Consider the following 57,671-nt stretch of genomic DNA (forward strand, 5'->3'; position numbering starts at 1 on the left):
GCACTCACTTTACACATCGTTATAAAAAATAGAAAAAGCACGTGTCTTTGCATATAAATCCCTTACAAGCCGTTCCACATCATTGAATCTCAGTGTAATAAAACTAAAAGTTGAGCTGCAATCTGTATTTTTATTCAATCAGCATAAAGTACTTGTTTTTATAAACAGAGCTATCGTTCTAAAAGATTTTTTTGAGATCAGTTTGAAGAAAATTCAAAAACGACGACGATAAATATAGTCCATCGTCTGTTCACTCAAAGCACTGGCGCTTGCACTCATAAATCGAGACACTGTGGGCGTTGTATAAAGACTTGAAAAATAGTAGGTCATAGTACCAACAACTGCACTGGTTGTCGCTTTACCAATGGTAAAAGCCCAAGATTCGTCATTTGTACCTGTATATTCTGGCATATAATGTGTTGCTATTTTGGCAGAAGAATCAGCAATCACACGAGAAGATACATTGATGGTTAAGTCGCTGCCACTGGTAAGCATATTAATACTCACACGAGCAAGAAACCCTGTGCTAGAACCAACAACTGAACGATTCAATGCTTGCTGGGCGAAAACAAGCCGTGATTGCATCCGCTGTAGTGTGTCTTCTTGACTTATATCGTGTGTTTGGTTCGTACGTGCTCTAATACGATTCATTAAGAGATTAATGCAGTTAGCACCTAAAGCTCCCACAAGAGAAAACCAAAGTGCAGTTTTCCCTTTATCGACACATTCATCAACCACAATCTCTACACAAGACTGTAACCCTGCCATTGGATTTACTGTCACAACCACAGAACGTTCAGCGAGCAATTGTCCTAAATGCTTAAGTAGCTTTTCCTTCATACAATCCAATATTTATCATCAAAAAAATGAGACTAAAAAAGCAATTACTCTTTTCGTATAACACAGCAATATCCAAAATCTACCTAATAGATACTAGATAATAAGAAACGCTATTTCGTTTTACTCACAAGTACTTCTGAATTTTCGGCATAACAAAAAAATCAATTATTTTTCAACATACGTTGACATGATTTCTTAACATCCGTTACTTTTTCGATAATGGTTGAATTATCAGAAGAAGTCAAAGACAAAGATTCTGCCATTTTTTGCAAACTTTCCAGCTCAGTTTGAAAACCAGAGACATCACCTGACAGACCTCTCACATGACGTGCTTTTTGAGAAAATACACTCAATAAGGCACGCTCTCTTGCTGGTACAACGGAATCTGTTGGAGAAGAAGAACTTTCTTCGGTGAGTGCAAATTTCTCAAGCAATATTGATAGGACTTGCTCATTTTCAAGTTGGCTACCCTTTAATGCATTTGTATTAGTGCTATTTTCCTGATTTGTTTTTTTTCGTCTCTTCGGCTTAATAATGCGCTTACTAATAATATCTTCATCAGATGAAGTGGTAATATCTTTCATTTCAGTGGGAATGTCTTCAGGCGTTTTTTCAAGAACAACCGAAGAGGAGACCATCTTATCCAATCTTTTTTTATGCCCTGTACTGACACTACGTTTCTTTCTCACTTTACTTGATTTCAAGGCTTCCAGCTTATCAACCTCCTCTTGCAGACTCGGATCGTCCTCACTTAATTTAGATCTACCTTGCATCACAGAATCTATTGTTTTCAAGGTTGTACTACGTGATAATTTTGGCTTTTCTTTTTTATCTTTGTGCTTCTTTCCCAGGCTAACTGGTTCTCTCGTGAGTCTTGGTAAAGTAGCAAGCGTATGCTGCCTTTTCATTGCCTTATAATGTTCAAACGCCACATTTACGTCTAGAGGTTGTTCTAGGTATAATTTATAGAGCCTAGCACGCATATCTTTCAACCCCTCCAAGCTAGGTCTCATTTCAGCTTGCTCTTGCAATAAAATGGTAACCAAACTGGTTAATTCTTTCCAAACAACAGTGTTGTCTGTACTGCTGCCAAAAACATCTGGCATCATTTTGTGCAGTTCTACTAATTTCAAGTCAACCAATGTATCTTTAGATTTAGCTGCCAACATCATTTTCCTCAGTTCAGCCTGATAGTTAGCAGAGGTCAAAATTTCAGCAATCACAACACCTAAAGCCCAATAATCACACGCAAAATTGTAATAAGGTCGTGTTGAAATAGGCTCCAATATTTCTGGTGCAACATAACCAAAGGTGCCTACATTGGTTTTATCGCTCTCTTTCATGTTTGGACCATATTGAATCGCCGATCCAAGATCAATTAGATTTAAAATTAGATTAGATAGATCCGAAATCACAAAATTATCTGTTTTAATATCCCTATGTGCCAGCTCATATTTATCATGTAATTCAATTACTTGCTTTAATACCAAGATAACAATATGCAGCTTTTTTCTTATATCAATCGTTTTCTTGGCTGCAAAATATTCTGGGGATTCTTTATCTTTTGATTTGTCTATTTCATAAAGATAATGATTTAAATTTCCACCTGCACAATATTGCATTAAGGTGTACTCATCTTGCCATTCAGAACCATCTGCCTCAACTCTGAAATTTGATGCAATACCCACTAGTTTCTTTGTAATCTGCAGATTTCTTCTTTCACGCATCAAATCTTCTTCAAAGGTCATACCATTTGCAGATTGAATTTTAACAGCAACCAAATTGCCAGTGACCATATTTTGCGCAACAATCACCTTACCCTGAGCACCCTCGCCTAATTGATTGGAGGGGTCGACTGGATTATACATATGGAATTCAATTTCTTTGGTTTGAGGAGAGATTGTAACGAGAACATTGTAGATTAAAGCAGGCTGATTGGGATTAGGTGCAACTTCAAACAAAGATCCTGATTCTTCCAAGGATTGATTATCAAGTTGGGACAAAATTGAAAGCATAATGGCATTACGTGTATCATCATCCGCTAAAAAAATATTGGCCTTGGTTTTAATTTTAGATTTATCTTTTTTTAAATGAGGTATCTTATGGTGGGGACCTTTGTTCATTGCGTGTATTTTCACCTTAAATATATGGGCAAATTTCGAAAATACTAAACGAAGCAACAAAGTTCGTCAACACTTATCCATTCAAAAAATCCAATTCAATCCTATTTTTCATAAAAAAACACACTAACAAAAACAACAAAAATTATAAAACCAAATTAATATTTATTGATGAGTAGACTATAAAGATCTCGCAAGGAGTATAGAATTCTTTATAAAAAAGATTATTATAATTTCTGAGTATAAATTCAGACAGCATTTATTTTTATTGATATACACGCATATTGAACTTTTTAAATTGCTGTCTAATCGAATATATTGCAAGAATCATCATTTATATATTTATTTCTATTATGCGTTTAAGGAGTGCTAATTATGATATCTTTTGGTAACAAATCATTACTATATTACGCTGTTATATTAGCTATATCTTCAGTCATATTGGGCTTTCTAGGCTTAGGTGGACTTGCGGGTGCATTCAGCCAAATTGCTAGCATTCTATTCTATGTCTTTATTTTATTGTTTATTCTATCACTGATTGCATATCTTGTACGTGGTATAAAAATTAAATAGATAAAAAAAGGAATATCACATACCTTCTTTTTTATCTCTATTTATGCTTCAAAGCCTGAGCAGGAGAAGACTTAGACTCAATTTTTGGTTCCTGACCATCCAGGAAACTATGTTTTTCTTTCTTAATAGCCTCTGCAAAGCATTCTTTTATCATATCCGCTTTCTCTTTAGAGGCACTTTCTGGAATCGTAAAGACAGCATTGGGGCTTGCATTTCTCACCGCTAATAAACAAGCAGTCAATATAGCTTGCTTTACAGAGTCAGGAGGTAAATTTTTATTGACGGAGAAAGTTGTTTGGCCTTTGTCCTCACAAGCATACACTCTTAAGGGCCTTTCAGGTTTGGCAGGATTCTCAAAGCCAATCATGACCCCATTCACAGTATCGCTATCATTTCTTAATTGTGTCACTTGGACAATTTTAGGATCTTTATCACGATTGGCCTGAATCTCAGAAAATTTTATTACTTTACTTACCAACTGTTGATCATTCACAATCGTGACTTGCGTTCTATCTTCTGGTGATGCAATAGAACGCTGTACTGCATGTGCTACTGTCATACTCTTCCTGGTGGCACCTAAAGTAATAGGCTGTTGACTTTGAGATGAGACATCTTTAGGCGCTGTGGGCTTAACGGACACCCATTGTTGAGGAGGCACTTTTACTGCGGGTTGAATAAAGTCTGCCACTAAATCTTTCTTTTCCTTTTCTGTCGCTTTTTCTGCAATTTCAACATAACGTTTTGGATTTGCCAACATAGCATGCTGAATGTCATTTCCATTTTTCGCTTTTTGCACTAAATCCTTGGGATAGCCCTTTTCCTCTAAATAATTTTGCATGATCTTTTGGCCTTCTTTGCCGGATTTATCGCTAAATACCTTTAGCTCAGCAAGATTCTGATCAGAAGGATCTGTCAATAATCTATCGATGGCTAATTCATGGATCCCTTTTCCTTGATATCGAATGGTGTTTAAATCAAATTCTGAATCAAGTAATTTAATAAAATGTGAGATGGGTGCCGTTTCTAATTCAAACATGCCAGCAGCTTTGACCGCAGATGATCCATGACTTGATACGGGTCCTTTTGGAATAGCATCTATTTTCTTAGAAAGTTCGCTTTTAGGGTTATTAATAATCGAAAATTGTTCATAAGCGTGTGTTCTGTCCGCAACTAATTCAATCCATCTATTTATTTGATGAGAGTCGTTTTGAGATAAATCTGTCTCACGACTCAAGAGCTTCAATGCTGTCAATAGCTTATCTGGTTCTGCTACAATTTTATCTGTTAGTAACGCTTTTATTCTAGGATCGATACCCATTTCTGACTGGAGATTTTTCTCAAAATCTTGTTGCTTTTGCGCAGCAATTAAAGCATATCCAAAAGCAACAGCAATCGCCGTATCTTCAATACCCTTGAGGAAAAACGGTCCTCGATCTTGTTTCAGACCGTCTATCATATTGATTAATATTCTTTGTTGTTCAACAGATGACAGTGCTGTAAAATCATCTTTTCTAAACGCATTGAGCATCATAAGTGCAACCATTGTCATACCTGTTCTATCAATACCATCGGTACAATTAACCGCAACTGGTATAGGCGGATTTTTCCCCATGGTTGCATGATAAAAATCTAGTAAATGTGCTAGATCAGAATTCGCAAAATTAAGTTTACCTGGCACAGCTTGCCCTTGTGCACTCTGCACTGAGCCATTTGATTGCAGCACTAATTGCCTTTCAATATGTGGATCATGACCTTGATAGAGTGAAATCGTTGGGACTTCAATATCGCCATGCCCAAAAGTAGAGACTTGTGCTTTCTTTTGATTATCTAAGACAGTCCTTTCCTGTAAACCAAAGCCTTTAGCCTCTGATCCATCTGCACCAATAATGGTCAATACTGCGTATTGTTTAGGATCTCCAACACCAACTGAATTAGCAATTGCAGCAACATGCTTTTTACCAATACACGCTTGCAATGTTGGCGCAATTTTCTGAGCTTCTGCTCTACCGCTAATGCTACCACCATGATCACTTGCAATCTTTGAAAGCTTGTCCCAAAGCTTACTATCCGTTGGATCCTTGAATTGCAGATCTGCTTGTCTTAATTCAGCTACAATTTTCTCTTCTAGTTTGTCCTTATCTTCAACCGACTCTTTTTGTTTACTAATAATTAGGCCAGCCAATGCGCTTGCCAATGCTTTTATAGCCTCTGGATCTGAATTCAATACTATATCATCTGCTAATAAATATTGATCAGGTGCCATGGTTCCAAATAAAGTAGGTGGATTCCCAGAAGCTGTTGCCGGTGTAAGACCTTGAATATCTTTAGAGGCATACCAGAACATTTGTCCTTTCACAAGTGGCATATCTATGGTTTCTGTAATTAAAGTGCCAGCCATCACTTTTGCCACCTTGACAATCTCTGCTCCCTTTCCTCTATCCGGTAAATTATCTGTAGCAACAGTCCAAACAGGAATATTACGTGCCACATACTCTGCTATGGCGAGTCTTTGGGCTGAGTGCTCTACTGGCTTCACCAATGCATCTTTCTCTTGAGATATGCGCTTATAATCAACTATTATTTTATTGGCCTTTTCTAGAGTAAAATCTGCTTGCACATCCTCAATACGCTTTTCTAAAATCTCTAATTTTGCAAGTCTAGACTCTGCTGCTTTAATCAAACTTAATTCAGCTTCTGCTTCCTTGAGATCAACTTTAATTTCTTCTTGTGTCTTCGCATCAGGCGTACTTTCTAATTGTGTATTTAAAGCGTCAATTTTTTCTAATATTTTCCCCTTGGCTTTTATTTGTGCTATTTCCTGTTCAACATTATCTCTTATCTCATATAAAGCAACCCGCATTTCATCACTGAGTTTTGGATGAGCCACAGCTTGTGCAGCTAAGGCTTGTTTCCTCTCATCAATAAAGGATTGCTTGATAGCCTGAGCAGCACTCAAATCTATGCTGCGAACATCAGACATGGATGCACTTCGTTGTATGCGTGTTCTAGGGGTTACTTCTGCTATATCTTCAACTGTACGACTTTGTGACGGTGTCTCAAATTGCGTGATAACAGGTTCTCTTGCGGCTTTAGCTTTTGAAGCATGCATCATGCTTTGCATATCAACCGCACTTTGTGAGTGTTGGCCAGCCTGAACTATAAATTCTGCTTTACTTTGTAGATCCTTGAGTTTTAATGCAGACAAAGCAGGATGTGTACTGATAGATTTTAAAATTGGGTTAATCGCTTGTGCAGTCTCTTCTGATAAGGCGCCTGTCTTACTTGCTTTTTTTAACTGCTGTATGGCTTGTTCAAGCTCTACTTTTAACGGCCCTTTCAATTGCTGTTCATAGTAAGCGATTTGATTACTGATATCATGTTGTTTTGCTAATTGATAACTTTTTAAGGCATTATCAAAATCCATCACTGCCTTAAATGCCATAGCCGTTGTAGGCGCTTTAAGTTGTGTATGTTTTTGCTTTTTAAAATTAGAGGCAGACATTGTTGCAACAGAAAAGAGGCCTTTTTCTTTGCCACTTTCTAATTGTCTCGTTAAGGCATCATTTGCTTCTTTACTATAAGCATGAACATAGAGTGCTACTTTCTCTCCTTTAATGACTTGTGCAACGGCCTCCATAGCCTCTTTCATGACACTGGGATTATTATTAAAAGCACCTTGTCCAACCATTGTGAGATGCAAAGGCACTGTTTCACCCGTTTCACGCGCACGAATGACGGCTAATTGCGCAGTTGCGACATATTGAGCAACCACCAACTTCTTGCATATTTGATCTTCTACACTGCCTTCTGCTGGTTTGCCCATGCCTTGAAAGGAAGGTGCAGCACAAAATACCTGCATTTGGGTAGCGCCTGAAGATTCACAATGCACCCACTGAGGTAAGACTCTTAGCTGTTCAATATTTCTGCTAATATGATCAAGCAGTATTTTTTTATCATTCTCATCTTTTACTGTGCCCAAATTAAGATAGCCATCTTTATACAAGTTTGGATATTTAGTAAGCAATGAAGGTGGCAGTAATGTTGTAAGCGCATGATCCAATGTACCTGCATGCTTAGCCGCTTTTCTATGTAAAGCCGCAGCAGCCGCCTCTATTGCTGCTTGTGGCCCTTGTGTTCTATCGCCTAAATATTCACCAACAGATACATCCATGGGACCCGGTGCTTCTTGAAAATCAAATTGACTGGCTACTTGCAATAAAGCATTCTGTCCCAAAGCAGTCCTATGCAAATCATTTACACCCACTCCTTGTACAATGGTAATGCTAGGCGCTGCAATCGTTGGGTCACTTTTATCTTTAGCTGCCACTGCTGACAAAGAAGATTGGATTTCTTGCATCGAAAAAGTACGAGGCGGTGGGATTTGGGATAGTTGTTGTCTGAGCACACTTTCTGATGCACCGAAAGTTTGTCCAATCCAATCCCCTTGTCTGCCAGCACCAGATTGCGGTAACGGCCAAGGACTGTCTTCTGCATTAGGATCAGTGCGCATCACCCAGGCCTTTGCTTCTATATTGCCAAGCTTATAATTTTCATGTCCCTTTGCTGACAATGCTTGTACAAAGGCTGGGATCTGAGGAGCACGCATATGCTCAGTCATTGTTGCTGCATGACTTTGTGATGCAGTCACTCTTTCCTGAGCTAATATTCTAAATTTAATTTTCTCCATCTCAAGACGGGTTGATAAAAAGAGATCTTCTAAACTATCATCCAGTTTCTTTCCTTGATTATTCGTCACCGCACGCTGCTGCATCTTTTCTATTAACGTTAGCATTCTATCCACACTGGCAACATCCATTTGCATAGCAGCAAAAGGCAGTTGATTTAATATAATCTTGTAGGCATCTGTCTGATCTATTTTCTGATCTTCCTGGCCAGGTGTTTTTAAAATAATTCTAAAATATTCAGGAAAATCTTTATCTTTCAGCTTAGCCTCAATAATCTCAAAGATATTTTTAGCTATTTTTTCACCATCGTCATTTGCTACATTTATACCTAAGTCAAGCTCTATCTTTACCATCGCAGCATCAAGAACAGGCCACATTAACTCTTCAGAAGGTGCCGTTTTTGCTCTTTGTGCAATCTCCACCAATTGCGTTGGTCTATAGTTAGGATCTTTTAGTACCTGCTCCTGTGCACGTAACATCGCACTCATTGCAGCATGTATTTTTTGCAATTTTGCTTCATTGATAATACGCTCCGAAGTGTTCGGGTCTGTTAAGTAATCAGGCTCTTCATCTTTAGCGGTTAAAACAGAAAGATAAGGGCCTGTAAAAGGTATAACGGTCTGTCCTCGATCTAACAAGCTATCCGTCGTATTTCTTAGCATTTCACTTTGTTGCCGCTGTGAAAATATCTTTTCCGCTTCTGCTAAATTCAATTTAAATACATCTTGGTTTTTAAAGTTAGGTCTACGCAATAAATCTAAACGTTCTATCTGAACATTATTTAAAGCAGCGATAATAGCCATGCCCGAATTAAAATCATTATTATTAATACATTCGCGCATTATTTCTGAATAAAAAACAGCACGTTGCTCTTTGGCTTCTACACTAGATCCTTGAAGAATATCTGCCACTATCATGGTGCTCATATTATTGAAATTGGCAATTGCACTCTTGACAAGCGCAGAATTCTGCTTTGTTTCTTCTTTAGACCAGTTCTGATTTAAAAATTCGTAGGCTTTAATGCTCATCAAATCGGAAATAGACTGTGCAGTGAAGCTATTTGCTACTCTTACTTTTGCTTCAATATATTCTGGCGTACCTCTTGGTGGTAAATTTTGCAAAATTTCATCTAAAGATTTTTTCTCTGCACCTGCAGCTTGAACTTGCATCCTCAAGGCTTGAACTTGCACTGCGCGATCTTGCTTATCTTTGAGCGCTTCTTGCATACTATCTGCAAATTTTGATACATCTAATCCAGCTGCATGCAAACTGGCTAGCATACTGTTCATGGCATCAACTTGTGGCATAATAGCTTGCAGATTTTTTTCATATACGGCTTTTTGTGATTCTAATTGCGCTTTTTCTTTTAGTAATGCTTGCACGTCTTTTAATGCCCATTTATCCGCTTGAAAACCAAACTCTCCTTTAATTGCTTCGGACAAAGATTTATATTTATTCAATTTATCCGGATCTTCCATTAATTTCCCAATGTTTTCTATATCTTTAGCTGTCAGCGCATATGCGCTCTTAAGTGCCTCTGTTCTTTCTTGGATTTGGCTTTCCTTCTCTTTAATTTTATCATCAATTTCATTAATAAGTTTCTGTACCTTTTTTTGATAGGGAACATGATCAAATAAAATATGGTTGTAATTTGCTATTAATTCTGAATATAAGGCTTCGGATTGCTTTCTCACTGCCAACTGCGCCAAAAGATCAACTTTATCCGCCTCCAGCCCAACAATTTCTTGCACCATTTGAAGTGCTTTAATTTCTTTATTGAGTCCTTCTAATAATTGTTTTTTAGACGTATCTGGTTGTTTTTTTAGTTCTGCCTCAAATTGTGCAGCTTGAATTCTCCTACTTTGCAAAGCGCTTGCAATTTGTTCAGAATTTTGTAATAACTTAGTAATCTTTTCTGAATTAAACACACCGAGAACAACTAATGCTTTTTGCTTTGTGTCTATGGCCTTTTCTTTGGATTCTATATCCTTTTCAATTTTAGCAATTGCTCTAAAATTTTCTTTATTAGCACCCTTGATAATATGTTGAGGCATGATATCTGCCACCACCATATCTTTCATGAGATTTTGAAAGCGATTATAATAAGCAGCTTTTTGGTCATCTGGAAGCTGTGCTATTTCTTTTGCAACTTCTGCAAATATCTCTTTAGGAGAAGTCACATGCATCAGTGTGGCCGCATAACTCGCAATACTTTCTTCTGAAATAGTGATGGCTTGCCCAGGAAACCAAGTATAAGGACTTTTATAACCTGACAATATTTGATGTATAAAGCCTTTACCTAGCTGTGCTTGAGAACCTTCAATCATGCTTTCTATAGCACGATGATTTCTGACAAAACCTACAATATTACTTAATTTGATCTCGGCTTGCTTGATTTGATTCATTTGATAATTAGATAGTTCTTTCTCGTGCTCATTTAGAAATTTTTCTAATTTTTTCTGTGCCTCTGCAAAACGCATTTCAGTGCAATCTTTTTTAATTGAATCAAAGACTGATTTGAGTGCTGGATTGGCAGCCATACTACTATCAATATTTATCACCATACTTCTGAGATCAATAACTTCAATAGAAAAAACTTTAAATTCCGGCGTAACGCCTTTAGCCATAGTCATTTTCTTTACTGATTCTTCATGCAAATCACTTAATAATTTCTGGAATCTCCCTCCTAATAGGGGTGCCATCGCTTCTTTTAAGTCTTTATGTCGCGCTTGGTATTTCTGCTTAGCAAAATGCTTCATCCGAGCCGTAAAAGAAAGTTCGCTCTTTGTTTCTATTTTTGAAACCTCAGACTTATCACGTGCAGCATCAGCTTGAAATGTTTTCTGTCTTATTTCATTTAATTTTTCTATAAATACAGCATAATCTTCTGGCAAAGATAAAGTTTTGATAAATGCTTTTAATTCTTTGGCCGATTCTTTACGTTGTGCGGAATGAATATGGCCATTATTATAGTGTTTGACCATTGCTAATAGTGCTTGCTTTTGTTCTTGTGAGAATTGCTGTTTTGCAGATGTTTTAGCTACTTCTAGTTCTCTTACAAATTCATCTCGCCAACCCTTAATATTAATCAGATCAGAAATTTGATCTGTAGATAATTCTGCTATCCTATCTTCGAGATTTTTAATATCTTGATCTATATTATCTACTAATTGATCTAAATTTTCTGTATAGAAAGATGCTTGTTTTGTTTTATCACGCTTAATCAACGCTGGTAGTTCTTTTGTCAATGCTTCTAAAACCAACCTACGTCTTTCTAAAGATTCAGAATCTATATTATTTTGCGATTTATTATAAATTTCTTGATATGACTGTATAACAGTTCGAATTCCAATTAAATCTAATACTCCCTGGTTATCAACTTGTATCTTTTTTGGCTTTGGCATAAACATACCTTTTTGTGCATATACAATTATGAGTACAGTGATTATATTAAGGTCGAGTAGAAATTATTGGTATAAGTTCAAAAGATTTATACCAATACAAAAATCCATAAAGAAAGCAAGTAGTTACAAATACTTTGTAACTACTTAGCAAAGTTCAAGCGCTTAGGGATAACTAGATAGCTTCAGGTATAGTGTCTGAGGCTTGTTTAGATTTTTCAATCGCCAGGTAAAGACCTAATGCACACACCACAGCCACAGCAATGATCAAAGCAACAGGTCGCATAGAACCATCGAAAAAATAACCTGTTGCGGCAACGGCTATAGAAGAAATGAGCAGTCGAGAGGACATGATAAAGGAAGAGGCAGTGCCTCTCTGATCAGGTAATATTTCTAAAGACTGTGCAAAAGTCACACTCATCGGAAAAGCGCAACCAACGGCAAATAAACACATTGCACTTGTGATAAACACTGGCTGGTATGGGAACATAAAAGCGAAAATAACTAATAATGCCGTCGCACATACACAACAGAACATACCAAAAGAAACGGCTTTGGTACTGCCTATCACCGAAACAACTTTATCCGCATAAAAGCTCATCGCAGAAAAACAAAGTACCAACAAACCCTGATGTATTGCAAATTCTAAGACAGGCAATTCACAAGTATTAATATAATAAAAAGCTGCGCTACCCACAAAAGTAAGATAAGCCGTTACCAGCATATTGGGCATACAAGCGTAAAGCAGGAATTCTCTATCTGTACATACTTTTACATAATCGTTAAGAATGCTTTTAACTTTTAATGTTTCACATTGCTCTTTGGTTTCCGGCAAACCCACCACTAATAAACACCATGCCACGAAAGCGATGAATGCCACTGCGGTAAAATTAGCGCGCCAACTAAAATAATGAATGATCACGCTGCCTAAAATAGGTGCTGCTGCCATAAAAATAGTCACATAAGCATTGATCTTGCCAATATATTTAGCAGCAATATCACCACGATAGCGATCAGATATCATGGTAAAGCCTAATACTAAAGTACTACTTGCGCCTAAGCCTTGCACAAATCGCCAAAACATCAGCTGATAAATAGAGTTTGAAAGCACGCATCCCAATGCGCCAATAAGAAAGCAAGTTGCACCAAATAGCATTAAACCACGTCTACCCCATGCTTCAGATAAAGGACCATAAAGTAATCCTGACAAGCAAAATGCCAAAAAATTTAAACTCAAGGTACTTTGTACCTGCGCCTCTGTTGCTTCAAAAAACGCCATAATGCTCGGGAAGCTAGGAATAGAAAGATCAATTTCCATACAACAACCCAGTAGTGAAACAATAATAAGGAAGACAAGGGGTAATTTAGGCATGAATCGAGACATATTATTTGTCTTATTGTCAATAAAATCTTCGGTATTCTAACATTTTCTATATGAATCACAACAAAATTAAGACTTTTGGCTTTAAAAATATGACCGATGCAAGACTTCTCAGGATGAATAAAAAGTGCCACTGTAGACTTGTAACTACTCACACCACATAAGGGAATTCTCTTACGAATGACATTTAGGGGCGCAAGTAGTTACTGAATTATCGTAGCGGGTTCACGAATGTAGGCGTTTTTTTACAGAAAGCTCCATTTGTGGATACGGTATTTGTATATCATTTTTATCAAAAATTAACTTAATTTTCTCCAGAACCTCACCTTGAACTTCAAGATAATGTTCCTTTTTAAGCCACATTTTAACAGATAAATCGACACTGCTCTCAGCTAATCTACTCACCGCCACAGAGGGAGCAGGATCTTTTAAAACCTTCTCCACTTGCAAAACAATATCATGCAACAGCTTTTTTGCTTTCATCAAATCAGCGTCATATGCAATCGAAGCAATAATTTCTAGGCGCCGCTTACCCCGATATGCTTTATTAATGATCTTACCTTGAATGAGCATACCATTTGGAATAACCACTATCTCATTACTGGATGTTTTAATTTTGACATTAAACAAATCAATATACTCTACCACCCCCAAGGTACCCGATATTTCCACCAGATCCCCATACTCAAAGGGCTTTTGAAAAACTAAAATAACACCTGCAGCAATATTGGATAGAAAGTCTTTTAAAGCCAAACCAATTGCTAATGAAGAAGCACCCAACAAAGTAACCAATGATGCGGTAGGCACCCCTAGTTTTCCTAAGATTGTGATGCCCGCTATCACTAAGACAAGGGTATACACTGAGTTGGTTAAAAATAGCTTGAGCGCTTGATTTCGTTTGCTGTGCGAAAATAAATTCAGTAACTTATTTCGTATAAATCTTGCTAACCACAAAGCGCAGACAGCCACCAGCACAGAACCAATAATAGTAGTCAGATTTGCAAATAAATATTTTTCCCAAGCGACAATATCCATTAAATTCCTATGTCAGTTTAAATACAAAGATTTTGATTCTAATCTCATCTAGTAAGAAGATCAATCTCAGTTTTTTCGCTTAAAAACCAAAAAACACTAACCAACTAACTATTTTTACTCTTACTTTGAATAAGTATGGCTGTCCTGGAAAATATGAAAACAAACTTGGGTGTTCTAGTAATTTACTAGTAATTTATAGTCAAATGCCGAGTAAGTTAGTTCACATTTCTATTTGATAGATGGATAATGTTACCCACATGGAATTGTCTTTAATCATCATGGAGTATTATGCGTACAAATCATAAATTAATGTTCAATCTACTAATGTTGGTATGTGGCCTATTTATAGCAAGTTTTGCGCACGCCGCTCTCTATAGTTGTACCGACCCAATTTATGGCGTGAATGGTACAGGCGGATATGGTACTACCTATACCTCAAATAGTTGCTTAAATGGTCATACAGCAAATGCAAGCAGTAGCATTGTGACTTCAAACGCAGTATTACATGCAACAGCAGCTCAAGTTTCTGACTTGATTACAAGCCGTTTAGAAAATTTACGCAACCCTCAAAATCAAAGAGTTGCTTCTGCACAAAACATTTTAGGCTCAGGCGTGTCTAGCGGAGACAGCTTAGGGGCTATATCTGTTTGGGCAAATGGCTCATGGCAAAAAATCAAAAATGATTTCACATCAACCGCCTTTGACGGTCATGTTGCAACAGCAATGGTTGGTGCTGATACAGTATGGAAAGATTATGACATGATTGTTGGTCTAGCCTTTGGTTGGGAAGATCAAGGCATCAATACAACCTTCAATAGTGGTAAACAAGATGCAACAGGTTGGTCTTTAACACCTTATGCTTCTTGGATGATTGATAATAATTGGTCTGTAACCATGTATGGTGGTTATTCATGGCTTGATTATGATTTATCTCGTAGAGATCCTGCGACCATGGGAGAAATATCAGGTAGTGCAGATGCAAGTCGCTGGTATATCGGTGGTGATTTGAATCTTAACATCGTAAGAGATCCGACAAGATTTGATTTATACATGGGTGTCATGCATTTATCTGAAAAGAGAGATGACTATGCTGAATCAGGTGCACAAACACTTACACAACCATCTTTCACAAATCATATCAGTCGCTTTAGATTAGGAAGCACCTTAGGGTATTTAGTACATCCAATGGTAGAGCCTTATGTTAAAGCTGCATTATTATGGGATTTCAACCAAAGTAATATCCCTGTAGCAAGTGTTCAATTAATACCTGCTCATGCAAGTACAGCGCTTGTTTTTGGCGGTGGTTTTAATGTGTTCTTGTTACCAAATGTTTCTCTAAATTTTGAAGGTTTCACGGAAGCATACAGAGATAACTATGATAGGTACGGTGTAAACGGAAGTATCTTAGTTAATTTCGGATAATCTTTGTTCTCTCCCCCAAAGCCTGAGATCCTTCTCAGGCTTTTTTTTGTCTATCATTTTTTTAAAGCAGTTGTAATTATTTATTAAAATGTAAAACGTCTATCACTTTCTTTGCGAGCTTCTGAATCAGGCGTTAATTGCAAATGTATTCCCGTTTTATTTATAGAGAGTGTTATCTGCCTTGCGGGTGTATACATTGATACGGTAGATAAATCATTCTCACCATCCGAGCTGTAATAGGTATCTTCATTGGCTAATTGCATTGATTCAAGCTGCTCTTGTAGTTCACTGATTCTTCTAGAGGCATTTTTAGATTTTATTTTGATTCTATTATAAATTTCTTTCCTTTCACCATTTTGTTTTTCATAACTATCACCCCGGCGATAGATGAGATAAGTTGTATCACTCGGAAAGCTAATTTTCTGTTCAGTCAACGACCAAAAGAAATTTTGCAATGCAAGATTAGAAGGATGAACCACAATTAATTTTTTGTTTTTTTTCTGTAAGGGATCTAAAGCTAGGGTTATTTCCTTCTCAAGCCATCTTTTTTGAGAACCTGATAATCCTCGCTCAGTATCATCTCTACACTGAGCAACAATATAATGTATCGTATCTTGCATTTGTTTAAGTGCATAAGTCATAAGAATCTCTCCTTAGAATAAGCATGACTTGAGGAAAAAATCATATAAGAAAAATAGCGGGTATTTTTTAGAAAAGGATAAAAAGAAGTTAGTTTAAGCATATTCCCTCGTTAACAATCAAAGGGTGTCCGTGCTTACAATAATCAAAGTGCTTGAAAAGAGAAGGAATTGCTTGCTTTTTTTATAATAAAAACAGCATTATTTCAAAGCTAACAATCACTCAAGTTACAATAAGCTTAATTCTTACCATATTGGAGTCTATTCGATATGTCAAACAAATGGGTTCTTTGAAAGATAACAAACCGAAAAAAGCCTTCCCTCTAACTCTGAAAACGCTGACTATTTTACTTATGCATTAATCTTGTCAATTAAAGCTTGATCGATGGGTATGATATTCTGAATTCCATACTTCAAAGCAGAACGCATTTTGGCTATCCCTAAGTGCGCTTTTGTATCATCCTGTAATTCATTCAACCCCAAAAACCACAAAGCAACAGGATCATTCATATTACGAATATAGAGCTTTTTTGCAAAAGCAATGGCTATGTCATTTTCTTGATTTGATAATCGCCACATTAAATAAGGCGCAGCAAGATCGGTACGCGTAGGTGCATTTTGCAAAAATGCGTCTAATCTTAACTCCCAATCAGCTAATAATTTAACAACTTGTGGATAATCTTTTTGTTTACGACTTGAAAACGCCCACTCACTTCTCACTAATAAATCCATAATTTTAAAACGTGCACTTACACCATTCTCTAAATAGCGATCAACAGAACAACGCAGCCAATCTAATTTATCGTACCAATCCTCTGGATAAGTTTCTTGCTCTGTGTGCACCAAAAAATAATTAACCTCATGATTGACCACCCCCAAACGAAGCCCACCATAGGCCATATCTCCTAATTCATCACCACACTGTAAATGTGTCGCCATCTTAGACAAATCAGGTGTTGCAAATTTTGTTGAATGCGAGGCAAGCCTGTAACCCTCTATTACGCCATAAATAAAGATACCGATACTCATAAATAAAACGCTCATTAAAATAATGTGCGCATTCTGATTTCTTTTCAGTTTCTCAAGAAAATGAATCTTTGCTTTCAATATAGGGCTTGATACAGCTGCAAAAGCTAATCCCATAAAGGGTAGCGTAATTGCAAATTGAAACCACATCGCACTCACAACAATAAAGCTAAAGGCAAGTCCCATTGCAAGTGGCATACGTTTTGCAGATGTACTTGCAACAGCAATCATTGGATACAGCAAAATCAATAACATGCCTAAAAGACCAATCGACACAAAGGCTTCTATTAAATAAGAATGTGAATGGAAATCAGCTCTAGAAAGCGAATCCCAATACAATTTATCCGTACCAGTAGAATTAAACATAAATAATTTTGTATCTTGAATGGGAAGATAGGTAGCAGCAACATCAGTAAAAGATCCCCAACCATGCCCTAGCAACATCTGAACCACGCCATCGCTTTTAAAATTTTGATAAGCCGTTTGGATCAATTCATATCGCGACCAAATGCTCTGCATATGGTTGAGAAAAGAGGCATCACGAGCACCATAATAACCCAACAAAACAACCAGTCCCGTCACGCCGATGGGTGCCATCATGATGGCAGCAACACTTAACAGCCTTATTTTTGCAAGATGTCGCAAATAATAAACCAATCCCATAACAAGAGGAGACACAATGATAAGGATCTCAGCAGATTGGTTTCCAGAGACAATAATAGGCACAGATGCAATCAGATAAGAGAGTGCTATCCAATGTTTTTGACGCACATTTAAAAAACCAATGATAATTGGAAATAAGAATATTCCATAAAATGCTAAATAATCTGTGAAAACATAGGGTTTCCATAAACCTAAAGCATCACCTTTATAGGTCAACAAGCTAACCACAAGTGCAGAAATAACCGCATAGATCCCAATAATGTTTCGATATATTTTTTTATTTCTAAGAATAAGACCAGAAAGGATGAGAAAAGCTAGGGAAAAATACCACATTACCCCCTCTCCCAATTCAGGTGCACCGAACCAAGAGCGCCGTGGAAATGCAGTAGAAAAGCTAAAGAGCAGGCTCACCACACCTATGGCAAAAATGCATAGCACCAATGGATGATAAAGTAAGGGTGTTATTCTTTTAGGCTGGACAACATAGAGTCCCAATACCCCAATAGCAGTTGAACAACTTATAGCGTTCAGAGCAATAAAAAGTAGTTCACTCTCAGGCCATAAACCAATGGTGTAATGAGGATTTGTAAATAATAAGAGACTTAAGCTTAATAACATACAAATCATTAACCAAAGAGAGCAGCAGCGATGCAACTGTGCTTTATCCATTGTCATGAATGCCTATCCTTAAACAATTCATCAGTCAGACATCAAATACTGGGCTATTGTACTGTATTTTGACGGCGGAGGGGTTAAAGTAAAGATTTTAAAAAATCCATCTGCTCACTAAAGCGAGCTTCTTCCCTTGAAATCAAGGGAAGACAATCATTCACTTCGTTCATTTTTTAACTGACAGTAAGTTCAAGTATTGCTAAGTTATTTCTCAGTGGCGCAACGCGCCCTATACCTCCTTTGTTATCAAAGGGGGTTGCCGTTCACGGCGGGGGGATTTTCAAAATTTTTTACGAGGGCATTTTATTTTGGCGGAGAGAGAGGGATTCGAACCCTCGATGGGGTTTAAGCCCCATACTCCCTTAGCAGGGGAGCGCCTTCGGCCACTCGGCCATCTCTCCAGGTCTGCGCATAATACCACTGTCACGCCTCCAGGTTAAGACTTGATTTTAATTAAGTTTTCAGAAAAATATTTATTTTGATTTCCAAATATTTTAAATGCTAACAAAATAATAAGTTTTGTCATTATGGATGTTTGTTAGCAAACATTTTTTCATTGTTAGCATTATTACTTCTTTATGCTAGAATCCTTTACTTACTCATGCCCACTTTCAATGATCTTAATAGGTATAAAATGATTAGTAGCCCCACTGTTTGGAAAAATGCAAATACACTCACGCACGATTGGGAACCCTTGAGCTCACAGCAAACCTTAGAACTATCTGAAGATGGGCGAATTCTCGTTACCTCTAACCCTCAAGTAGAACAGCTGCCCCTTTTCGAAAAATCTGCACCTTACCAAGAACTCATGATCTTGATAGCACATTCCAAAGCAGTAAGAGATGAAGCAGAAAAAATAAGTAAGCAATTAAAAACCCTACCAAATACAAACTTGGCTGAATATCAAGATAAAATGTCACAATACCAAGGTGCGATTAATTTATTAAATAAGCACACTCGTTTTTTACAGACTTGCCATAACAGCCTGATTCTCAAAGATCGCAAAAACGTACAAACAAAAAATAATTTATTGCACAAACTAAGTTTTGAAGTATTAGAAGAACAATCTGAGAAACAAATTGAAGATTTGCGCCAAATGATCACCACACTACGAACAAGCCAAAAGGCTCATGCCATAAAATCCACCTTGTCTCGAATAACACTGCTTGTACCTCTATCAGAAACAGAGGCAATAGCTATACCAACAACCATTGCAAAAATTGCACCCATCTCTTTTAAAATTGGTAGCTATGCTTATCAAGCTCAAAACTACACCGTAACAATAAACATGGCTCTAAAAGAAAAAGACGAGTGGAATCAATCTGAAACCATTCATCCTGCTAACAATGAGCTTATTTTAAAATCAGTATCTACCGATTCAAGCAAAGATATCGCAATAATTAAATTTTCTGTCTGCTGGGGAGACGGTCACTTTCCATTACTTGACCACACCATAAAAAAGCTTGATGAACTGTTTCGCCCCAATTACGCCACCCTATTTAAAAACAAAAAGAAAATACAAAATACCACCAGCTTAGTCATTCAATCCGAACATGAGTCATCTGATGACGTAATTCATCGAGACAAATTAAGGCAAACACTTGTAGAATGGATGGTGTACTATAATCTTGATCAACTCATCATATATGATATGCCAGAAGCAGCTGTCGTTTATTATGGTGAAGGATTTAGCTGCGACTTTAGCAATCATTTGCCGAAATCACAGGCAGATATCCAAAGCAATCTTAATCATTGCTTAGAAACGCGCAGTCATCCTACTGCACTTCCTATCGAGGAAGAAGAGAGAGACAAAGTTGCCGTGCCTTATATCATGAGAAATCGTATAGACCTTCTCACAAAATATCAATTTGAGAAAGGCAAGAAAAAATCCTATGCTGAACTCATAGCAAAAGAACCCATACTTGATCTAAACGCCTGCAGAGCAATGCCAGAACTCATGGGCATCCCTCGTCTTCCTTTTTATAGTCTTTCAACACTACGAAAACGCGAATACACTGGGCGCTTTAATCCCGATCCTATTGCTATTCAAGCTACAAAACTTGATTATAGAGATATCGAACGTTCTTCTGCACGACGTGAATGCTCACAAGTTTCTGAGCACGTCCTGCAAACAGAAAAGATTCAGATAGAACGTAGAAGTATTGTAAAATTAAGGCGCTGCAAGTAGCAATAGTATTTTGTTTTCTAACACATAACTATTAAAAAGCTTGACCTAAAAAGCGTTTCTGTTCATAATCACCCATCTTGTGCGCCCGTAGCTCAGTTGGATAGAGTACCAGGCTACGAACTTGGTGGTCGGAGGTTCGAATCCTTCCGGGCGCGCCATATTCAAGTTTATTCTTGAAACATGGCTAACACTTTATAAGCCCTGTTCTGAATTCTCTTCTTTGAAGAGCGCCTTACGATCTCGATACATCCCCGCACGTACAACTAAAATGAGTGTTGCGGGTGTTGTTATCGTCATAAATACCGCAATCAGCACACAAAATAAATTAAGCTTTGACTCTAACATTGAGAAAAAGATAATAGAAGCAACCAATATGAAACCAGCACCTAAAGTCGCCCCCAAGGTTGGCGCATGCACACGTTCATAAAAACTTTTTAGTCGAATTAGGCCAAGATTGCCAACTAAGGTTAATAAGGCACCCATGATACACAAAATGCTTATAAGACAAGCTGCCCACAAAGGAAGATCAGACACGGTTGTCATTCAATGACCTCCCCTCGCATCAAAAATTTTGCAACTGCTGCTGTTGCAGTAAAACCCAATAACGCAATCACAAAGGCAGCCTCAAGATACAACATACTACTCGTGCGCATAGCAAGCACGACAATAAACAAGAGAGCATTGACATAAAAAGTATCAAGACCTAGGATGCGATCTTGTGTTTTGGGTCCAATCACAGTGCGCCAAGCAGCAAGCACCATAGAGAGAGCCAACATAATATGCGCAATGCTAAAGGCCCAAGCTAAAACAGCCAAGCTCATTCAAATATCTCCATCAATAAACGCTCATAACGATTTTTAATCAATTGGATCCACGCTTCTTCATCAACCAAATCAAGCACATGCAACAATAAATTTTTATTTTCTGCATCATACTGTACCCATAATGTGCCAGGAGTCGCAGTAACAATCATGGCCAAAGCTGACAAAGCATAAACATTTTGTATCTGCAAAGGCACTTCAATAAAATCTGAAGTTCTGTGGCCACGCTTATAACCAACAATGATGGAAAAAACCGCAATATTGGATCGCACAATATCTCTCAAAACTACGCCACACAAACGAAAAATAGCGCCTATATTACGAATACGTGGTTTCTCAGGATTAAATATCTTCATAGAGAAGGGCACAATGGTCCCTACCAATATGGCAAAAACAAGGGTAGAAACCGCGAAAGATTGTGTCAATAAGAACCACATAATCAACAAGGACAACGACAGCAATGGGTAAGGAAACAAAGACCTCATAAAATATCCTTTTCTGTTGCTATCACCGCATCGACATAATGTTGCGATGTTTGCAACCACACGGAGGTTCTCGCAATATGCTGCATAACAGGATTACTTAAAACCGTTAAAAGAATACAAACACACAGCAAAGCTGAAATAGAAATAAATTCAACAAAAGCAACCTTAGATGACAGTGTCTTTGCTGGCGTCCATAAAACCTTGATACCCGCACGCATTAAAGAAACTAACATTGTTATACTGGATATTATGATCAATCCAATAAACAACCAAGATAAGGGCGTAACACCGCTCCTCCCTTCTAAGATACTAGACATAATCACAAACTTTCCAATGAATCCTGACAAAGGTGGCAAGCCAATCAATAAAAGCGCGCAAACCAAGAAACCAATACTTAACAATGCCAATGCAACGGGTGTGACAACGCTCATTTGCGCTTCATCTATCGTGCCATCTTCAAAAGGATCGTGATATTCGTCAGTAAATACGGGCTTAGCTAAGATAGAAGCATACTTACCGCGCGCACGATTCAACAATTCAATTAATAGAAACAGCGCAGCGATAGCGAGCGTGGAATTAACAAGATAATACAAACCTCCTGACAACACAGCAGCATTACGCATACCAATGGCCGCCAAAATTGTACCTGATGAAACAAAGATACAAGCAACAGCAATGCGTGACATACTGCGCGCAGAAAGAGAGGCAATACAGCCATAGGCAATCGTGCATAGGCCACCGATAAATATACATTGACTATAAACGCCCCCCACAACAGAGCCAGAAAGCAAAGCCGTCATACGCAATACAGAATAGATCCCAACCTTGCTCAAAATTGAAAATACAGCCACAACAGGTGCACTCGCAGCCAAATAAGTTGCCGGCAGCCAAAAGCCTAATGGCCACATACCCACTTTAATTAAGAAGGCTAAACTCAACAGTGCAACCCCAGCACTGAACAAGCCCATATTATCGGGAGTAATCCCAGGAAGACGCAAAGCAAGATCGGCCATATTCAAAGTACCAATCACGCCGTAAATAAGGCTGGTTCCAATCAAAAATAAGCTGGATGCCACCAAATTAATGGCAATATAATGCAAACTGGCTTTGATCCGTCTAGGCCCAGAACCATGCAAGGCTAAACCATAAGAAGCTGCTAACAAAATCTCAAAAAATACAAAAAGATTAAACAAGTCGCCGGTTAAAAAGGCGCCATTAACCCCCATGAGTAATAACATCAGCAAAGCATGAAAACGTGGCCCAGCTTTATCCCAGCGTGCAAAAGAAAAAATCAAAGTGGATAAACCGAGAAAGTTCGCTAGCACCAACATGATATTGGACAATCTGTCTGCAACCAACACAATACTAAATGGCGCAGGCCAATCACTCATCAGATAAACAAATTCTTGATTGCTTCTAAGCAAAACAACAGAAACGCCAAGGAGCGTTACGCTTGTTATAAAGGTGATAAACCGTTTGCTCTTATTGCGCCGCTCATCCAATAACAGCATAACGGCACCTGCAATCAGTGGCAGGAGTATCGGAACAATCACAAGATGTTGCATCCACGCACTCATGCTTCAGGCTCCTGGTTATCCACATGATCGGTACCACTCACACCACGAGCAGCAAGCAAAACAACTAAAAAGAGTGCTGTCATAGCAAAACCAATTACAATGGCCGTCAAAACCAAGGCTTGTGGCAGAGGATCAGCATATTGTGCAAGGCTCCCCACCTTCTCCACTAATACAGGTGGTGCGCCTATGCGCAATCGGCCCATTGAAAAAATGAATAAGTTAACGCTGTAAGAAACTAAAGTAAGCCCCATAATGACTTGGAAAGTACGTGGTTTGAGTAATAACCAAACACCAGCAGCTGTCATAATACCAATACCAGCCGCTAAAATGGCCTCCATCACTCCCCCTTATCATGCGTCAAAGTAGAAACTGCTGCATCATCGACACCTATAGCACTTTCAATGGCTTCGCGTGGTTTACGAATAGACTGGTGCGCCAATGCAATTAGTATCAATGTCGTTGAACCAAGTACCAGCACAAAAACACCCAAATCAAATATAATAGCGCTGGCTAGCGGGATTGCCCCAAGAATAGGTAGTTCTGCATAACGGAAATAAGAAGTCAAAAATGGATATCCAAAAAACACCGCCCCTATCCCAGTCAGCACTGCCAACAAAAGCCCTATACCAACACAATAGAGTGGAAAAATATTCAAACGCATTTCCAACCAACGAACACCAAAAGCGATATACTGCAAAAGAAAGGCAATTGCTAAAGCCATCCCCGCAGCAAAGCCACCACCTGGCCAATCATGTCCTCGTAAGAAAAGGTGTAGTGTGAAAACAATGATGACAGGAAACAACCACTGAATAACGAGGCGTGGCACCATCATATAGTCTTTAGCCACATTTCCTGTTGGGCGATCTTTGCTGGAAACCATATCATGCTGTGCATTTTTTTGCTGCTTCGTTTTTCCAAGGCTATCGGCAGCGGGACGAAAACGACGTAATAAAGCAAAAACCGTCAAACCCACAATCCCTAAAACAGTTATCTCACCTAATGTATCAAAGCCCCGAAAATCAACCAGCAAAACATTGACAACATTATGTCCACCTGCTGCTTCATAAGCGTGCTCGAGAAAAAAAGATGAAATACTATTTTCAAGTGGCCGCGTCATTACAGAATAGGAAAGCGCAGCAATTCCTGTCCCTATAGCAACAGCCATGATTAAATCAAAGGCACGACGTAAGAAGACACGAAAAGAATGCTGAAGCGGTACAGCGACTTGCTGAGGTGTGGGTAACCAACGAAGCCCTAATAACAATAAGACGGTTGTAACAATTTCGACCAACAATTGTGTTACAGCCAGATCAGGCGCGGAGAACAACACAAAAGTAAGACAACATGCCAATCCAGCTCCACCCGCCAGTATTAAAGCACTTAGGCGATGATATCTGGCTAAATAAGCTGCTCCCATTGCACAACTACCACCTGCCAACCACAACAGAGCAAAGGCAGGCTCTAGTGCTGACACATTATCCGATATTTGCCAGCCATAACTAAGGCTTGTAATGCCTCCCACCACCAAAGTGGCCATAGCAATAATACGCATTTGTGGCTGTAGTCGACGCGTAGTTAATTTTCTTTTCAACCATCGTGCACTGAGTGTCGCTGCCGTTATAGTCATCTCATATATGCGTCCACCACGTACACGGTGAATCAAAGGAGGACCAATGACATTATGATTAATCTTTTCTCTAAATATGATGTAAAGGGTACTACCCCCTAGCAAAGCAACAAAACTCATCATCATCGCAGGATTAAATCCATGCCAAATAGCAAGACTATAATTGGGCGTATGTATACCTAAAACAGACTGCACAGCCATATAGAGGAATGGACCAATAGTGCTTTGCGGAAAGATGCCCACTATCAAACAAATGAGCACCAACATTTCAATGGGAAAACGCATCCATCTCGGTGGTTCATGTGGCTGCTGAGGTAAGTTAAACGCGGGAGGCCCAAAAAATGTTGTATGAATAAAGCGCAAGGAATAAAGAACAGCAAAAATACTCGCCAATGTTGCAAGTACTGGTAAAGCATAATTAGCCCAACCCACAAATGTAATATCAATGACCTCTGATAAAAACATTTCCTTGGATAGGAATCCGTTTAGCAACGGTACGCCTCCCATCGCTGCAGCAGCAACCATCGCTAAGGTCGCTGTAAAAGGCATGAAGCGAAATAGGCCACTCAACTGACGCATGTCACGCGTACCTGCTTCATGATCAATAATCCCAGCTGCCATAAAAAGTGAAGCTTTGAAAGTTGCATGATTCAAGGTGTGAAAAATGGCTGCAACCATTGCAAGTGGGCTACCTAAGCCGAGCAGCAGCGTAATCAAACCTAGATGGCTAATCGTTGAATAGGCCAAAAACCCTTTCAAATCATGCTGGAAAATCGCGGTGTATGCGCCTAAGAGCAAAGAGATTAAACCAGCCCCCCCCACTAAATAAAGCCATGCATCAGTACCAGACAGTACTGGCCACAAGCGGATCAACAAAAAAATACCTGCTTTAACCATGGTCGCCGAATGCAAATAAGCACTCACAGGCGTGGGGGCTGCCATGGCATAGGGCAACCAGAAAGAAAATGGAAACTGTGCGCTCTTAGTTAGCACGCCGATTACAATAAAACATAGCATCGGCAAATAAAGGCTGTGCTGGCGTATTATCTCGCCAGAAGCCAAGACTGTGTCGAGATCAAAACTCCCAGCAATCTGCCCTAACAAAATGACACCAACGAAAAGGCACAACCCGCCTGTCCCTGTCACCGTCAAAGCCATAGATGCGCCATCCCGCGCATTGGCATTATAATGCCAATAACCAACCAGTAAGAAAGAGAAAATGCTCGTCAGCTCCCAGAAAATCACCAACTGAATCAAAGCTCCAGAGCTAACAATCCCCAGCATAGATCCCATAAAAGCCAGAAAAAAAGCGAAGAATCGCCGCATAGAATCTTGAGGCAACATATAGTAACGCGCATATAAAATAACCAGCGCACCAATCATTAAAACCAGCAAAGAAAAAACCCATGCTAGTCCATCTATGCGGAAAACAAAGTTCAATCCATAAGCAGATAGCCATTCAATGTTGCACCGAACAACGCCTGATGTAACAGAAGGATAAAGTTTAAAAGCACAAAAAATGCCCATAAAGGCAACAAACCACGAAACCGCTACCGTAGCATTTCGCGCATGCTTGGGGAGAAAGACCATACTCAATGCCCCAAAAAAAGGCAAAAATGTCATGGTTAATAGAAAAAAGTTATCTGACATATGCTGCGTTACTTATTTAGAATATGACGCATTTTTGGAATATATAATTTGTTAGGGACTTTCCAAACTATACATAAACAACCCTTCCTCACTATATGATACTTATTAAGTAAAGACTACTTGCTATTTCATGTGCTTATAGCAAAGATAATTGCAGGAGCGGGTCCTGAGTGATCCCCACGAATTAAGAATTTGTCGTTGCGAGCCTTACTTGTGTTTCAGTTCTAAAACAGAATTCTGATCTTTCATTTCTACGCGTTTTAAAAATGACATACCTAGGAGCACTTCTGCTGGCGCATCACCATCCACAACAACCGCAGGAACATCATATACAACGATATCTCCAATTTTCACAGAGCGAAGATTAATTTGGTAGGCTTGTGCTTTGCCGGAAGCGGTCTCTACTTGGATCGTGTTATCTCTAGGAAGATCAATTCTCAATGTATGGGCTTGAGATAAACTCATTGCCATTTGTGTCGCACCCGTATCCACTAAAAACTTCACATTGTGCTCATTAATTTTTCCAGCAACACGATACATTCCTTGGTCGTCCTTTCGGATTTTCACTATAGAATCATTAGGTGCTTTCATCTGCACATTGACATCGGAACTCAGGCTCAAAGTTTGTACTTGATCATTGTTTTTAATCACACAATGCTTACTGTCCGCACTGATAATCTCGATGTCTTTGTATTTTTCACCAACCATCAAGACCTTACTCTGTCCATCAATTTGTAATAAAACCTTGCCCGAAAATAAGCCTAATACCTTGACTTCACTTGCCTGCACCGCAGATAAAATGCCCATCAAGCAACAAAATCCAAGAATCCCTATTTTTACCTTCATAACAACGCCTTTTCCTTAAGATTGAAAACCAGATATGTGTCAGTGTATACACTAAAATAAAACCAACTCTGTTTGTTGCAGTCACACGGATATTATTTTAAGCCAGATAACGATAAATGGCTATAAACTTAGTCTCAATAACCTCTATAATACCCGGCTCGTTTGATACCATAAAACACAATATTTGTAGTCGTGAAATGGGTGGGGATAAAATGAAAGACAATGCAAAAGAAGAAACGATTAAAGTAAAGCAATACGCTATCCAAGGTGAAAACAAGCCCCCCTTTCAAGCAATAGAGCGCTTCCTACAAGCACTTACCAACAATCACTGCATTAAAGCACGCGCTATTTTGAACTCATTTCCTGAATTAGCGACCTTAAGAGGAAATTTCTTTCCCTTACCTTTACTAATCGCTGCTTCACACGGCAATACACAATTGATGAATGAATTACTTGAAAAAGGCGCTTGCCCACATTTAGCGAGCAATCAGCCATTCTTTATAAAACTACCAGAAAAGAGCAAAAAATATATTCATATGATTTGCTCTTTCAGAAAGGGAATTTTAGATAAAATCCAAGGGCTGCATTAACCAGCAGCCACTTGATTTGTTTTGTGAGGCGTAACAGATAATGATCTCTGTTCTTGCAAGCGCATGTTTCTGGTCAATTTATCTAATACACCATTGATGTATTTATGACTTTCAACAGCGCCAAATTGCTTGGCTAATAAAATAGCTTCATTTAATACTACACGATAAGGAATTTCAGTACGGTACTTTAATTCAAAGGCACCGATACGCAAAATAGCATGTTCTACAGGATTGAGTTGAGAAATATCGCGATCTAAACAGTTCTGTAATAAGGCATCTAATTGCTGAGCATGATAAGTTACCAACTGTGTGATTTCATTAAAATATTCAGTATCAAACACTTTGGGCTTATCAAAAATAGACGGCTCACTATCAAACAAATCTTCTTTAATGCTTTCCATAGAATTACCTGACAACTGCCAGGCATATAAGGTTTGTACAGCCAATTTACGGGCTTCATGGCGCATATTGACGCGAAACTTCGGCTTATCTTCCACGCACTTTCTCCAATACATCTAACATTTCAATTAAGGCTAGCGCGCAATCAATTCCTTTGTTACCTGCTTTTGTACCTGCACGTTCAACGGCTTGTTCAATGCTATCAGTGGTTAACACACCAAAAGCCATTGGCACCTTTGTTTTGAGTTGTGCATTCATTAATCCATTGGCACAACCTGCTGCAACATAATCAAAATGGGGGGTTGCACCTCGGATGATTACGCCTAAAGCAATAACGCCTTCGAAACGACCAGATTCTGCAGCCGCTTGACAAGCAAGTGGGATCTCAAATCCACCTGGCACACGTATCAGTTCTATGTTATCGGCTTGTACGCCTTGACGTTTCAAAGTGTCAATACAACCTGTGATTAAACGCTCAACAATAAACTCATTGAAGCGTGAAGCGACGATTGCAATACGCCCTTTGGGCTGAGTAAACTGCCCTTCAAGCATTCGAATATTTCTGTCCATATACACCTAAATTTTTAAATAACGAATTGATTAACAATCAGCGGCTGAGTTAAAACCCATTACCGTCAGCCCAAATCCAGACAGGCCATAATACCGCTTTTCACTTCCTAAAACACGTATTTTTCCAAAACCTAAGGCAGACAATATTTGCGATCCTACCCCAATTAAGCGCCAATCCCTTGGTTTAGCTGTAGAATTTTTAGAATCTATCTCTGTTTGCGATGGATGGTTAATAGATTGAATATGCTCTAATAAACCCAGTTGTTCAATGTTTTTGATATGGTCAACTGAATCACTTATAAGCACACAAGCGCCATGCCCCGATGCTTCTATGGCGGTTAATGCTGCATCAATGGACCAACTTTCGGGTCTTAAGTGCGTAAAAATTGGTAGATCGAGCAAGGGTTGATGCACATGCACACGTACCAATGCTTCCTTATCTTTTGTCGGATTACCCTTAATAAAACAATAATGATGCTGTTTAGAAATATCATCTTCAAAAACTTTGAGCTGAAACTCGCCCAATTTTGTTTTGAGAAAAGTATCCTGTACCAAATGTACCGTCGCTTCTTTTTTTAATCGATAAGCAATTAAATCCGCAATGGTGCCAATTTTTAATTGATGTGTTTCACAAAAAGCAAAGAGTGCATCACCTCGAGCCATTGTACCATCTTCATTCATGATTTCGCACAAGACAGCCGTTGCCTCAAGTCCTGCTAATCGTGCTAAATCTGTGCTTGCTTCCGTGTGACCGGCACGCGATAACACACCACCGGGTTGCGCCATAATAGGAAATATATGTCCCGGCTGCACAATATCATCTGCTGTCGCATTTGGATTTGCTGCGGCTAAAATGGTTGTGGCTCTATCTTGCGCAGAAATGCCTGTTGTCACATCTTTAGCGGCTTCTATTGAGAGCGTAAAATTAGTCCCAAATTTTGCACCATTACGCGTAGGCACCATGAGCGGTAAATTTAATTGCTTACATTTTTCTTGTGTAAGCGGCATGCAAATAAGACCTCTGGCATGGCGTGCCATAAAATTAATTAACTCAGGTGTTGTTTTTTGTGCAGCAAATATTACATCCCCTTCATTTTCTCTGTCTGCATCATCAATCATCACAACAGGGCGCCCCATTCTGATATCAGCAATAATTTCCTCTATGGAATGAAACTGCATACAAACTCCTGAGTGTTTTTTATAATAGCGTTATTTGTTCTTGCCCAATCACTGATGAGCATTCTTGCTTCAATGTCTTTACCAACGGTTTTTACTTCAGAGAAATCACCCCGCAATACATCACTTAAGCTAGAGAATTCTAAAGACTGCATTGCAAGCGTATTTGCCCCCATCAGACTCGGCGCAATATAAATTAATAATTCATCAATTTGTTTAGACTGTAACAAGCCCGTCAAAAGCGTGGGACCAGCCTCTATCATGACATCATTTATTTCTAATTCTGCTAAACACTGCAACACTGCTCCAAAGGCAATGTGATTGTTCTCCAGCGGAAATTCAACAATCTTTACCTGATGATAAGCGGGTAGTTGAGAAAGAAAATGTTGCTTCTTTTGCTCTGAAAGTCCATGCCCCACAGCAAGCAACACTTTCGTGTGTTGCAGTATTCTAGCTGAAGCAGGAATCTTTAGTGTTCTATCTAAAATGACTTTCAAGGGAGGATGAAAATCAATTTGCTTAGGCAAAAGAGAAGGTAAGGTAGGATGGCGTACAGTCAATTGACAATTATCTTTGCTAACCGTTTCACAACTTGTCAAAAGCGCACCACTTCTTGCACGCCATAAGTGCCCTGATTCTCGCGCTGGCACATCGGTTATCCATTGGCTTTCGCCAGAATGCATTGCTACTTTGCCATCTAATGACATTGCCACTTTTGCTCTTACGAATGGACGATTTTCCAACATTCTTAGAAAGAAACCAGCATTTTGAGAAATAGCTTCTGCCCTTTGTACCCCCACAGTGACATCAATTCCAGCCTCTTTCAAGCGCTGTATGCCTTTGCCATTTACTTTTGGATTTGGATCTTCTGTCGCAATCACAACGCGCTTTATGCGTCGCGCAATGATTTCATCCACACACGGCGGTGTTCTACCAAAATGCGAACACGGCTCTAAAGTGACGTAAAGTGTGGCATCTTCCATTGTCCCTGCATACTGAGAAAAGAGTTCTTTCTCAGCATGGCCTTTACCGGCTTGTGCGTGAAATGCTTTGGCAATGACGTGTCCATTTCGTACTAAAACAGCACCTACCAAGGGATTAGGACGCGCAGAATATTGCCCCATGCATGCCATTTGCAAGGCTTGATGCATGAATATCTCATCTTGTTTCATCATGATTGTATCATTTCACCTATTACTGTCTCTTCTTCTCTTTTTTCCTCATGAAGACGTTTGATTTCTTCCTCAAAAGCCTTCACATCTTGAAAACTTCGATACACAGACGCAAAACGCACATAGGCAACATCATCGATTTCACGCAATTCATCCATCATCCAATCGCCCAACACTTCAGAACTCACCTCCCCTTCACCCAGCGCGCGTAAACGACGTTTAATGCGTGAAAGAGCACTTTCAATTTTTTCTGTACTCACAGGACGTTTTTCAAGCGCTTTTACCATGCCGCGTTTTAACTTATCTTCATTGAAGGTTTCTCTTGTATTATCGCGCTTGATAACCCGTGGAAACGACAATTCGGCAAACTCATAGGTTGTAAATCGTTCTTTACAAACCAAACACTCTCTACGACGGCGAATTTGATCGCCGTCATTTGCTTCACGTGAATCAATGACCTTCGTTTCTGATCCAAGACAAAAGGGACAACGCATACTTTCTCCTTTTTCCCTCTAAAATATCCTAATATCTATGCCTTTGGTGGTCCATAAACAGGGAATTGACGACAAAGTGCTACCACTTCTTTTTGAACACGTTGCTGCACTTGTTGATTATTGACATCATCTAAAACATCTGCAATCCAAGTAGCCAATTGATGCATTTGTGCTTCTTTGAAACCACGCGTTGTCACAGCGGGTGTACCAATACGCAAACCACTGGTCACAAAAGGAGAACGTGGGTCATTGGGTACTGCATTTTTATTAACTGTAATATTTGCCTTACCAAGCGCTTCATCTGCCTCTTTACCTGTCATGCCGGTTGCAATTAAATCAACGAGAAACAAATGATTATCTGTACCACCAGAAACAATTTTAAACCCACGATTTTGTAAGCCTTGTGCCAAAGTTTTTGCATTTTTGACAACTTGTTTTTGGTAATCAACAAATTCAGGCTGCATGGCTTCTTTAAGTGCCACTGCTTTTGCAGCAATCACATGCATTAAAGGACCACCTTGTGTGCCAGGAAAAACTAAAGAACTCAATCGTTTCTCAATTTCAGGATTGGCTTTGGCTAAAATTAAGCCACCGCGTGGGCCACGTAAAGTTTTGTGGGTCGTGGTGGTTGTCACATCTGCTATCTGAACGGGTGAGGGATAAACACCCGCAGCCACCAGCCCCGCAACATGCGCCATATCCACCAATAAATAAGCACCGACACTGTCAGCAATTTCACGAAAACGCTGCCAATCCACGATACCAGAATAAGCAGAGAAACCTGCAACAACCAACTTAGGTTTGTGCTCTGTTGCCAGTGCTTGGATCACATCATAGTCCAGCACACCTTGGTCATTAATGCCATACAAGACAGAATGATATAATTTGCCGGAAAAATTCACTTTAGCACCATGGGTTAAGTGACCACCATGCGCCAAATCCATACCCAAAATTGTGTCGCCTGCCTCGATCAAGGCCATGTAAGCAGCTAGATTTGCTTGTGAACCTGAATGAGGTTGTACATTCACATAATCTGCTTTAAATAATGCTTTTGCTCTATCAATGGCTAACTGCTCTGCCACATCGACATGCTCACAACCACCGTAGTAACGCTTCTTTGGATAGCCTTCTGCGTACTTATTCGTTAGATCAGAGCCTTGTGCTTCTAAAACTCTTGGACTCGCATAGTTTTCAGAGGCAATCAGCTCAATATGTTCAAGCTGACGCTTAGTCTCATTTACAAGAGCCTCAGCTAACTCATCGTCAAATCCTTTGATATGCATATCTTGGCTAAACATTTTTATCTTTCTCCCATGGCCGGATGAATGGAGCTGAATGCCAAGCTTTGCTGGCATAACAACCTAAAAAATTGACCTATTTTAACTCAGTAGACTGGTTTCGCCCATCCCAAAATTGAATTATGGGCATAAATATACGCTATTAAATCGTTGGCGCTCGTTTTTCATCCCAAGATGAGGCGAAAAACTGAATATATCTATGCAATCTGTGGTGCTTGTCCCGTTATGCGACATTAAGTGGTAAAATCCTACTGATTGTTTACTACTAGGAATCACGATGAGTCAAAAAACCATTTTCTCAATGATTGGCGTTGCTAAAGTTGTACCGCCTAAAAAAGAAATTATCAAAGATATTTCTCTTTCTTTCTTCTACGGCGCCAAAATCGGTGTTTTAGGTCTAAACGGCGCGGGTAAATCTACCCTACTGCGCATTATTGCCGGTGAAGATAAAGAATATGTTGGTGAAATAACATACCAAAAGAATCTAAAATTTGGCTATCTACCTCAGGAACCACGTCTGGATCCCAACAAAAATGTTCGAGGCAATATTGAAGATGGTGTCAGAGAAACCAAATCCATGCTGGATCGTTTTGATGAAATCAGCAATCTATTTGCAGAGCCCATGGATGACGATCAAATGCAAAAGCTCTTGGATGAGCAATCCAAACTGCAAGATGCCATTGATGCTGCCGGTGCTTGGGATCTAGACAGAAAGCTTGATATCGCAGCAGATGCTCTTAGACTCCCCCCTTGGGATGCGGATGTCACTCAATTATCGGGTGGTGAAAAACGCCGTGTTGCTTTATGCAAATTGCTACTCTCTAATCCAGATGTCTTATTGCTCGATGAGCCTACCAACCATTTAGATGCAGAAAGTGTTGCATGGTTAGAAAGATTTTTACAAGATTTTCCAGGCACAGTCATTGCTGTAACCCATGATCGCTACTTCTTAGATAATGTCGCTGGTTGGATTTTAGAATTAGATCGTGGTTATGGCATTCCGTTTGAGGGTAACTACAGTCGCTGGCTTGAACAAAAAGAAGTTCGCTTAAAACAAGAGCAAAAACAAGAGCAAGCACATCAAAAAGCAGTTGAATCTGAATTAGAATGGGTACGTCAAAATCCCAAAGGTCGACGTAAGAAAAACAAAGCACGTATCAGTAATTATGAAGAACTGGCATCAAAAGATTTTCAAAAGAGAATGGAAACTGATGCACTTTACATTCCACCCGGTGAACGTTTAGGTGAAAATGTCATCGAATTAAAAGATATTTCTAAAAACATGGGTGATAAATTATTATTCGCAAATCTAAGTTTGAAAGTACCCAGAGGTGCAATCGTCGGCATCATTGGACCCAACGGTGCGGGTAAAACCTCTTTATTTCGTATGATGACCAAAGAATTGCAACCAGATACTGGAAGCATCACACATGGTGACACGGTACAATTGTCTTATATTGACCAATCTCGTGATAGTTTGAATGATAATGTTACCGTATGGGAAGAATTATCAGATGGATTAGACTTCATCACCGTGGGACAATTCTCTATGCCTTCACGAGCATATGTTGGGCGCTTCAATTTTAAAGGTGGCGATCAACAAAAGAAAATTGGCAATTTATCCGGGGGTGAACGCAACCGCGTGCATTTGGCAAAACTCTTAAAAACCGGCGGCAACGTTTTATTATTAGATGAGCCAACCAACGATTTAGACGTTGAAACCTTACGTGCACTTGAAGAAGCGCTATTAGGCTTCCCAGGTTGCGTCCTCGTTATTTCGCATGATCGCTGGTTCTTAGACAGAATTGCGACTCATATTCTTGCCTTTGAAGGCGACAGCCAAGTTAAATGGTTTGAAGGTAGTTATACAGAATATGAAAAAGACTACCATGAGCGCTTAGGTGACAAAGCTATTCAACCACATCGTATACGCTATAAAAAGTTAGAAGATGTGACTTAAGTAGCTTTCTTGAGGATAGGTATCACACAGCGCCTATCCTCTCTCTTCTTCTTGCTTGTATTCTCTCTCTTTTTTCTTTGTAAGCACCCCACCTCTGTAATAATTAATAATTGCTTGACTAAATCATAGTTTTTAACATTACTGTATTAAAGCACAAAGCATCAATCTTAGTAATCAAACATTAAAAATAAAATTTACTAGCAATATCAGTAAATTATATTTTTTGATGCGATGTAAAATAACACAAGCTATTTTTTGGCCTGTGTTTGTGGCAATGTGATTTGTCTTTAATAAAAAGTCATATGGAATGATAAGATTTTAGCTATTCTCGATTAACTAAAAGAACTCAAGGAGAAAATGATGGCAATGCAAGGTCCCGATATAGATGTAAAAGATGAAAAAGAAATGGCTTCTGAAGTATCAGACTCAAATCCCTCCTTGGAAACAGAAGATCTCTCAGCTTCTATGATGGGCTTCGAACCCCCTCAATATACCAGTGGTTTTATGCGTTTTTTTGGCGCAAAACCCAGTAAAGCTGAAATAGAACAAGCCAAAGAATTGTTCAAATATGAAAAAGAAGCAAAACGCTTAGCAGAAGAATGGGAAGCCCAACATCCAAGCCTCAATGAAGAGCAAGCTGCTGCGCTACAATCTCAAAAAGCACGTGAAAGAACTGAATTTGATGGCAATTCGGTTGAAGGCACTTATGATGATGCTATTGGCAAACTTTCCATTATGCTCGCAGAAAAAGCCAGCATGCGCGATGTGGCTGTTGAAGCAAGTGTAAAATTAGGTCTTGGCACTACGCCTGTACAAGGACCAGAACAACAACCCGCGCCTACGGCAATGAGCCAGTTTGGCCCAACCAACAACTCTAGTACAACACAGTTGTTCCATGCAAAACTACAACAAGGCCTTCAAACGCGTTTAAATGCTAAATTAACACCTAATCAAGTTTCTAAACTAGACTTAGATGATAGAAATGCAGTAAACACCTTCAAAAAAGTAGCAAGTATATAACTCTGCGCTTTCATTGCACTGACGGACACATCATTCTGATATGCTTGTCAGTGCCTTCTTTATTGAATTTAAAATAAGTAATCTACAGCTTCTTTTAAAGTTGAAACTGCTTTCACTTCAATCCCTGAAACCTCTTTTTTAGGATGATTGGCAAGCGGCACCAATGCTCTCTCAAAACCATGTTTTTGTGCTTCTTTAATCCTTTCAATACCTGCTTGCACAGGGCGAATCTCTCCCCCCAATCCAACTTCGCCAAAAATGATCGTTTTACTATCAATTTTTTTATTTTGGTAGCTTGAAATTACGGCCATCAAGACACTCAAATCCGCAGCAGTCTCCATGATTTTAACGCCCCCTACCATGTTTAAAAATACATCTTGTTGGTGCATGAAAAAACCACAATGTCGATTCAGCACTGCTAATAACATGGCCAAACGGTTGGGATCATAACCAACGGTTACACGTCTAGGATTGGCTAATTTACTTTCATCCACCAAAGCTTGCACTTCAATCAACATCGGGCGTGTACCTTCCCATGTCACCATGACACCTGTACCACTACCAGATTCTATACCCTTGGATAAGAAAATAGCCGATGGATTGATCACACCTTTTAAGCCTTTATCACTCATCGCAAAAATACCCAGTTCATTCACTGCGCCAAAGCGATTTTTGCAGGCACGCAATAAGCGATAACGATTGTCAGATTGCCCCTCAAAATATAAAACGGTATCCACCATGTGCTCTAGAACACGTGGTCCTGCAATAGCGCCTTCTTTATTCACATGTCCTACTAAAAACAGTGCAGTACCACTTTGCTTTGAAAATTGCACCAAACGCTGTGCACTCTCACGGACTTGGCTGACGACTCCCGGTGCACCTGGCAAAGACTCGGTATAAACCGTTTGTATAGAATCAATGACCATGATTTTAGGTTTTATGTGTGTTGCAGTTACAATAATTTTATCGACTTCAGTTTCAGATAATAAGGGCATTGGCAAAGAACCTACCCCCAAACGCTGTGCCCGCAAAGAAACTTGCTCTAAGGATTCTTCTCCGGTTACATAGAGGACTTTCTGAGTTTCTGAAACCGTTGCAACGGATTGCAGCAAAAGTGTAGATTTACCAATACCTGGATCTCCACCTATCAAAACAACCGAACCCACCACCAAACCACCACCTAGAACTCTATCTAACTCTGGCATCTGCGTTAAAATACGCGGGAAATCTGTGGTAGCAACTTCATTTAAATTTCTAATTTGACTGATCTGACCTGCATAGCCACCTGTTTTTTGGGCACTATGACTACTGACCATCACCATCTCTGTCAGTGTGTTCCAGGCACCACAATCCGAACATTGACCAGACCATTTGGATGCAATGCTACCGCAATCTTGACAATGGTACTGTATTTTATTTCTGGCCATGTAATTCTCCTAAAGATTCTTTTCGCGCGCGCCGATGAATAAGGTATGACAGAGAACGCTCGCGAAATATTAATCAATGCCACTCGTGTAAATCCTGCACATACAACAGATTTATATGAGTTTGTATTAAATGATTCACTCTATGTTATCGAGTGTGTACGAGTTGAATCACTTGCAGAAGGCATTATTTATCCGGTAAATAATTATTTGCTGGATCTAAAAAATGTTCTATTCGAGCTCAACCATGTGCGCGTAAACCCACGGGTTGATAATACTGAAATTATTGAAAATTTAACACAACGTTTAGAAGCAATCGGGGTTGAAGTCATTAACCCACCCTCTCAAGAATCAATGGCCATGTGCTATCGCCCCTTGGGAGAAATTACCGAGAACGTTCGTTTCTATTTCAACGAATCCGGCAATGTTATTTTCTTATGTCCGAATGCAAAACTACGCGCCATTCAAGCGGTTAAATCAGAAAATGTTCATCCTATTAAAAAACAACCTGATCAGCCAATGAAATAATTGAATAACGACTCACGTCAAAGAACACCTCTTTGCATGCCATATGGCACACAAAGAGTCATTTTCCTTCCTCTATGGATCAAAAACTAAAAGTTTTCACCTTTTCTTTTAATATTTGCCAATCATCTAAAGCCTGCCATTCTGTTGGAATCTGCGTCATCTTCGATACAACCGCTACTTTACCTGCTTTATTATCTAATATCAGACTCTGATAATAAGCCTGAACGTCTGCGACAGTTAACTTTTCAATCGATTGGGCAATTTTCTGCCTTAGATCAAAATCATTGCGGCCAATTTCAATGGTTGGCCAAAAACGTATCGACTGTTCATTCAAAGTCTTCGGTGGATCCATTAACTCATTAAATAAGGATGTTTGCACAAATTTTAGTTCTTCTGCCCGTAACTGTGTAATCGTAGAACCATAGCCTTGCCAGAATGTCTGTAATTCCTCGTATATTTTATCAGGCGTATAATTGGGAGATTGCACATAGAAGACCAGTCCTGCTACTCTCTGTTGCAAACTTAAAGACACACCCAGCGCATAACCAATTTGCTTTTCAACACGTAAAGCTTGATACATCGGGGTCATCAATAACTTTGATAATACAAAGGCTTTGGCCATCGCATCGATGCTGGCATCATTATTTTGTACATACAATGCAAGCGCATGATTTTTATCCGTTGTATTTAAAGTCTTAAACCTCAATTTATCATATGGAAGCTGATAAACCAGCGGTGGCGGTATAAGCTTATCTTCAGTATTTAGCACCATACGACCAGCAACAGCTTGCGCCAAGACTTCAGCCTCTTTCTTTGAATAATTACCATTCACCAGCATTTCTAATTGAACATTGGCAAGAAAATTGCGCTTGAAATCCACAATATCTTGTGCAGTGATTTGTTCTAATCCCGCTTGCAATTCCTCTACATGCCAATTAGGTGCCACAAATAATGGGCTGATACCTTGCACGGCTTGTCTAAACGGTGGCAATTGATCAAAATTCTTCAAATCTCTGATTTGACGTTCTTTTAATAATTCGAAATCAACAGTATCCACTTCATAAGCAAGCAAAGAGGAAATTAAGGTTTCTAAAAGCAGATTTTGCTTATCGCTATAGCCACTTAATTGAATCGTCATTCCTCTCGGATGACTATACAGTTTAATATCTTCACCAAGCATAATAGCGGAATAAAGCTTGAGCTTCAGCTTTTCCATCACTAACTGGCTAAACAAATTAGAAACCATCTGATGCTTGGGGGTATCCAAACTGATTGGATTCACCAAATTGACAAAAATATTGGCCTTAGGATAGCGAAACCGCTTGTCATTCAAATGCCAGATTTTCACGCCCTTTACAGAAGTATCTAAACTTGGCTTATCACCAGATGCGACTCGATCCTGCGTTTGTATTTTTAGATTTTCAGGAATATAAGGATTGCTTGCAGGTAAGGCTAATGCACCTTGCAAAGAATGAGTGGTAGGAAATTTCTGAGATAAAGGTTTAAGGCTAAAAGAAGTCATAAACCATTTGGTTTCACGGTCCCCCTTTAATTCTGGACTGATGACAAAGCGACGTACATTCGCAGGGCTTAGATAATTCAATGCCTCTTTTAAAGGTTTTTGTGCCTGCTCATAACTCACGTTTTTCATTAGAAAATTACTCGTGATAACGGTCTCTGGAGAGTATTCTTGTAACCGATGCGCCAAATCAGAGGCTAACTCGGTCTCAGGCTGACGCTCAAGATAATTAAATTCTAAGGCATGTATTGCTTTAATATCATTAAAGAAAGACTCAGGGAAGCCTGTACGCTTTATCTCTTGAATCATTTGAAAAGAATAATCTGTGATCTCATCAATATGCTTGATACCCTCAGGCGTTAAATAATATTGTAATTGTAACAAATCTTGTGATTCAGGATTTTCATCGGTTGAACTCACCAATGCGGTAATCCAACCTTGTTTTTTCAAGACATCATACAAGCTACCCTCGCCCTCATAGCCTAAAATTTGACTCAGCAGATGCAACGGTTTTTCTTGGTAGTATTTTTCAAAACTAGGCATTGCAAAAAGCAATACCATTTGACGCGAACTCCCTTTTGCTTGCATTGTAATATCTACACCCAGCTGTTCTTTTTCAAACATTGCTTTTCGCACAGGCGGTGGCGTCTTTACTTTTTTGATTTGAGAAAAATAGGTTTTCACAAAATCTGCTTGTGTTGCAATAGGATCAGGACCGACAAGCACCAGAGTCATTCTATCTGCACTATAGTATTCATTAAAAAATTTCAATAATGATTTGTGTAAAGCAGCTTTGTCTTTGCTTAAGGTTTGCAAATTACCTACACTAAATCGGCTAAATGGATGCGCTGGATTACTGGTTTCCTTATTCACATCAGACATACGCCAGTTGTCTTGATTTAAATACATTTGAAATTCTGAATCTACATTTTTTCGCTCTCTGTCCATCAACTCTTGATTGAACAAAGGTGTCTTGAAGAATTCAGAAAATCGCACTAATACTTCTTTAAAAGCACCTGTTTGCACATTAAAATAATAATGCGTTCTATCGCCACCTGTATAGGCATTAAATATGCCACCATGGTGATCCAAAATTGTCTGAAATTCATCGGTATTTGGAAACTTCTCAGTACCTAAAAACATCATGTGCTCTAAAAAGTGTGCAAGCCCTGGCATCTCCTGAGGCTCATCAAAACTACCCACATTGATTTCCAAACTACATGCAGATTTAATGGCTTGAGGATCTTGCACCACAATTGCTTTGAGTCCATTCTCAAGTTCAAGATATTGATAGATGCGAATATCGTTTGGACTTTTTTCTATCTGATGTGCATATGCCATAAATGAAATAACCATCCCTATCATGCTGTTAACAATAAAATGAAGTAGGTACTTTAACTTAAGGTGTTCACTCATTTTCCCTTGCCTTTTAATTATGTGCGAAAACTATAAATTCTAACAGATTATAAAAATTCATGTGCGCAACCAAAATACACACACAATGACTAGAAGCTGCCTCAAAAATAGTGATTTTTCGTTCAGCCAAGGCGCAGATTCTTTAAGCAGCGCAAAAGGAGTGGCAACGAAGGATCAACGAAAAATAGCATTTTTGAGACAACTTCTAAATGACTATAGGCAGATAACCGTAATTATTGCTACTCTAATAATACTATGATCTTATCTATCTCTTATTTTATACGCACACTGATTGGGTTAATAGATTTAACACTATTAACTGGTCTTCTCTATTTATCAAGTTATTTACCTAAAAAAATTATTAAAAAATGGTATTCACCTGTTTTTCATTACTGGTGCAATGTTTTTGCACGCGCACTCAGGGTCGATTTATTTTTACACCAAAAAAATCATAAGCCACTTCCCAAACAATATATTTTAATTGCCAACCACCCTTCTGCCTTTGAAGATGTGGGTATGCCTGCTTTGTTCAAAGCACGCTTCTTAGCAAAAAAAGAAGTAGAACATTGGCCAATTGTAGGCAGAATCAGTCGCGCTGCTGGCACGCTTTATTTTGACAGAGAAAACAAAGAATCCAGACAAGATGCATCGAACCGATTACTCGATACCTTAAAAGCTGGAGATTCTATTGGTATTTACCCTGAGGGGGGCTGTAAAGGCAGACGTATTTATACGCCTTTTCGATTTGGTATTTTTGAAGTTGCGATACAATCAGGCATACCCTTATTGCCTGTTTTTATACATTATGAGGCTCAAGAATCCTTTGAATGGCAGCATCAACATTTACTCTATAAATTATGGATGATCATCACCGCCCAAAACAGACGCGCCAATTATTATGTCTATGATGCAATAGATCCCAAAAACTTTAAAAACAAACAAGAATTATGCCACTATGTAGAACAACGCTATCTTGATTGGCAACGTCGCTATTTAGATTAGATACTGTCTTTGGATTCTTTTACACGACACTTATTAAGATTTTTTCTAATCTAGCTATATTTTCCAGATAATATTTTATCATTAAACCGCTCATATGAACAAAGCAACAATGTGCATATACAATTAGTTTCCTCTGGTTTTTAGAGATTAAAATGACATAAGACGTAGCACATCCATAAAAAATAGTTTAGAATTCGGTATTTTCTATCATTTTTACAGTATTTTATGCCATTACCCACAACAATTCTCGAACTTAAAGCACTACTTGAAAATACTGCGTTATCATTAACCACGCAGAAAGCAGCCCTCTCTTTACAATACAACGCTTTTAATACAAGCGAAGACTTTGTTAAACCTGCCTTTGATAACACGATGGCGGAACATACTCAACTGGTGCAACAATATAAACTGATCCCCGGAGAATTAGCAGCAAATATAGCGGCACTTGATCAAATCAACCAACATCAAGCACATCTTTCCGAAGTTGCTGGCTCTGTTTTATGTTCAAGTTTACCCGCTTTACAGATCGTTGCTTTAGAAGAAACACTGAGTGTCTGTGAAACAATTTTGGGACGTATGGCAGAAAAGGTTAAACTTCTAGCAACCCTTCAAGCACATATTATGCAGTTTAGTGAAATAGAATCCAAATTCTCAAGCTTACGAGACATTATCAATGCCTCTATGAAAGTGTATACCTGTTTTGACAACAGCGATGATGATAACGTCGACTTGCAGACGCGTTTTGCCAAACGATTAGCGACTACACCAGAACCTTACGACGACTCAGATATCAGTTGGCCTTCTTTTTCAGATTCTTCTTCTGATGATGAAGCGCCAACGTTCCTGCTACAATTCCAGCAATTGGCATTGGCACCTGAAGAAGATGACGCACCTGCAAATACAAGCAATGTAGTGACAGTTGCTCAACCTGTTACACCTTCTTTTAGTTAATTCTTATCTAAATAAAAAAACTCATAAAATTCATCTGTTTTGTCTACCATCTTGTTGTTCCCCATATCAAAAAAATCCCCTACTATCTTTTATAAATAGTAGAGGATTTTTTATCGACATTATATTTCAGCAATACTAGAACGGGATATCGTCATCAAACTCTTCATGCGCAGGCGCAGCTTGAGATTGTTGTGATTTCGCAGAAGAACGAGGCGCTGCATGTTCAGAAGCAGGCGGCGTATATTCAGCAGACGCACCCCCACGACCATCTAACATCTGCATATCTGCAGCAACGATTTCCGTTGTGTAGCGATCTACACCACTTTGATCTTGCCACTTACGCGTACGCAAACTACCTTCGATAAATACTTTACTGCCTTTGCGTAAATATTCACCAACGATTTCCGCTAAGCGATTGAAAAACACCACACGATGCCATTCAGTGCGCTCTTGATTTTCACCCGATTGTTTGTCTTTCCATGTTTCAGACGTTGCAACCGTTATATTTGCCACAGCACCACCGCTTGGCATATAGCGCATTTCAGGATCGGCACCTAAATTACCGATTAATATTACTTTATTAATACCTCGAGCCATACTATTTCCTCCGTTCTGGATATTTAAATTTTTTGCTCACCAAATTCATATGTTTTTTTAAAAGAGATGTTTGAGATCACCATAAGCCATAAGCCTAGTAACATAGTGCTCAAAACAGCAACGCCCCAATTTGGCCAATACTGACACAGTACACCACCAATGACTCCCCCAAAAAACAACCCTAAAAACTGCACAGAAGAATACACGCCTAATACCAATCCTCGTCTTGTACTCGGTGCAACTTTCGAGACCATCGCTGGCATAGAGGCTTCTAAATAGTTAAAAAATGCAAAAAATAAGACACTCATTATTACAAAGATAATTGTCTGCTGTGTTTGTAGCCAAATAGGCATCACACAAAACAAGCCAATCACAGCAACCATAATGCCTTTTTTTTGCGCAGCCTCATCATCCGCTCTTCTCAAAAATGGCCCAACACACAACAATGAGCCTATCAGCACAGGCACATAAAATTGCCAACTTTGCGCCTTATCTAATGCCAATATTGCTTGCACTTTATGCGGCACCACCAAAAAGCTCATCGTTAATACCGCATGCAACACAAATATACTCAAATATAAACGCCATAAATGACGATGATGGATTGCAACTGCCAATTCTTTGGGTGCAAAAGAAAGTGTTTGGAGCAGAGCAGCATCCGCTTGCTGCGATGGCATACGCATGACCCATCCCATACCAAACAATCCCAAAACCGCAGTTAACCAAAATAATCCTTTTATTCCAAAATAGGCGTCCACAATGGGACCAATGGCAACCGATAATGTAAAGGTTGCGCCAATACAAATACCCACAATTGCCATGGCGCGCGTCCTGACAGCCGGTCGAGTTGTATCTGATAAGTAGGCGAGTAATGTTGCGCCAATGGCGCCTGCACCTTGGATAGCACGCCCTATGGTAATGCCCCACAGTGTAGTTGCACTCGCTGCAATCACGCTGCCAAAGGCAAATAAACACAAGCCTGCCAGTATAACGCGTTTTCTACCATATTTATCTGATAAAGCTGCCAACGGTAATTGCAGTAATGCCTGAAGTAAGCCATAACTCCCAAGTGCGCACCCAACTAAAGTCATGGAAGCATCGGGATAATGATTTACATATAAAGCTAACACAGGAAAAATCATAAAGATGCCTAACATTCTTGAGGCAAAGATCAACCCAATCATAAAAGTTGTTCTTATTTCGTTAGGCAACATAGTCGGCAAGATCTTCTCCTGACTTTCTTATCAGATTAAATCAACGTATATTAACAAGTTTGTTCAATTTGCGGAAAGCTTAGATCGCAAAATAGGTCATTATGGATCAAATCACAATCAAAGGTGCACGCACACACAACCTCAAAGCGGTCGATCTGAGCCTTCCTCGCGACAAACTCATTGTCATCACGGGTCTATCTGGTTCTGGTAAATCTTCGCTTGCTTTTGACACATTGTATGCAGAAGGTCAACGTCGCTATGTTGAATCACTCTCTTCCTATGCAAGACAGTTCCTCTCTGTCATGGAAAAGCCAGATGTTGACCATATAGAAGGGCTATCACCCGCTATCTCCATTGAACAAAAAACAACCTCCCATAATCCACGTTCCACTGTGGGGACTGTCACAGAAATTTATGATTATTTGCGTTTATTGTATGCACGTGTAGGACAACCTAAATGTCCAGAACACCATATTGGGCTAGAAGCGCAGACCATTACGCAAATGGTTGATCATGTCTTATCTTATCCCGAAGACAGCAAAATTATCTTAATGGCTCCGATTGTTCGCGATCGAAAAGGCGAACATAACAAATTATTTGAGAACTTAAAAAGCCAAGGCTTTGTGCGTATACGTATCAATGGCACTTTTCATGAGCTTGAATCTGTCCCCAAATTAGATCCTAAAAAGAAGCATCGTATTGAAGTGGTCATCGATCGCATCAAAGTGCGCAAAGATCTCCGCGTACGTTTGGCCGACTCTTTTGAAACAGCCTTAAACACAAGTCAAGGACTGGCACACATTCATAATCTTGACAGCAATGAAGAAATTCTATTTTCTGCTAAGTATGCCTGTTCTGAATGCGGCTATAACTTACCTGAATTAGAACCACGATTATTTTCTTTTAATAACCCAGCGGGTGCGTGCGAGCATTGTGATGGTTTAGGACACAAACAATTTTTCGATCCCAATCGCGTAGTACAAATGCCCGACGTGGGGCTTGCCAGTGGCGCAATTCGGGGCTGGGATAGAAGAAGTCCTTATTATTTTAGTATTTTAAAATCATTGGCAAAACATTTTGATTTTGATTTAGAAACACCTTATAAAAACCTTCCTAAAAAAATCCAAAACTTATTGTTGTACGGCAGTGGTGAAGAAGAAATTACCTTTAGCTATCAAAGCGATCAAGGTGGCGTACGCCGCAAGAAAAGTACCTTTGAGGGCGTTATTCCTAATCTTGAACGTCGCTATCGTGATACCGATTCAGAATTTATTCGAGAAGAACTTGCGCGTTATGTCGCTAATCAACCGTGTCCAGAATGCAAAGGTACACGTTTAAATCTATATGCCAGAAATGTATTTATTAATGAACAACCCTTGTCTCATGTAACTGCACTTTCCATTACTAATTGCTTATCTTTTTTTGAAAAAACAAAATTAAAAGGTAAGAACAAAGAAATTGCAGACAAAATACTCAAAGAAATCAGTCAGCGACTGAAATTCTTAATTGACGTAGGTTTGAATTATTTAACCTTAGATAGGGCCGCTGAAACACTTTCAGGTGGTGAAGCACAACGTATCCGTTTAGCCAGCCAAATTGGTGCCGGCTTAGTCGGTGTGATGTATATTTTAGATGAACCATCCATTGGGCTACATCAGCGAGACAACGAACGCTTGCTTGGCACACTGAAACACTTACGCGATTTAGGCAATACTGTCATTGTTGTAGAGCATGACGAAGATGCAATCTTATGCGCAGATTATGTGGTAGACGTAGGGCCAGGCGCTGGTGTACATGGTGGCTCTATTGTAGCAACAGGCTCTCCCGATAAAATTAAAAAAGCCAAAGACTCTATCACAGGGCAGTATTTATCTGGAAAATTGTCGATCCCAGTACCCAAAACACGCAAAACAGCCGATCCTAAAAAAACCATTAGCATTGAAGGCGCAAACAGTAACAATTTACAAAATGTCACTGTGCATTTTCCTATTGGTTTGATGACTTGTATCACGGGTGTCTCTGGTTCTGGAAAATCCACCTTAATCAATGACACACTCTATCCCGTAGCCGCACATTTACTTAACCGCGCTGGTTTGGAAAAACATGGCAACTATACAAAGATTTCTGGCTTAGAACATCTGGATAAAGTGGTATGCATTGATCAAAGCCCCATTGGTCGTACACCGCGCTCTAATGCAGCAACCTATACAGGTCTCTTTAGTCATATCCGTGATTTGTTTGCCGGCACCCAAGAAGCCAGAACCCGAGGTTATGCTGTAGGACGTTTTAGCTTTAATGTCAAAGGTGGACGCTGCGAGGCATGTCAAGGTGATGGTCTCATTAAAGTAGAAATGCATTTCTTGGCGGATATATACGTCATGTGCGATGTCTGCAAAGGCAAGCGCTACAATAATGAAACTTTACAAATTCTCTATAAAGGCAAAAACATTCATGACGTTTTAGAGTTAACCATTGAAGATGGCTTAGCCTTTTTTGAAGCAATACCTGCGATTGCACGCAAACTACAAACCCTCATGGATGTTGGATTGTCTTATCTAAAACTCGGACAAAGTGCAACCACACTCTCTGGTGGTGAAGCACAACGCATCAAATTAGCAAAGGAACTCTCCCGCAGGGACACGGGTAACACACTGTATATCTTAGATGAGCCAACGACTGGCTTACATTTTCATGACGTTAAACAGCTCTTGGAAGTTCTCTCACATTTAAAAGAGCGAGGCAATACCATTCTTGTGATTGAGCACAATTTGGATGTGATTAAAACCGCAGACTGGATCGTTGATTTAGGTCCGGAAGGCGGTGATGGTGGCGGCCAGATACTGGTTGCTGGCACACCAGAAACAGTGGCTAAAACGAAGAATTCTTATACGGGTCGATTTTTAAAACCCATATTATAGTCTTTGCATATGAGTTGTTAGGGGGTGTTGCTTCGCGTGCTACCCTCTCACAATCTTCGCGCCTGCCCCTCCCCGACGCTCTTGCGTATCTATAACATGATTCATACTCTTATCTGGCAATTCGAACACTTCATCCTATCACACAACAATACTCGTTGACTAACAAACATATTTGTTTAAACTTAAGCCAAAGCTCAATTAGGTCTCAATCTTTTTAAAATTAAGGGTACTCTTATGTTCGGATATATATGGGAAAGTTTTTCAAATTGGTGGTGGCCAACAAAGCCAGAAGATATCTGTGGCAACATATTTGCACAAATTGGTCATCCAGAATGGCCTTTGCCCGAACAAGCTAAAGAGTTATTTTGCACGATGGAAAAATTAACAAGCACAACAAGCTGGCCTTTACTACTTGGCGTTACTGCATTGACTGCAGAAGAGTTCGTCCGTCGTGGTGGCCCTAAGTACCTGTGGGACAAAGTCCGCACAAAAACAACTGGCGAGCTAATGATGGATGCCGTTAAAATTGCCATGGCGAGCAAATATGGTATTCAATACGTGCTTATTATGGATGTGATTTCAAAGCATCTTGATACTATTTTACCGGCAGTCATTGATGGTAAAAAATCGCAACTACGAGAAGGTGCTTTTAAAAACTTATCAAAACTCCAATTTGATATGCCTGAAACTCAAGCAGAGATTGAAAAAACGATTAAGCAATCGTTAATTGATAGTTTAAAAAACTACGTTAAATTGTATGCATCTGAGTTTAATGAAGCAACGAAAGAAAGACAGTCAGAAATATTGGCTGGACTGAGCGCGTTTTGTATGGATGGGACAGTCCTTGCTCCTGCAAAAAGCACAACCAGTGATGTCATAACGCCGGTTAAAGCTGACTCTAATAAACTCAAATAACAGACTACGCACAAGAGACTCCGTATAAATATTCACAGAATCTCTTTGTGCCACACACATAAATTATGACATTCGCAAGAATTCGCTCGAGGTACAAGGCTTAATAGAAGATTGTTGTACCTTCTTTTCCTGACTCGAAGCAACATGCTCTGCCTCAGATACTCGCGAAGATTGGGCTTGAAAGCCTGGTACAAAACTAGGGACACTGCAAAGTACGTTATCAATCTCCTGCTCGCATGTTTCTTCAGAAAGATGTGTCTTTTCTAATTGTGCGGCTAAAGCACGTGTCTGCTCTATTTCAATCGTATGAATAAGTTCAGGCATTGCATCCAAGAGCAAATCATTACTGCTATTCATCAATATTTGTAATGCATCTTTATTTTCCTTATTTTTCCAGCACACATCAGAATAAGGAATCATCGCTTTAATCACATCGGGAGTTTGTACTCTGAGTGCACGCTGAAAATCCATACCTCTAAACCTAACACCTGCATCTATAAAACATTGAATAATACTTAAAGGGCACTCAATAATAAATTTAGCCACATAATCATCGGCTTTATCCGCCTCACTTATTTTTATACCGTGCTCTGCATCTAAGTATTCAAGCATATATTTTAATTTCTCAATACGCTCCTGCATGTTCTTAGGATCGCCATTTTCATCAAAATAGATTGCACACAATCCAACCAATACCTTAGAAATATAATAACGTTCATTTTTTCTATCAAAGCCATAAGCAATGTCTTCTTGATAGGCTCTTAAAGCACGTGGCAGATGCTTGTCGAGATCTTGCAATGTGAACTTTTCTTCATCCTGAAGCGCAATAAATGCGCGCGCAGCCTCAAACACAGCATTTTCTGGAAATTGTTGTACAACCCAAATTAAAGGGCTTCTGGCAACGGCATCGGAAATAGTTTCTGTCTTGGATATAAAACAGTTTGGATCTTGCTCATGAATATATTTCAAACACGCTAAAGAGACATTAGACATTGCCAACATCAAAGCATAATCATAACCAACGGCAATTTCATAAGGCAGTTCAAAGCCACCGAGAGATAAGGTCATTCCTTCTTGTAGTTTTTTATAAGGAAACCCAGCACTTTGCGCTGCTGCTACAATATCAGCTCTATCATGCATTAGAGCATTAATCACAACATCATTGAAACGCTTAGCGTCTTTGATAATTGCATTATTTTTTAGCAATACCAATAATACATCAAAGCTATAATCCATTTTATCTGCCAAACGTACTTCTGGCATAAACTCAGCAAAAGCACCAATGAAATCTGCTTTTTCATTCAAAGAAAAAATAATATCTAAAGAAGAATGGCCTGACGCATTTTCTGCATTTGGATTTGCGCCTAGCTCAATTAATTTTTCTGCGGCGCTGCTTGCATTACGGATAGCGGCGAGATGCAAGGGAGTAATAGTTAGTCTTGTACCAGGACAATCTAATTGCGCGCCATTTTTAACTAATAGTTCAATGACAAAGGGGTTATTTTTAATCGCTGCCCAATGCAGTGGTGTTAAACCCGCATTATCCACCATGTTCACTGGCTCTTTACGTGCTATACAGTTTTCAACGGCTTGGTATGAGCCTCTTTTAATCGCCTCAAATAAATTCATATCAACCTCCCTATTGTCACAAATTATCTTCGTTTTTCTATGTTCAATTTCTTACTTTAATAATATATACAGTCTGATGCTCTTCATCTCTAACAGGCAGCGCAGACACAAGAAAGGTTTTTCATCACCTTGGGCCGATTGCTGACAGCATACTGAGCAATTCTCTCTCGCTCAGCAAAGCTTCTAAGCTAAAACTCACTCAGATTTATTTGGGACAGCCATACTTATCAGGACAGCCACAATTATTTGATTGGCAGCACTTTGTAAAACAACTGTTGCTTGAATCTAAACGCCCATATATATTAGTTGATATTCTGATTTTTAATCGAAGTGAATTGAATGATTAACTTAAAACAAGGATGTTTATTAGCACTCACACTAACGGCACTGCTTTCCGTTAATACTGCTTTTAGTTTTGCACCTCTGAATGCAAAACCATTTTTAAGTGCTGACATTGGCTACAGAGATCTGGATTTTCAAGATGATCAAGGTGGCAATGTGTTTAAATCAAGTCTGCCACAAACCAGTGTGCAAGTTGGCCTACGTTTTTGGGATTTCTTTGGTTTTCAATTTGGATATGAGCGCACCCGAAGAGATGGAAAAACAGCACGCATAGGACCGAATGAGATTGTACTGGGACGCCATATTCCAGCAAATGGCTCTGAACATCATTCAACAGAAAGCGGTCTACAAGGCCAATATTTTGATTTGCTTGCCTTTGTCCCTACACATCCAATGACGCATTTAGAGTTTGTCTTCGGCTTAGGTATTATGCGTTCAAAATTACTGCATAATGACCTCGTTGTAGGCAGGAACGATGATACTTTGCTTGCACCGGAATCACGAACCTTCAGACAGAAGAAAACGCATACGCGCGTATTTGGTGGTATTCAAAAACTATTTGATGTTCAACAACAAAACCGCTTCATAAAGCAAGCAGGTCTCAGAGCACTCGTTACGTGGGAAAATACAAGCCAACATAAAGCTCAGCCACCTTTAGAAATTCAAGATTCTTTTGCAACGGCAAAAAATAGTTATGTATTTTCCTTAGGCGTAATTGTTTCAGCTTAACTTTTTATGAGCGGAGAAAATGAATTTTTCCACTTTGTAAAGAGAGTGATCCTTTCAAAATTTTTATCCTGAAAAAATCAGATAATATGTCATGCCAGCGAAGGTACAATCCAGTAGCCCAAAGGGCTACCAGGCGCAAAACGCCTGTGGATCCCAGATATTTTGCTTCGCAAAATTCTGGGATGACACCCTAGTAGAAATTCGTGAGGATTGCTCAGCTCACAATGACGGAGCATTAGCGTTTACCTCCTAAATCATCATTGCAAGAAGCATAGCGACGAAGCAATCTATACTAAAAATTACAACACCAAAACAGTTATTCGTTACTACAGAGCTGACACTTTCCTGTAATCTCAACACTATGCCCTAGTGAAGGAAAACCCACTTCTTGCGCAAGAGAGCGTAAAACCTGCAACAAAGATTGTTTGATATTAATTTCTTTAACAATTTTGCATTGCTGGCAAATCAAAAATAAGGCACTGCCTTCATGCGTAGTACTTTCACAAGAAGTATAAGTCGAATTAGATCGTATTTTATGAATCAATCCTTTGTCTTCAAGATATGACAATGCTCGGTAAACTGTCATTGGCTTTGCATTTGGCAAAGTTGTTCGAATCATATCTAAAATTTCATATGCACTTTGCGGTGCCGTTTTGCTTTGTATTGAGTGATAGATCAGTGCCTGAACAGACGTTAACTTATGTGAAGGAAATTGTTTAGTCATTTCAATCCTGGATTGATTTTTTATTAAGCAACTCCATGCGATATCTAAATTGCAGATAAAAAAAGAGCTTTAATACTCAATGAACATGCGAGGCACCACTCTAATTCAAAAACATATTTCAAAAGAGAGTGGGAACATTGAACGCTTAATTTTTAAGTGTTTTAAGCGACATTTACTACTTCAGATGCCACTTCAGATTCAGTTGCATGATCATGCTGCTTGCTGAAGTAATCATAAGTTAAATAACCACCACCCAATAATAATGCTGTTGATACACCGTACCAAAATGATCCCCATCCCATGTAGCCAACAATTGCAGTTGTTGTGCCAACAGCAATGCATGCACCTGGAACGATTGGGCAAACTGGGCATCCACCAGCAACATTTTGCAATTCATTACTATTAATAACTCTCATTTATACCATCCTATCAAGTTACAAAAGAGAATTATGTTATAACATAACATAGCCTTACTTCAAGAGATGATGAAAAATCTTAAAACAACTTATGCTGAGCTTACTTCAGAAATCTGTCTATCCGCTTCCTTTGGTTTCTTGCTCCAGGCAAGAATACCCCAAATACACATGCCCAAATATACCAAGAATAAAAAGGCTTGCGCATAAGCATTCAATGTAAGATTGTAAGCAATCCAGCCTATATTTGATAATGCCCACAGCCATTGGCCAATTACACTTTTCTTAATAATAAAAATATTACCTGCTAAAGAAATAACAACCAGTCCCCAGCTTAGTACTTCCCAATTCATTGCCATTATTTATGATTCCTCGTTTATTTTTGGTCTTTACAAATGGAACAACTGTCGCTGTTCCAAGTAATGCTTGGACTGCTTTGTCACGAACGCCTCGCAGCCTGCCCGCGAATTGTTTAGCTCGCAATGTGAACCTATGGTTAATAAATATCGTCTTTTTCTTCGTTCGCACAGTGAATATTTTCTCACTTTGTAAAGGGAGACGCTCGTTCAGCGTAGCTGTACGAGCAGAGGGATTTAGCTTTTTGAACTTAGCCCCCAGCATAAATCCCCCTTGCGCACTTATCAGTGCGCGTCCCCCTTCAAAAAGTGGGATCCTGATTCGCAACGCTCATCGATAAGTATATCCGCCCTTGCAGTGCATCTCGCAGCAAAATTGGTAGAGGAAATAATCATTCGCTACGCTCATTTTTTTCAGAAACTGATTTGATGAGTGCAACGAATCAATAACGCCTCTCCCAAAATGGTAGAGGCGGGCTAAAAGCCTGGTGAGGGTTTAAAACCTAAAATTTTCTCTATCTTATTATCTTTGTGCAAATATTAAAAATACAGCACACAAAAAAAAGCCAGGAAAAACCTGGCTTCTTAATTTTATGATAGCTGTAAAAGAGATTATGCGTTTGCACTCGCATTAGCACGTTCTCTATCAACTAATTCGATCAACGCCATTGGCGCACGGTCACCCGCTCTGAAACCGCATTTTAAAATTCTCAAATAACCACCGGGTCTAGCTTTGTTTTTAGGTCCGATGTCATTGAATAGTTTAGTTACGATGTCACGATTTCTAAGACGGTTAAATGCAAGACGACGGTTTGCTAAGCTATCATTCTTCGCTAAAGTAATGAGTGGCTCAACAACCTGGCGTAATGATTTAGCCTTAGGTAAAGTGGTTTTTATAATTTCATGTTCTAGTAATGAAGCGGCCATGTTACGAAACATTGCTTTTCGATGACTGCTATTTCTATTTAATTTTCTTCCTGCTTTACGATGACGCATTTTCGCACCTAAACTTTTATCTTAAATATTTAATCGTTTTAGCTAATTTAAAGCGCGTTGAATTAAGATTCTTTACGCTCTAACCCTGCAGGTGGCCAACCCTCTAATCTCATACCTAATGATAGGCCTTTGGCTGCTAATACATCTTTAATCTCTGTTAAAGATTTTTTACCCAGGTTAGGAGTTTTTAGTAACTCCATTTCTGTGCGCTGTATTAAGTCACCAATGAAAAATATATTTTCTGCTTTTAAGCAATTTGCAGAACGTACTGTTAGCTCAAGTTCATCTACAGGGCGCATTAAAATAGGATCGATTCCAATTTCTTTCTTGCGCTCTTCTGGCTTTTCTTGGCTCTTGAGATCTACAAACACAGATAATTGCTCAGCCAATATGGTTGCAGATCGTCTGATAGCTTCTTCAGGATCTAAGGTACCATTGGTTTCAATATCAATGATAAGTTTATCAAGGTCAGTTCTACCCTCAACACGTGCACTTTCTACATTATAGGTCACACGTTTTACTGGGCTAAAAGAAGCATCTAATTGCAAATTACCAATAGTTACGGCTTCGTTCTCAGCAACTTTTCTTAAGATTACAGGCTCATAGCCTCTGCCACGCGCAACCGTAATCGTCATCTTAATTGAACCGTTGTTTGTAATATGAGCAATCACATGATTAGGATTTACAATTTCGATATCATGATCGAGCTGAATATCACGTGCACATACTGGACCAGTCCCGGTCTTTTCTAGTTGGAGTTCAACTTCATCTTTATGATCTCCATGCATCCTAAAGGCTAAGCCTTTAAGATTTAGTAATATTTCTACTACATCTTCTTGAATGCCTTCAATTGTAGTGTACTCATGAAGTACGCCTTCAATCTTCACCTTAACAGCAGCAGCACCTGGCATACTTGAAAGGAGAATTCTTCTAAGAGCATTTCCTAGGGTATGGCCAAATCCTCTTTCTAAAGGCTCAAGTGTTACTCGAGCCTCATTAGGATTAAGTTGATTTACAATAATATTGCGGGGCTTTAGAAACTCTGTCACAGCACGTTGCATGTAACACTCCTCCGGTCAGGTTTACTTAGAGTAGAGCTCTACAACTAATAGTTCATTTATATCAGATGGTAACTCATCACGATCAGGAACTCGCTTATACTCGCCTGTAAATTTTTGTGAATCTACAGTAACCCAATCAACCCAACCTTTTTCTTCTGCATGTTTTAATGCGTCAACAATGCGCACTTGGTCACGGGATCTTTCTCGAATAGAAACGATATCGCCAGCTTTAACTTCAAAGGATGGGATATTAACACATCTGCCATTTACTAAGATAGCTTTATGAGAAACGAGTTGGCGGCCTTCTTTACGTGTAGCTGCAAAACCCATTCTATAAATGATATTGTCTAAGCGTGACTCCAACAATTGAAGAAGGATCACACCTGTAGCGCCTTTTTGACGAGCAGCTTGTTTGTACAGTCGTCTAAATTGTCTTTCAAGAACCAAATATTTAAATTTAAGCGCTTGCTTTTCAGTTAGCTGAAGAGCGTAGTTTGTGTCACGTTTACGATTAGCACCATGCTGTCCTGGTCTCGTTTGATGGCTACATTTCGTCTGTAAATCTCTTACTTTGTGCTCTAGATCTTTTTGGTAACGTCTAGATAACGCACAAGTAGGTCCTAAATACCTTGCCATAATGACTCGCCTATTTCTGTATTACTAAATTAAACTCTTCTTTGCTTAGGTGCTCTGCAACCATTAAAAGGTATGCCAGTCACATCGTATATTGCTGTTACAGAGACAAAATCTCTTACAGCACGTACAGATGCGTCACGCCCTGGTCCTGGACCATAAACACGAACTTCTGCGGATTCAGCACCATAAAGTTCTTTGGTCTTTTGGATTGCTTTAGCGGTCGCGACTTGACCTGCAAATGGTGTGCTCTTTCTAGAGCCACGGAAACCACTACCACCTGCTGTTGCCCAAGCTAAGGCATTGCCCTTAACATCAGTGATGGTGATGATAGTATTATTGAATGAAGCAAAAACGTGCACGATAATGTCAGAAACAAGGCGTTTAACCCTTTTCTTTCCACCGCGGCCTTTACTACCACTCGCAGAGCCTTTATCACCAGATTTACCATCTGATCCTTCGGTCTCAGTGCCAATTACACCTTGTTCTGTGTCTTCTTCAATTATTTGAGTACTATCAACCATGCTCACTATCCAAACTAGTTAAAACGGATTTTTACTTTTTACTAACTTTACTGCCACGAGCACCTTTACGGGTTCTGGCGTTAGTTCTCGTGCGCTGACCACGTAAAGGCAGACGGTTACGATGTCGCTTGCCTCTGTAGCAACCAATATCAATCAAACGCTTGATTCGCATAGCGATTTCACGTTTGAGATCACCTTCAGTAGAAAGTTTTGCAACTTCATTCTGAAGTAGTCGAACAACTTCTAAATCTAAGTCTTGTACCTTGGTATCACCTTTAACACCAACGCGCTCACATAATTCCTTAGCACGTGTTGCACCAATACCAAAAATACTACGCAAAGCAATTCTAATATGCTTACGAGGTTCTAATGGAACGTTTTGAATTCGAACCACAGCCATAATCTATAGTCTCCTAAAAACCCACAACGGAGCGAGGATCGCAAATCCTACTCGAGGGTATAACAAATGTCAAAGATGTATATGCGAAAATGATTCTTAACCCTGTCTTTGCTTATGACGAGGATCATCTTTACAAATTATGAATAAGGTTTTCTTATTTCGCTTTGTACGACTAACAACCTTACAGTGCTTACACATTTTTTTTATTGAAGCGCGAACTTTCATGGTTACCTCAAAAATCTTAACCTAATAATCCAAAGCCACCTGGACCACCACCTTTACCCTTTATATTTGCTTTTTTTAGCAGTGACTCATATTGTTGCGACATCAAATGAGCTTGCACTTGAGCAATGAAATCCATAATCACAACAACAACGATTAACAACGAAGTTCCACCAAAATAAAAGGGAACTTGCCACTGATAAACTAAAAACTCAGGCATTACTGCTACAGTTGTTATGTAAATTGCGCCAATCAACGTCAAACGTGTCATGACTTTGTCAATATAATTAGCTGTTTGCTCACCTGGGCGAATACCTGGAACAAAGGCGCCAGAACGCTTTAAGTTGTCAGCTGTCTCTCTTGGATTAAACACCAGAGCAGTATAGAAAAAACAGAAAAATATTATACCGGTAGTTAGCAATAAAATATATGGAAGCTGGCCAGGTTGTAACGCCATGCTTATGTTATTCATCCAAGATAAATTGCCATCCGCTTTACCAAACCACTGTGCTAATGTGGCAGGAAACAAAATTAAACTTGATGCAAAAATGGGAGGAATAACACCTGCCATATTAATTTTTAAAGGTAGATGACTTTGCTGTGCCGCATACATCATCTTACCCTGTTGTCTTTTTGCATAATTCACTGTAATGCGTCTTTGGCCACGTTCTACAAATATGATAAAAGCGACAACCAACAACATAACTGCAACTAAAAAGACCAACGCGATAGGCTGCATTAAGCCTTGTCTTACTTGTTCAAAAGTATTACCAATTGCCCCAGGCAAACCGGAAACAATACCCGCAAAAATAATGAGCGATATTCCGTT

48 protein-coding genes and 2 tRNA genes (2 of these 50 cut by a window edge) are annotated in these 57,671 nt (G+C 39.3%); 13 read left to right on the forward strand and 37 right to left on the reverse strand.

Annotated elements, in window-relative coordinates; genetic code table 11:
- From CC99x_RS10445 to CC99x_RS10455, 3 genes are all read right to left on the reverse strand, one after another.
- Positions 1-8, reverse strand: partial view of an FAD-dependent oxidoreductase gene (locus tag CC99x_RS10445; RefSeq protein WP_158003200.1) — the start only. The gene continues 1,285 nt to the left of window position 1, outside the view; the window shows 8 of its 1,293 coding nt (coding positions 1-8); it begins with the start codon at positions 6-8; its stop codon lies beyond the left edge, outside the window.
- A gap of 205 nt (positions 9-213) precedes the next feature.
- Complete coding sequence (locus CC99x_RS10450; protein WP_057624094.1) at positions 214-840, reverse strand: hypothetical protein; 627 nt, start codon at positions 838-840, stop codon at positions 214-216.
- A 161-nt stretch (positions 841-1,001) separates the two neighbouring features.
- Positions 1,002-2,963 carry a protein kinase domain-containing protein gene (locus CC99x_RS10455; RefSeq protein ID WP_057624095.1) on the reverse strand — a complete coding sequence of 654 codons (1,962 nt, stop codon included), beginning with the start codon at positions 2,961-2,963 and terminating at the stop codon, positions 1,002-1,004.
- Between the two features lie 372 nt (positions 2,964-3,335).
- Here CC99x_RS10455 and CC99x_RS10460 point away from each other — a divergent pair, with 372 nt between their 5' ends.
- Positions 3,336-3,533, forward strand: coding sequence for a DUF1328 family protein (locus CC99x_RS10460; RefSeq protein ID WP_057624096.1), 198 nt, complete (start codon positions 3,336-3,338; stop codon positions 3,531-3,533).
- A 37-nt stretch (positions 3,534-3,570) separates the two neighbouring features.
- Here CC99x_RS10460 and CC99x_RS10465 read toward each other — a convergent pair whose 3' ends face one another.
- The 3 genes from CC99x_RS10465 to CC99x_RS10475 all read right to left on the reverse strand — a co-directional run bounded on the left by CC99x_RS10465 (position 3,571) and on the right by CC99x_RS10475 (position 14,035).
- Entirely contained in the window at positions 3,571-11,622 is an 8,052-nt protein-coding gene (locus tag CC99x_RS10465; protein WP_057624097.1) for a RasGEF domain-containing protein, read from the reverse strand.
- Positions 11,623-11,794: 172 nt separating this feature from the next.
- Positions 11,795-12,937, reverse strand: a complete 1,143-nt coding sequence (locus CC99x_RS10470; RefSeq protein WP_057624098.1) for an MFS transporter — start codon at positions 12,935-12,937, stop codon at positions 11,795-11,797.
- Between the two features lie 288 nt (positions 12,938-13,225).
- Complete coding sequence (locus CC99x_RS10475) at positions 13,226-14,035, reverse strand: mechanosensitive ion channel family protein (RefSeq protein WP_057624099.1); 810 nt, start codon at positions 14,033-14,035, stop codon at positions 13,226-13,228.
- 288 nt (positions 14,036-14,323) lie between these two features.
- Here CC99x_RS10475 and CC99x_RS10480 point away from each other — a divergent pair, with 288 nt between their 5' ends.
- The gene (locus tag CC99x_RS10480; RefSeq protein ID WP_057624100.1) at positions 14,324-15,457 is read left to right on the forward strand and encodes an autotransporter outer membrane beta-barrel domain-containing protein; all 1,134 of its coding nucleotides are present in this window, start codon (positions 14,324-14,326) and stop codon (positions 15,455-15,457) included.
- An 83-nt stretch (positions 15,458-15,540) separates the two neighbouring features.
- On the opposite strand, the gene CC99x_RS10485 is transcribed toward CC99x_RS10480, so the two are convergent.
- From CC99x_RS10485 to CC99x_RS10495, 3 genes are all read right to left on the reverse strand, one after another.
- Positions 15,541-16,098: a hypothetical protein gene (locus tag CC99x_RS10485; protein WP_057624101.1), complete on the reverse strand. Its 558-nt coding sequence runs from the start codon at positions 16,096-16,098 to the stop codon at positions 15,541-15,543.
- Positions 16,099-16,446: 348 nt separating this feature from the next.
- Positions 16,447-18,459, reverse strand: a complete 2,013-nt coding sequence (locus tag CC99x_RS10490; RefSeq protein ID WP_057624102.1) for a hypothetical protein — start codon at positions 18,457-18,459, stop codon at positions 16,447-16,449.
- 306 nt (positions 18,460-18,765) lie between these two features.
- Positions 18,766-18,857: transfer RNA gene (locus CC99x_RS10495), tRNA-Ser, on the reverse strand.
- Positions 18,858-19,090: 233 nt separating this feature from the next.
- On the opposite strand from CC99x_RS10495, the gene CC99x_RS10500 reads away from it, so the two are divergent.
- Together CC99x_RS10500 and CC99x_RS10505 are read left to right on the forward strand one after the other, a co-directional pair.
- Positions 19,091-20,644 (forward strand): hypothetical protein, encoded by a 1,554-nt coding sequence (locus CC99x_RS10500; protein ID WP_057624103.1) that lies wholly within the window; start codon positions 19,091-19,093, stop codon positions 20,642-20,644.
- An 81-nt stretch (positions 20,645-20,725) separates the two neighbouring features.
- Positions 20,726-20,802 (forward strand) — tRNA-Arg (locus tag CC99x_RS10505).
- Positions 20,803-20,836: 34 nt separating this feature from the next.
- Here the strand turns inward: CC99x_RS10505 and mnhG are convergent.
- The 7 genes from mnhG to CC99x_RS10540 form a co-directional block, all read right to left on the reverse strand.
- Positions 20,837-21,187, reverse strand: a complete 351-nt coding sequence (gene mnhG, locus CC99x_RS10510) for a monovalent cation/H(+) antiporter subunit G (RefSeq protein ID WP_057624104.1) — start codon at positions 21,185-21,187, stop codon at positions 20,837-20,839.
- Entirely contained in the window at positions 21,184-21,465 is a 282-nt protein-coding gene (locus CC99x_RS10515; protein ID WP_057624105.1) for a K+/H+ antiporter subunit F, read from the reverse strand. The genes mnhG and CC99x_RS10515 overlap by 4 nt, the downstream gene beginning before the upstream one ends.
- On the reverse strand, positions 21,462-21,950 hold the full coding sequence (locus tag CC99x_RS10520) for a Na+/H+ antiporter subunit E (protein WP_057624106.1): 489 nt from the start codon (positions 21,948-21,950) through the stop codon (positions 21,462-21,464). The genes CC99x_RS10515 and CC99x_RS10520 overlap by 4 nt, the downstream gene beginning before the upstream one ends.
- Positions 21,947-23,527 (reverse strand): monovalent cation/H+ antiporter subunit D, encoded by a 1,581-nt coding sequence (locus tag CC99x_RS10525; RefSeq protein WP_057624107.1) that lies wholly within the window; start codon positions 23,525-23,527, stop codon positions 21,947-21,949. The genes CC99x_RS10520 and CC99x_RS10525 overlap by 4 nt, the downstream gene beginning before the upstream one ends.
- A complete protein-coding gene (locus CC99x_RS10530) occupies positions 23,524-23,865 on the reverse strand; it encodes a Na+/H+ antiporter subunit C (RefSeq protein ID WP_057624108.1) in 342 nt (113 codons plus the stop codon). Before CC99x_RS10530 ends, CC99x_RS10525 begins: the two co-directional genes overlap by 4 nt.
- On the reverse strand, positions 23,865-26,804 hold the full coding sequence (locus CC99x_RS10535) for a monovalent cation/H+ antiporter subunit A (protein WP_057624109.1): 2,940 nt from the start codon (positions 26,802-26,804) through the stop codon (positions 23,865-23,867). Before CC99x_RS10535 ends, CC99x_RS10530 begins: the two co-directional genes overlap by 1 nt.
- A gap of 207 nt (positions 26,805-27,011) precedes the next feature.
- Positions 27,012-27,650 (reverse strand): retropepsin-like aspartic protease family protein, encoded by a 639-nt coding sequence (locus tag CC99x_RS10540; RefSeq protein WP_057624110.1) that lies wholly within the window; start codon positions 27,648-27,650, stop codon positions 27,012-27,014.
- A gap of 212 nt (positions 27,651-27,862) precedes the next feature.
- On the opposite strand from CC99x_RS10540, the gene CC99x_RS10545 reads away from it, so the two are divergent.
- On the forward strand, positions 27,863-28,240 hold the full coding sequence (locus CC99x_RS10545; protein ID WP_057624111.1) for an ankyrin repeat domain-containing protein: 378 nt from the start codon (positions 27,863-27,865) through the stop codon (positions 28,238-28,240).
- Here the strand turns inward: CC99x_RS10545 and nusB are convergent.
- The 6 genes from nusB to glyA are packed head-to-tail and all read right to left on the reverse strand — an operon-like array spanning position 28,237 to position 33,349.
- The gene (nusB, locus tag CC99x_RS10550) at positions 28,237-28,737 is read right to left on the reverse strand and encodes a transcription antitermination factor NusB (RefSeq protein ID WP_057624112.1); all 501 of its coding nucleotides are present in this window, start codon (positions 28,735-28,737) and stop codon (positions 28,237-28,239) included. The genes CC99x_RS10545 and nusB overlap by 4 nt on opposite strands.
- The gene (gene ribH / locus CC99x_RS10555) at positions 28,727-29,209 is read right to left on the reverse strand and encodes a 6,7-dimethyl-8-ribityllumazine synthase (protein WP_057624113.1); all 483 of its coding nucleotides are present in this window, start codon (positions 29,207-29,209) and stop codon (positions 28,727-28,729) included. Before ribH ends, nusB begins: the two co-directional genes overlap by 11 nt.
- 30 nt (positions 29,210-29,239) lie before the next feature.
- Positions 29,240-30,388 (reverse strand): 3,4-dihydroxy-2-butanone-4-phosphate synthase, encoded by a 1,149-nt coding sequence (ribB, locus tag CC99x_RS10560; protein ID WP_057624114.1) that lies wholly within the window; start codon positions 30,386-30,388, stop codon positions 29,240-29,242.
- A complete protein-coding gene (ribD, locus tag CC99x_RS10565; protein WP_057624115.1) occupies positions 30,370-31,560 on the reverse strand; it encodes a bifunctional diaminohydroxyphosphoribosylaminopyrimidine deaminase/5-amino-6-(5-phosphoribosylamino)uracil reductase RibD in 1,191 nt (396 codons plus the stop codon). The genes ribB and ribD overlap by 19 nt, the downstream gene beginning before the upstream one ends.
- Positions 31,557-32,051: a transcriptional regulator NrdR gene (gene nrdR / locus CC99x_RS10570; RefSeq protein ID WP_057624116.1), complete on the reverse strand. Its 495-nt coding sequence runs from the start codon at positions 32,049-32,051 to the stop codon at positions 31,557-31,559. Before nrdR ends, ribD begins: the two co-directional genes overlap by 4 nt.
- A gap of 35 nt (positions 32,052-32,086) precedes the next feature.
- Positions 32,087-33,349, reverse strand: a complete 1,263-nt coding sequence (gene glyA, locus CC99x_RS10575; protein ID WP_057624262.1) for a serine hydroxymethyltransferase — start codon at positions 33,347-33,349, stop codon at positions 32,087-32,089.
- A gap of 277 nt (positions 33,350-33,626) precedes the next feature.
- Here glyA and ettA point away from each other — a divergent pair, with 277 nt between their 5' ends.
- Both ettA and CC99x_RS10585 read left to right on the forward strand, forming a co-directional pair.
- A complete protein-coding gene (gene ettA, locus CC99x_RS10580) occupies positions 33,627-35,309 on the forward strand; it encodes an energy-dependent translational throttle protein EttA (RefSeq protein WP_057624117.1) in 1,683 nt (560 codons plus the stop codon).
- A gap of 357 nt (positions 35,310-35,666) precedes the next feature.
- Positions 35,667-36,329, forward strand: coding sequence for a hypothetical protein (locus CC99x_RS10585; protein ID WP_141651885.1), 663 nt, complete (start codon positions 35,667-35,669; stop codon positions 36,327-36,329).
- A 68-nt stretch (positions 36,330-36,397) separates the two neighbouring features.
- Here CC99x_RS10585 and radA read toward each other — a convergent pair whose 3' ends face one another.
- Positions 36,398-37,756, reverse strand: a complete 1,359-nt coding sequence (gene radA / locus CC99x_RS10590) for a DNA repair protein RadA (RefSeq protein ID WP_057624119.1) — start codon at positions 37,754-37,756, stop codon at positions 36,398-36,400.
- Positions 37,757-37,801: 45 nt separating this feature from the next.
- On the opposite strand from radA, the gene CC99x_RS10595 reads away from it, so the two are divergent.
- Positions 37,802-38,281 (forward strand): hypothetical protein, encoded by a 480-nt coding sequence (locus tag CC99x_RS10595; RefSeq protein WP_057624120.1) that lies wholly within the window; start codon positions 37,802-37,804, stop codon positions 38,279-38,281.
- A 79-nt stretch (positions 38,282-38,360) separates the two neighbouring features.
- On the opposite strand, the gene CC99x_RS10600 is transcribed toward CC99x_RS10595, so the two are convergent.
- Positions 38,361-41,216, reverse strand: coding sequence for an insulinase family protein (locus CC99x_RS10600; protein ID WP_083477314.1), 2,856 nt, complete (start codon positions 41,214-41,216; stop codon positions 38,361-38,363).
- A gap of 255 nt (positions 41,217-41,471) precedes the next feature.
- Here CC99x_RS10600 and CC99x_RS10605 point away from each other — a divergent pair, with 255 nt between their 5' ends.
- Together CC99x_RS10605 and CC99x_RS10610 are read left to right on the forward strand one after the other, a co-directional pair.
- Positions 41,472-42,218, forward strand: coding sequence for a lysophospholipid acyltransferase family protein (locus CC99x_RS10605; protein WP_057624122.1), 747 nt, complete (start codon positions 41,472-41,474; stop codon positions 42,216-42,218).
- Positions 42,219-42,443: 225 nt separating this feature from the next.
- On the forward strand, positions 42,444-43,169 hold the full coding sequence (locus tag CC99x_RS10610) for a hypothetical protein (protein ID WP_057624123.1): 726 nt from the start codon (positions 42,444-42,446) through the stop codon (positions 43,167-43,169).
- Between the two features lie 135 nt (positions 43,170-43,304).
- Here CC99x_RS10610 and ssb read toward each other — a convergent pair whose 3' ends face one another.
- A complete protein-coding gene (gene ssb / locus CC99x_RS10615; protein WP_057624124.1) occupies positions 43,305-43,766 on the reverse strand; it encodes a single-stranded DNA-binding protein in 462 nt (153 codons plus the stop codon).
- A 23-nt stretch (positions 43,767-43,789) separates the two neighbouring features.
- Entirely contained in the window at positions 43,790-44,950 is a 1,161-nt protein-coding gene (locus tag CC99x_RS10620; protein ID WP_158003201.1) for an MFS transporter, read from the reverse strand.
- Between the two features lie 131 nt (positions 44,951-45,081).
- On the opposite strand from CC99x_RS10620, the gene uvrA reads away from it, so the two are divergent.
- Both uvrA and CC99x_RS10630 read left to right on the forward strand, forming a co-directional pair.
- Positions 45,082-47,898, forward strand: a complete 2,817-nt coding sequence (uvrA, locus tag CC99x_RS10625; protein ID WP_057624126.1) for an excinuclease ABC subunit UvrA — start codon at positions 45,082-45,084, stop codon at positions 47,896-47,898.
- 234 nt (positions 47,899-48,132) lie between these two features.
- On the forward strand, positions 48,133-48,813 hold the full coding sequence (locus CC99x_RS10630) for a hypothetical protein (RefSeq protein ID WP_057624127.1): 681 nt from the start codon (positions 48,133-48,135) through the stop codon (positions 48,811-48,813).
- A 63-nt stretch (positions 48,814-48,876) separates the two neighbouring features.
- Here the strand turns inward: CC99x_RS10630 and CC99x_RS10635 are convergent, their stop codons facing one another.
- On the reverse strand, positions 48,877-50,442 hold the full coding sequence (locus CC99x_RS10635) for an ankyrin repeat domain-containing protein (RefSeq protein ID WP_057624128.1): 1,566 nt from the start codon (positions 50,440-50,442) through the stop codon (positions 48,877-48,879).
- A 339-nt stretch (positions 50,443-50,781) separates the two neighbouring features.
- Between CC99x_RS10635 and CC99x_RS10640 the strand changes: the two genes are divergently transcribed.
- Positions 50,782-51,513, forward strand: a complete 732-nt coding sequence (locus CC99x_RS10640) for a hypothetical protein (RefSeq protein WP_057624129.1) — start codon at positions 50,782-50,784, stop codon at positions 51,511-51,513.
- A gap of 316 nt (positions 51,514-51,829) precedes the next feature.
- Here CC99x_RS10640 and CC99x_RS10645 read toward each other — a convergent pair whose 3' ends face one another.
- The 10 genes from CC99x_RS10645 to secY all read right to left on the reverse strand — a co-directional run.
- Entirely contained in the window at positions 51,830-52,237 is a 408-nt protein-coding gene (locus tag CC99x_RS10645) for a transcriptional repressor (protein ID WP_057624130.1), read from the reverse strand.
- A 161-nt stretch (positions 52,238-52,398) separates the two neighbouring features.
- Complete coding sequence (locus CC99x_RS10650) at positions 52,399-52,653, reverse strand: hypothetical protein (RefSeq protein ID WP_057624131.1); 255 nt, start codon at positions 52,651-52,653, stop codon at positions 52,399-52,401.
- Between the two features lie 89 nt (positions 52,654-52,742).
- Positions 52,743-53,009, reverse strand: coding sequence for a nicotinamide mononucleotide transporter (locus tag CC99x_RS10655; RefSeq protein ID WP_057624132.1), 267 nt, complete (start codon positions 53,007-53,009; stop codon positions 52,743-52,745).
- Positions 53,010-53,618: 609 nt separating this feature from the next.
- Positions 53,619-54,002, reverse strand: coding sequence for a 50S ribosomal protein L17 (gene rplQ, locus CC99x_RS10660; protein WP_057624133.1), 384 nt, complete (start codon positions 54,000-54,002; stop codon positions 53,619-53,621).
- Between the two features lie 62 nt (positions 54,003-54,064).
- Positions 54,065-55,063 (reverse strand): DNA-directed RNA polymerase subunit alpha, encoded by a 999-nt coding sequence (locus CC99x_RS10665; RefSeq protein ID WP_057624134.1) that lies wholly within the window; start codon positions 55,061-55,063, stop codon positions 54,065-54,067.
- Positions 55,064-55,084: 21 nt separating this feature from the next.
- A complete protein-coding gene (gene rpsD, locus CC99x_RS10670; protein WP_057624135.1) occupies positions 55,085-55,699 on the reverse strand; it encodes a 30S ribosomal protein S4 in 615 nt (204 codons plus the stop codon).
- Positions 55,700-55,728: 29 nt separating this feature from the next.
- Positions 55,729-56,172 carry a 30S ribosomal protein S11 gene (gene rpsK, locus CC99x_RS10675; protein WP_077065377.1) on the reverse strand — a complete coding sequence of 148 codons (444 nt, stop codon included), beginning with the start codon at positions 56,170-56,172 and terminating at the stop codon, positions 55,729-55,731.
- 79 nt (positions 56,173-56,251) lie between these two features.
- A complete protein-coding gene (rpsM, locus tag CC99x_RS10680; protein ID WP_057624264.1) occupies positions 56,252-56,614 on the reverse strand; it encodes a 30S ribosomal protein S13 in 363 nt (120 codons plus the stop codon).
- 102 nt (positions 56,615-56,716) lie between these two features.
- On the reverse strand, positions 56,717-56,845 hold the full coding sequence (gene rpmJ / locus CC99x_RS10685) for a 50S ribosomal protein L36 (protein ID WP_077065367.1): 129 nt from the start codon (positions 56,843-56,845) through the stop codon (positions 56,717-56,719).
- A 16-nt stretch (positions 56,846-56,861) separates the two neighbouring features.
- Positions 56,862-57,671, reverse strand: the 3' portion of a protein-coding gene (secY, locus tag CC99x_RS10690) for a preprotein translocase subunit SecY (protein ID WP_057624136.1). 525 nt of this gene lie beyond the right edge of the window; 810 of the gene's 1,335 nt are visible here — the last part of the coding sequence; its start codon lies beyond the right edge, outside the window; the stop codon is at positions 56,862-56,864.

This window comes from Candidatus Berkiella cookevillensis, assembly GCF_001431315.2.
GTDB lineage: Bacteria > Pseudomonadota > Gammaproteobacteria > Berkiellales > Berkiellaceae > Berkiella_A > Berkiella_A cookevillensis.

What these genes read in the sequence shown, in the direction of transcription:
- nrdR (WP_057624116.1), bottom strand. Translation starts at nt 32,051, where the DNA reads ATGCGTTGTCCCTTTTGTCTTGGATCAGAAACGAAGGTCATTGATTCA.
- CC99x_RS10630 (WP_057624127.1), top strand. Translation starts at nt 48,133, where the DNA reads ATGTTCGGATATATATGGGAAAGTTTTTCAAATTGGTGGTGGCCAACA.
- ssb (WP_057624124.1), bottom strand. Translation starts at nt 43,766, where the DNA reads ATGGCTCGAGGTATTAATAAAGTAATATTAATCGGTAATTTAGGTGCC.
- CC99x_RS10470 (WP_057624098.1), bottom strand. Translation starts at nt 12,937, where the DNA reads ATGGAAATTGATCTTTCTATTCCTAGCTTCCCGAGCATTATGGCGTTT.
- CC99x_RS10640 (WP_057624129.1), top strand. Translation starts at nt 50,782, where the DNA reads ATGATTAACTTAAAACAAGGATGTTTATTAGCACTCACACTAACGGCA.
- CC99x_RS10515 (WP_057624105.1), bottom strand. Translation starts at nt 21,465, where the DNA reads ATGAGCTTGGCTGTTTTAGCTTGGGCCTTTAGCATTGCGCATATTATG.
- CC99x_RS10605 (WP_057624122.1), top strand. Translation starts at nt 41,472, where the DNA reads ATGATCTTATCTATCTCTTATTTTATACGCACACTGATTGGGTTAATA.
- CC99x_RS10650 (WP_057624131.1), bottom strand. Translation starts at nt 52,653, where the DNA reads ATGAGAGTTATTAATAGTAATGAATTGCAAAATGTTGCTGGTGGATGC.
- CC99x_RS10620 (WP_158003201.1), bottom strand. Translation starts at nt 44,950, where the DNA reads ATGATTGGGTTGATCTTTGCCTCAAGAATGTTAGGCATCTTTATGATT.
- CC99x_RS10610 (WP_057624123.1), top strand. Translation starts at nt 42,444, where the DNA reads ATGCCATTACCCACAACAATTCTCGAACTTAAAGCACTACTTGAAAAT.
- CC99x_RS10500 (WP_057624103.1), top strand. Translation starts at nt 19,091, where the DNA reads ATGATTAGTAGCCCCACTGTTTGGAAAAATGCAAATACACTCACGCAC.
- CC99x_RS10535 (WP_057624109.1), bottom strand. Translation starts at nt 26,804, where the DNA reads ATGTCAGATAACTTTTTTCTATTAACCATGACATTTTTGCCTTTTTTT.
- rpmJ (WP_077065367.1), bottom strand. Translation starts at nt 56,845, where the DNA reads ATGAAAGTTCGCGCTTCAATAAAAAAAATGTGTAAGCACTGTAAGGTT.
- CC99x_RS10545 (WP_057624111.1), top strand. Translation starts at nt 27,863, where the DNA reads ATGAAAGACAATGCAAAAGAAGAAACGATTAAAGTAAAGCAATACGCT.
- CC99x_RS10600 (WP_083477314.1), bottom strand. Translation starts at nt 41,216, where the DNA reads ATGAGTGAACACCTTAAGTTAAAGTACCTACTTCATTTTATTGTTAAC.
- rpsD (WP_057624135.1), bottom strand. Translation starts at nt 55,699, where the DNA reads ATGGCAAGGTATTTAGGACCTACTTGTGCGTTATCTAGACGTTACCAA.
- CC99x_RS10485 (WP_057624101.1), bottom strand. Translation starts at nt 16,098, where the DNA reads ATGACTTATGCACTTAAACAAATGCAAGATACGATACATTATATTGTT.
- CC99x_RS10465 (WP_057624097.1), bottom strand. Translation starts at nt 11,622, where the DNA reads ATGCCAAAGCCAAAAAAGATACAAGTTGATAACCAGGGAGTATTAGAT.
- CC99x_RS10595 (WP_057624120.1), top strand. Translation starts at nt 37,802, where the DNA reads ATGACAGAGAACGCTCGCGAAATATTAATCAATGCCACTCGTGTAAAT.
- radA (WP_057624119.1), bottom strand. Translation starts at nt 37,756, where the DNA reads ATGGCCAGAAATAAAATACAGTACCATTGTCAAGATTGCGGTAGCATT.
- CC99x_RS10540 (WP_057624110.1), bottom strand. Translation starts at nt 27,650, where the DNA reads ATGAAGGTAAAAATAGGGATTCTTGGATTTTGTTGCTTGATGGGCATT.
- CC99x_RS10655 (WP_057624132.1), bottom strand. Translation starts at nt 53,009, where the DNA reads ATGGCAATGAATTGGGAAGTACTAAGCTGGGGACTGGTTGTTATTTCT.
- glyA (WP_057624262.1), bottom strand. Translation starts at nt 33,349, where the DNA reads ATGTTTAGCCAAGATATGCATATCAAAGGATTTGACGATGAGTTAGCT.
- CC99x_RS10525 (WP_057624107.1), bottom strand. Translation starts at nt 23,527, where the DNA reads ATGAGTGCGTGGATGCAACATCTTGTGATTGTTCCGATACTCCTGCCA.
- CC99x_RS10460 (WP_057624096.1), top strand. Translation starts at nt 3,336, where the DNA reads ATGATATCTTTTGGTAACAAATCATTACTATATTACGCTGTTATATTA.
- mnhG (WP_057624104.1), bottom strand. Translation starts at nt 21,187, where the DNA reads ATGACAACCGTGTCTGATCTTCCTTTGTGGGCAGCTTGTCTTATAAGC.
- ettA (WP_057624117.1), top strand. Translation starts at nt 33,627, where the DNA reads ATGAGTCAAAAAACCATTTTCTCAATGATTGGCGTTGCTAAAGTTGTA.
- CC99x_RS10530 (WP_057624108.1), bottom strand. Translation starts at nt 23,865, where the DNA reads ATGGAGGCCATTTTAGCGGCTGGTATTGGTATTATGACAGCTGCTGGT.
- CC99x_RS10455 (WP_057624095.1), bottom strand. Translation starts at nt 2,963, where the DNA reads ATGAACAAAGGTCCCCACCATAAGATACCTCATTTAAAAAAAGATAAA.
- uvrA (WP_057624126.1), top strand. Translation starts at nt 45,082, where the DNA reads ATGGATCAAATCACAATCAAAGGTGCACGCACACACAACCTCAAAGCG.
- CC99x_RS10665 (WP_057624134.1), bottom strand. Translation starts at nt 55,063, where the DNA reads ATGCAACGTGCTGTGACAGAGTTTCTAAAGCCCCGCAATATTATTGTA.
- ribD (WP_057624115.1), bottom strand. Translation starts at nt 31,560, where the DNA reads ATGATGAAACAAGATGAGATATTCATGCATCAAGCCTTGCAAATGGCA.
- rplQ (WP_057624133.1), bottom strand. Translation starts at nt 54,002, where the DNA reads ATGCGTCATCGTAAAGCAGGAAGAAAATTAAATAGAAATAGCAGTCAT.
- CC99x_RS10635 (WP_057624128.1), bottom strand. Translation starts at nt 50,442, where the DNA reads ATGAATTTATTTGAGGCGATTAAAAGAGGCTCATACCAAGCCGTTGAA.
- CC99x_RS10475 (WP_057624099.1), bottom strand. Translation starts at nt 14,035, where the DNA reads ATGGATATTGTCGCTTGGGAAAAATATTTATTTGCAAATCTGACTACT.
- CC99x_RS10480 (WP_057624100.1), top strand. Translation starts at nt 14,324, where the DNA reads ATGCGTACAAATCATAAATTAATGTTCAATCTACTAATGTTGGTATGT.
- CC99x_RS10490 (WP_057624102.1), bottom strand. Translation starts at nt 18,459, where the DNA reads ATGACAATGGATAAAGCACAGTTGCATCGCTGCTGCTCTCTTTGGTTA.
- CC99x_RS10585 (WP_141651885.1), top strand. Translation starts at nt 35,667, where the DNA reads ATGATGGCAATGCAAGGTCCCGATATAGATGTAAAAGATGAAAAAGAA.
- CC99x_RS10520 (WP_057624106.1), bottom strand. Translation starts at nt 21,950, where the DNA reads ATGAGGTCTTTGTTTCCTTACCCATTGCTGTCGTTGTCCTTGTTGATT.
- ribB (WP_057624114.1), bottom strand. Translation starts at nt 30,388, where the DNA reads ATGCAGTTTCATTCCATAGAGGAAATTATTGCTGATATCAGAATGGGG.
- CC99x_RS10450 (WP_057624094.1), bottom strand. Translation starts at nt 840, where the DNA reads ATGAAGGAAAAGCTACTTAAGCATTTAGGACAATTGCTCGCTGAACGT.
- CC99x_RS10645 (WP_057624130.1), bottom strand. Translation starts at nt 52,237, where the DNA reads ATGACTAAACAATTTCCTTCACATAAGTTAACGTCTGTTCAGGCACTG.
- ribH (WP_057624113.1), bottom strand. Translation starts at nt 29,209, where the DNA reads ATGGACAGAAATATTCGAATGCTTGAAGGGCAGTTTACTCAGCCCAAA.